Origin of the sequence: Streptococcus sp. A23, assembly GCF_043674155.1 — a bacterium.
Classification (GTDB): Bacteria; Bacillota; Bacilli; order Lactobacillales; family Streptococcaceae; genus Streptococcus; species Streptococcus suis_V.
Window position 1 is genome coordinate 1 of the sequence record NZ_JBIMJP010000002.1, and the last position, 57,671, is coordinate 57,671.

Genomic DNA, 57,671 nt, shown 5'->3' on the forward strand with positions numbered 1-57,671 from the left:
GCAATCATTCAACTTGAGATAAGAACACTTTCGGCGATTGGTCTCATATACACGTTGTCCACTATCAGCGAAATAGGTGCTGAAATAAGTTCGTTTCCCATTTTTATCCTGTACCTGATCTACTGAACCACGTTTGATTTCTCGACAGATTGTAGACCGGTGACGACCCAGAAGCCGAGCGATTTCAATTGGTTTCTTTCCCATTTTAAGATAAGCTGCAATTTCACCACGTTCTGTGGCTGAGAGATGAGAATAGGATGAGTTTCTGGTAGAATGAGTGTTGGACATGTTCATCTGCTTTCTATACTGAGTTGGGGAATTCTAGTATATCAGACGAACATGTCTTTTTTGTTGCACTTCATTTTACAACGCGGGGTTGTTTACTTATTTGTTTTGTGTTATAATTAATGTGTAATTTTGGTATTTACTATTTGAAAAAGCTAAGAATAAAAACTTTTATTTAATAGTTTGGGATTGGAAAAGTATTTAATGATAATGTGATACCCTGTTTGTACTGTCTGCAAAAATTGGAGGAATACTGATGAAGAAAATATTTATTTCAATATTTCTAACATGCATGTTGACGATGCTCGGAGCATGTGTTTCAAATTCTGATTCAGATTACTATTATATTGATAGATTCTTTATAGAAGGCGATGAAACAAAATTACGATCTAGTGTAGATCAAATGTCTAAAGACATGTATAACTGGTATGAGAGCATTGAAGGCAAGGATGGAGTTTACATTTTAAACTCTGTTCATTATTCAACCAAGCTAATGAGAGAATGGCGTGATAGTCATTATAATATATATGCACCTGATATGGATTTATGGTATTTTACGGTATCACCAAATTATCTCATAGATACTGGGTTAGATCTACCTGAAAAACTGATAGATCAAGCAAAAAATGGAACTAGATTGTATTTACTGCCGGATATTTATAGTGAAGAAGATAAGAATAAGATAAAAAGTTTTCTTACCACTGATGCATTAAATGGATTAGATGGAAATAATTTATTAGAAACAAGGTTTCAAAATGAACGAACAATTGTGTTTGAAACTTATCATTATGATGGTGGATTAGATTCGCTGACTCAAGGAGAAATAAAAAATCCAATAATATATGTTGCAACCACACAAAACATGAAATTTATTGAGTCTGAAAGTCTTATTGCAACGGGGATAGAAGATGGGTATATCAAATTAACAGAAGAAGCTTACACGAAATATGTTAGAAAACAATTCCCAGAGAATTTGAAGAAAAATCAAGTTACGTTTATTAAACACTAAGTCTTAAGAATAAATTTGTCAATAAGAACCACTGGTGAAAGAAACAAAACAACATTCACAACCTATTTTACAATTGATACGCAGTCAAGATAGTTGTCTTGTTATTTATTGCCTAGTTCATTGCAAATGAAACTATTCGACATGTCGTTTCTAGCAGATATTAGCTACCAATTTTTTCATAGCAACTACTTTAATTATTTTGCAGACAATGCTTTGAATGATTATTGTTATTTAGTTGAATTTAATTAATTTAATCAACTCAGTGAATATTAGGATTTGAAATATATAATAAAATAAAAGTAATTAATTTGTGAATCAACTGGATGCTCTATTGAAACAGGAATTCTGTTGTACATTATCGTTGCTCTGGTCATTGGCGCCAATATCTTGCAGTTTTCTACCATAATCAGTTTTCTAACACATTTTGCTAGTCGTATTACTTCAGGTTTCGTCACAATGCCCGTTAGAAAAACTATATCCCAAAACCAGATCCAAAACTGAATCTAAGAGATTTTTCAAAATACAAACCTTGTCAGAAATGACGTTGTTTTGAATGGATAATAATGAGATTGAGTGGATTGATACAATCAGAGTGATAATCTGATATGTAGACTGCTTACACTTTTCTAGTAGTTGAAATGCCCTAATGATGTATAAACAAACCCTCACCACGATTTTTAGGTAGGTGAGGGATTTTACTTTTCTGTGTAATAAGTGATTCAAACTTGGAGATTATTACTAGATACTCTTGAATTTTTTAACCATGTTTGGCACCTTAATCCACCGTAATCATAGCTTTAATCGTTTTACGGTTGGCCATGTCTTTGTAGGCTTGGTCGATATTGTCTAGGCTGTAAGTTTGGGTGAAAACGCGACCGGGATTGATCTGTCCTTTGAGAACAGCATCAAGCAAAATTTCCTTATCATAGGTTGTGACAGAAGCCGAGCCACCACCGATAATGATATTTTGAGCAAAAGTTGAGCCGAGGGCGTGGTTGTTGTAATGAGGCACACCTACAAAACCGATACGACCACCATTGTGAAGCACACCGAGGGCTTGGTCAATAGAAGCTTCTGTACCAACACATTCGAGGGCAGCATCAGCGCCACCTCCAAGAATTTCACGGACTTTGGCAATTCCTTCCTCGCCACGTTCTGCTACGATGGCAGTAGCCCCTGATTCCAAAGCCATTTGCTAGCGGTCTGCATGGCGGCTCATCATGACGATCTGAGAAGCTCCGCGCATTTTTGCAGCAATGACGGCACATTGACCCACTGCACCATCACCGATGACAACAACCTTGTCACCAGGTTTGACATCTGCTACGCGAGCCGCATGGTAACCTGTTGGCATGACATCTGCTAAGGTTAAGAGGGATTTAATCATCCCTTCTGAATAATCGCTCGGCTGACCAGGAATTTTGACCAAGGCCCAATTGCCGTAGTGGAAACGAATGTATTGAGACTGGTAGTTGTTGCCCCAGTTGGTGTAGCCTGGATGGTTGTCACAAGTACCATCAAAGCCAGCACGACAGGCATCACAGTGTCCGCAACCATGTGTAAATGGAACAATCACAAAGTCACCAGGAACAAGTGTTGTAATGTCTTCGCCTACCTCTTCAACGATACCGATGGCTTCATGACCAGAGTTTGTGTCACCGTGGTCATGGTGAATGTCTTCTCCGTAGCCCCAAAGGTCCGACCCACAAACACAGGCCCGAACGACCTTGATAATGACATCATCTTTGGCTTGAAGGCTAGGTTTTTCGATTTCTGCAACGGTCATCTTACCGGCTTTTTCATAAATAGCTGCTTTCATATTTATTATACACCTATATTTACAAGTAAATATCCTTTCTGATTGATATAAAATATTATACACCTTGGAGTTCACTCCAAGTCAAGTAAAAAATCAGTTTGAATTCCAATTTTCTTTGTGATAGACTAGAACTACTATTGACAAAAAGGAGAAATAATGACAGTTTTAGTTCCTTACAAACGGATGCCTATTTGGAATCAGGATACGGTTCCCCAGCATTTTTTGACCAAGCACAATACCAAGGTAGGTACTTGGGGCAAAATCAAGGTTTTGAAAGGGCAACTCAAATTTGAGCTGATTTCAGATCTTAATGAAATTTTGGGAGAATTTGTCTATGGTCCGACAGATGAGATTCCTTTTGTTGAGCCACAGGCTTGGCATCGGGTGACCTTGTTGACAGAGGATACGGAGTTTTTCTTGGAATTTTTCTGTCAGCCAGAAGACTATTTTGCTAAAAAGTACGACTACACGCGGACGCATTCGGAGGTCTTGGAGGCCTTACATACTATCAAACCTTGTAAGGTCTTGGACTTGGGCTGCGGTCATGGTCGTAACAGTCTTTACTTGGCCCAGCAGGGTTTTGAGGTGACGGCAGTTGATAAGCATGTGCCGAGCCTTCAGACACTCTTGCAGGTCAAGGAAGCGGAGGATTTGGATTTACAGGCTGGGACCTATGACATCAACTCAGCCAGTCTGGAGCAGGACTACGACTGGATAATCTCAACTGTGGTCTTCATGTTTTTGGAGTATGACCGTGTACCCGCCATTATCCAAAATATGCAGGAACGAACAAGACCTGGTGGTTACAACTTGATTGTAGCAGCCATGGATACGGAAGATGCACCTTGTCCTATGAATTTCTCCTTTACCTTTGGTTCAGGTGAATTGAAGGAATACTACCGTGACTGGGACTTGGTTAAGTACAATGAAGACTTTGGTCAACTTCATAAGCGTGATGAAAATGGTAACTTCCTCAAAATGCGGTTTGCGACCATGTTGGCAAGAAAAAAGTCGTGATATCATATTTTGATTAGAACCAAGTTTACCAGAGAAAAGGCAACACCATTTTTCAAACTATGCTATAATAGAAGGGATAAAAAGGAGAATCTATGTTTTACGCTTATTTACGAACATTACTATCATTTTTACTCTGGGCTGTCAATGGCAATATTCACTACCATGATAAGGAAAATATCCTGCCCAAGGAAGAGAATTATATTCTGATTGCTCCTCACAAGACCTTCTGGGACCCTGTTTTCATGGGCTATGCGGCGGCACCAAAGCAATTTATCTTTATGGCCAAAAAGGAACTCTTCAAGGACCGTGGCTTTGGTTGGTGGATTCGCAAGTGTGGTGCCTTTCCTATTGACCGTGAAAATCCTGGTATGGCAGCCATCAAGTATCCAGTTAACATGTTGAAAAAAAGCGACCGCTCCCTGGTCATGTTCCCGTCTGGCAGCCGACATTCATCTGAGCTCAAGGGAGGGGTGGCTGTGATTGCCAAGTCTGCCAAGGTCAAGCTCATGCCTGCGACCTATGTCGGTCCTCTGACCCTCAAGGGCTTGTTGGCTGGTGAGCGGATTGATGTGGCTTTTGGCAATCCAATTGATATTTTAGACATCAAGCGCATGGACGATGCAGGAACAGCAGAAGTGACCCGTCGTATCGAGGTAGAATTCAAACGCTTGGACGACTACGCTGGCTCCTTCCAAACCAAGAAAAAACCAAATGTCTTGACCTATATCTACCGTATTCCGATACTTTTGCTGGTGGCCTTGATTTTGGGACTGACCTATGTATTTAGCTACCTGGCTAGTTTCGTCTGGAATCCATCGGTTGAATTGGACAAGAAATAAGGAGATAAAAAACTCGCAAATTTTGTGAGTTTTTTCTGTTCTTTTACGCACTTACTAGTTGGAGGTAGTAAAATGAACAATATCCATTCTTATATCGAAATATTGAAAAACTATAAGTGGCAGATTGGTCTGCCGGCTGCGGCAGGGGTCATTCTGACCAGCTTTCTGCTCTTTAGCCAACCTGCCAAATCCGTTGACCAAACACGTCTAGCTGACTTAACCAGGACAGAGCAGACAAGCTCTGCATCATCTGAGGACCAAACGAAAACAGCGTCTAGCTCGACTGAAGTGAGCAGCCAGTTGGTGGTCGATGTCAAGGGAGCGGTGAAAAAGCCGGGACTCTATACCCTTGAACATGGCAGCCGGGTCAACGATGCCCTGCTGGCTGCGGGTGGATTTTCCCAGGAGGCAGATCAGAAGTCAGTCAATCTGGCTCAGAAGCTGAGCGACGAAGCGGTGGTCTATGTGGCTAGTAAAGGTGAAAATATCTCGGTGGTGGCAAGCAGCAATTACAGCTCTGCTATGTCCCAAAACCAAGACGACAAGCAAGGTCTAGTTAATCTCAATACGGCGACCGAGGCGGAACTGCAGACCATTTCAGGCGTAGGGGCCAAGCGGGCGGCGGACATTATCGCCTATCGGGAGGCCAATGGTGGCTTCAAGAGCGTCGACGACCTCAATAATGTGTCGGGTATCGGCGACAAGACCCTGGAGAACATCCGGCCTTATGTCACGGTTTAAGCTCCCCTGCCAGCCTATCCACCTGGCCTTTTTAGTCGTCTCCCTATATTTTGTGGTTCATCGCTTTTCGCTTTTGGCAATAGGCCTGCTCAGTTTTCTCTTGGTGGTCTTCTGCTTGCAGCAGGGGCAGAAGGCTTTAGTCAGACTGCTGGCGCTTTTAGGCCTATGTAGTCTCTTCTTCGGATTTCAGTTGTATCAATGGACCAGGGTAGACCAGTCAGCCCCTGAGCAAGTGACGACCCTACTGGTCATTCCAGATACCATTGACATCAACGGAGACAGCCTGTCCTTTCGCGGTCGGGCTGACGGGCGAGTTTACCAAGCCTTCTACAAATTGACCAGCCAAGAGGAGCAGGAAGCTTTTCAAAATCTGTCGGACCTGGTTGAGCTGACGGTAGAGGCTGAGGTGAGCCGGCCAGCCGGTCAGCGTAATTTCAATGGTTTTGATTATGCTGCCTATTTGCGGACCCAGGGCATTTATCGGACGGTCAAGGTTGCGGCTATTCATAAGGTTGACAAGGTTGTGAGCTGGCATCCTCTGGACTGGCTATCTAGCCTGCGCAGAAAGGCTCTGGTCTATGTGAAAACCAATTTCCCTGCTCCCATGAGCCATTATATGACGGGGCTTTTGTTTGGGGAGTTGGATAGCGATTTTGACCAGATGAGTGAGCTCTATTCCAGTCTAGGCATTATCCACCTCTTTGCCCTGTCTGGTATGCAGGTTGGCTTTTTTGTGGACAAGTTTCGTTGGATTCTCCTGCGGCTGGGTCTGACCAAGGAGACGGTGGACAAGGTTCAAATTCCCTTTTCACTTGTTTATGCTGGTCTGACAGGCTGGTCGGTTTCTGTCGTCCGGTCTTTAGTACAGAAAATTCTGGGCAATCTGGGGTTGCGGAGGTTGGATAACTTTGCGGTGACGGTCTTTGTTTGCCTGCTCATTATGCCACGCTTTTTGCTGACAGCAGGCGGTGTCCTGACCTTTACCTACGCTTTCTTGCTGACAGTTTTTGACTTCGAGGACTTGGGCTGGTTTAAGAAAATTGCGGTGGAGAGTTTGGCTATTTCGGCTGGGATTTTACCTATTCTAATCGGCTATTTTTATTCTTTCCAGCCCCTGTCCATTCTGCTGACCTTTGCTTTTTCCTTTGTATTCGATGTCTTGCTCCTACCAGGTCTGTCCTTGATTTTCCTGCTGTCACCCTTGGTCAAAATTACTTGGGTCAATGGATTTTTTGTCCTCTTGGAGAAAATCATTGTCTGGGTGGCGGATTTGGGGTTGCGTCCGTGGATTTTTGGCAAGCCATCACCTCTGGTCTTGCTGGTTTTGCTGGTCGGTCTTTTCTTGCTCTATGATTTTCACAGGCGGAAAAAATGGCTGATTGGTCTCAGCATGGTCCTCGCTCTGCTATTTTTCATGACAAAACATCCCCTGGAAAACGAGGTGACCATGGTGGACGTGGGGCAGGGAGATAGCCTTTTCCTGCGGGATTGGCGGGGGCGGACGGTGCTCATTGATGTGGGTGGGCGCGTGGATTTTGCAGCCAAGGAGGCCTGGCAGGAGCGGTCGCGCAAGGCCAATGCAGAGCAGACCTTGATTCCTTACCTTCATAGTCGAGGTGTGGGCAGGATTGACAGTTTGGTCTTGACCCATACCGATGCAGACCATGTGGGCGACCTCTTGGCTGTAGCCAAGGCTGTGGAGATTGGAACTATCTATGTGTCGCCGGGAAGTGTGACCGATGCGGACTTTGTGGAGAAGTTGAGGGCGGTCAATGCGCCTGTCAGAGTGGTGCAGGTTGGAGATAGATTGCCGATTTTTGATTCTCATCTGGAGGTGCTTTATCCCAAGCTCGTAGGTGACGGTGGCAATGATGATTCTATCGTGCTTTACGGCAGGCTCTTGCAGGCCAATTTCCTCTTTACGGGGGATTTGGAGCAGAGTGAGCTGGAGCTGGTGGAGACCTATCCCACTCTGCCGGTCGATGTCTTAAAAGCGGGGCATCATGGGTCCAAAGGCTCCTCTTATCCTGAATTTTTGGACCATATCAAGGCCAAGATTGCCCTGGTATCGGCTGGGGAAAATAACCGCTACAAGCACCCTCATCAAGAAACCTTGGAGCGATTTGCACATGAAGATATGCACATTTATCGGACGGACCAGCAGGGAGCAGTGCGGTTTAGAGGTTTGAGGCAGTGGCGGATTGAAACGGTGAAATAAGATGGGCTAAGCAGGCCAAGATGTTTCAGTTTTGTCGTGAATATGAAGCGGTTTCATGATATACTAATGATAGACAGATTTCGTTTATCCTAAGGAGTAGTATGTATGAAACGGCGTATTTTTCGGCTCATCCTTGGCATTCTGACGGTGATTTTATTTTTCGGCAATGGGCCTGTGACCCTGGCCAATCAAGTGGACTACCAGGGCTTGCAATTACTGCCTTTTACAGGTCAGAAGCAGTTAGTTCTTGGAGAATTTGACCATCTCAGACGTGCGACATTTGCCCATATTCAATTGCAGGATAAGGATGAACCCAAGAAGCAGAGGGAGCCTCGGATAAAATACAATCCTGTAGGCTGGCACAATTACAAACTGACCTATAACAAGGATGGGAAGAAGGCCTATCTCTTCAATCGTGGTCACTTAATCGGCTACCAGTTTAGCGGCTTGACCGACCAGGGTGAAAATTTGGTCCCCCTGACTGCCTGGACCAATAGTGGTCATTACAAAGGGACCAAGGACACCAACATTGAAGGCATGCTTTTTTATGAAAATCGGCTGGATTCTTGGCTGGCAACCCATCCTAATTATTGGTTGGATTATCGGGTGACTCCGATTTATAGAGGTGATGAATTGCTGCCACGCCAGATTGAGCTCCAATACGTAGGCATAGATCAGGCTGGGAATCTACTGGAGATTCGGCTGGGTAGTGAAAAAGAGCTAGTCGATGCCTATGGCATTACGCGGGTCATTTTGGAGAATTATTCTAAGAATGCGGAGATTGACTACTTGACGGGGACAGCCAAGCCTAGTCTGGTACCAACTGAAACGACAAGTAGCTCGACGACAGCATCTGCATCCAGCCAGCAAGCGACTAATCCAAGCACGGAAGCAAGTCAGGAATTGGCTCCGGTCGTCTATATTGCCCGTAATGGAAAGGCGGATGTTTATTGGTATTCCAAGGATAATATGCCTAAGAATACCAATTGGTCAAAAGTGATTAGCATGTCGGAGCAAGAAGCTAAGGACCTTGGCAAGCGACATACGAGTAAGGAAGAATGATAACGAATGACAGCAGGCTTGTTGATGATGAGCCTGCTTTTTGTTTGCTTAAACCCAGCAAAATTCAATCTAACCATTCTGAAAGAGGGGGAGACCTCTAGAGAAAATCTTTGGAAATCTCTAGAGGCGAACAGACATCCTAGCTAGGTTTTAACAAAAAACAATCTTAAATATGTTTTTGTCGATTAAGAAAACGAACCGATATCTACACTTTTTGAATTTGACTGAGTATCAAAAGCTAACTGTGAGCGCCGTATTATTTTTATGTATTAGTTGGCCTACTAGTTGCTATAAAAAACTCTAAGTTGCATTTAGAGTATGACAGCTTGAAATTGAAAACTCTCTATAATAAGATAAGAATTGTAGGTAGACTGTCCCACTTGTCTAACCTGACGGTCCAGGAATTGACCGAATTCTTATAAGGAGGAATCTTATGTCCCAATACGATATGATCAATCAGTGGTTTGAGGCTCAAAAGAAAATGGCTGAGCAGTGGCAAAGTCTGATACCAAAACAGGCTGAAGATGGCCCAAAAGGTATGGCAGATATTTTGACCGCCCAGCAGCAATTCTTCACTGACTATCTCAAATCTTTGAATCCGACCAATGGATTTACCATGCCCTTCCAAACTGGGATGACCAATCCTGCCCTGGATTCTTGGAACAAACTTCAGTCTAGCTGGACAGAACAGATGCAAAAGGCCTATCAAGAAGGACCTCTGGGCAACTACATTTCCCAATTTCCAGATATGAATACCTATTTGGAATTTTACCGCAACCAGTTCAATCCATCCCGTCTCTATGATGCCCTTGATTCGGATTCTTATGCAACCTTGGTCAAGATGATGGATGCCAACAAGCATTTTGTTAGTTTTTATCGCTATTTTGACAACCTTCGTGACCTCTATTCCAAGCCATTTGAAGAAGATGGCAAGGAATGGGTCAACAAGTGGATGTCAGATGGTCAGCAATTTTATGATGATTTTGTCCAACCCTATATTCCTGCCCAGCTGCGCTCAATCCTAGAAGCGCCTTATCAGCTGACCGGCGCGCTCAAGGATAACTGGTCTCAATTCTTGGGGCCGTGGGCTGAATCCTTCTTTGACCTCAGTCGTCTCTATGTCGAGGGTGCCAACGGAGATCCAGACAAGCTGGCTGGTTTCTTTGACCAGTGGAAGAGCCAGTATGAGCAGACAGTAGCGCCGCTCTTGCGCATTCCAGGCATGGGCAACAACACGGAGAAGATTGAAGCTCAGAACGCCTTCATTGACAATAGTATTCAGTTAATCCTAACAAGTGTAGAGTTCCAGCAAAAACTAACCCAAGTAACCAAAAATCGGGCCAAGACCTTGATGGAAGAATTTGTAGACCTAGTTAAAAAAGGGGAGCAGCCCCAGACCTACAAGGAATTTTATCATCATTGGTCTAATGAAGTAGAAAAAACCTTACAAGAATATTTCTACTCAGATGAATTTTCTCAACTCTTGGCCAAATTTGGCACCGCCAATGCGCAGTTTGTCATTGCCCGCAATAAACTCTTGGAATTAGTCCTTAAAGGCCTGCCGATTGTCCTAGAAAGTGATGCGCGCAGCCTGTATAAAAAGGTTCAAGAGTTGAAACGCGAAGTGACCAAGCTCAAGCGCGAACTCAAGGACATCAAGCAAGGCGCAGAGGCCAAGCCTGCTAAGACCAAGCCCAGCAAGAAAGCTGACAGCAAATAAGTAAGAAGGGAGATGGCCTATGTTTGAGGAATTATTTACCATACCGAAGAAAAATATCCAGGATGCCCTGGAATCCCAACAACGCTTGATTAAGGGCATTGAAACCTTGACCAAGCTGGAACGACCAAAAGGTGGCGTATCGGAAAAAGAAGTTATCTACGCAGAGGATAAGTTGGTCCTCTATCATTTCAAACCAAAAGTAAAACGACCGCTCAAGACGCCGACCCTGATTTCTTATGCCCTGGTCAATAAATACTACATGCTAGACCTGCAGGAGGGCAATAGCTTTGTGGAAGATATGCTCAATGCGGGGGCGGATCTCTATGTCATCGACTGGGGTTATCCGACCAAGGATGACATGTATATCACCATGGAAGACTATATCCAGGGCTATATGCGCAACTGTGTGGAGGCTGTTTTGGACCATTCTGGTGCCGATAAAATCAACTTTTTCGGTATTTGCCAGGGAGCCAATTTTGCGACTATCTTTACAGCCCTCAATCCTGACTTGGTCAAGAATCTGGTGACTGTTGTGGCGCCGATTGATTTCTCTCCGTGTGATAAGTTGCTCTTCCAATGGGGCAAATATATGGATGCAGACAGTATGGTCGAAGCCTATGGCAACCTGTCTGGAGAAGTCATGAACAACGGTTTCTTGCTCTTATCGCCTATCAAATTAACCACCAATAAATATTTGGATTTGATTGATAAATTGGACAATGAAAAAGCCATGACCAATTTCTTGGCCCTGGAAAGCTGGATTTTTGACAGCCCTGCCCAGGCTGGAGCGACCATTCGTCAGTTTACCAATGACATGTACCATGATAATAAGCTGGTCAAGGGCGAGCTCAAAATCGGTGATGAAACGGTCAATCTCAAGAATATCAAGCAGCCATTGCTCAATATCATTGCCAATCGGGATGACCAAGTGCCAACTCTGGCTTCTGAACCATTACCGAAATTAGTTGGCTCAAACGATACGGAGACTGTCTATTATGATTCCGGCCATATCGGCCTCTTTGTCAGCAAGCGGTCCCGCCAACAAGTAATACCAAAACTCATGGATTTCTATAAAACCCATGATGAGTAAAAAGGGCTGGGCTTAAGCCCAGCTCCTTGTCTATAATGGGGAAAGTTATCAATGTGGCCTGTTCGCTAGAGGAGATGTTTTCTTAGAATGTCTGCTAGCTGATTAGGTTGGTCTGTCTGGATAGAGTGACCAGCATCCATGACATAGAGCTGGGCCTGTTGCTTCAAGGTCTGATAGGTCAGAAGAGCAGAGTCCATGCGAACAACCTTGTCCTTGTCCCCGTGGATAATGATGACCGGACAGGTGACATCTTGAATCCGGTTGGTTCCGGCGACCAGGCCGTTTGTCCGATTGGTCATATTGAAGGTGAAGAGGTTGATAAAGATGTCAGAGTAGTTTTGCTGCTGGCACATGGCATCCATATAGGCCTGGTAATCCTGCTCAGAAATCGGGTAGAGTTGGTAGAGGGGGTCCATTATTTTCTTGAGGATACGCTGGTCACGGTTTTGTAAGGCCAACTCGACCTTCTGCAGGACGGGATTCCACTTGGCCATGGCACGATTGGTCTGGATGAGGAGCGGCAGCAGGCCTAATTGAGGTCGATTGATACCGCTAGGAGACAGGTAGCCCTGTATGCCGATGGAGGCGAGGAGAAATACCTGCTCAACGGCTTGTGGTTTTAGCGCAGCCATTTCCAAGGCAACCCCACCGCCTGTGGACCAACCAAGGATAGCATAGCTAGGGATTGCCAGCACATCCATGAGCTCCACCAAGTCCAGAGCCAATTCCTGCAGGGAATGGACAGGCTGCTGGTAGCTGGAATGCCCGAAGCCACGCATGTCTGGAAGAATTAGCTGAAAGTCTCCTTCCAGAGCCTCTGCCAGCTGGTAGAAATGAACCGACGAACTCAGGTTGCCATGCAGGAGAATCAAGGCTGGGCCAGTAGTGCCAGTTCTTGAATAGGCTAGGCGCTCTCCATTGTGTAGTGTATGGTAGTGGATAGGATATGATTTCATATAATAACCCTTTCTTTGACCCCATTATAGTAAAAAATAATAAAAAATCAACTAAAACTCTTCGAAAATCAAAACCATCCCTTGTCAAGAGCCTTTCAGCCTGTCGCCTTGAAATAAGTTAGTGATAGAGTTCTGCTGGTGGCTAGATTGATTTTCATTGAGGATAAATAAAATGACGAAAAGGAGTAGTACAATGACAAAAGTATTTGAAATTGGGCAGACGGGTCAGTTTGCTAAGACCATTACAGAGACAGATGTGATCCTTTTTGCAGGGATTTCAGGTGATTTGAATCCTGCCCATGTCAACGAAGTTGAGGCTTCACAGGGCATGTTCAAGAAGCGGATTGCCCACGGCATGTTGGGTGCTTCCTTGATTTCAACCGTCTTGGGCATGTATCTGCCTGGTCCTGGCACCATCTATCTGGGGCAGGAGTTGAAATTCCTCAAACCCGTTGGAATCGGGGATACCTTGACTGCGACTGCAACCATTACAGCCATTGATGACAAGGGCTGGTTGACCTTGGAGACTATCGTGATCAATCAGGATGGTGTCAAGGTCATAGCTGGTCAGGCCAATGTTATCCCGCCAAAATAGGCTAGTCCAGACACATTACAATTTGTTATGGTTGACATAAGATTTTGTAATAGAAGAAGGATTGAAAAGGGTTTCAATATTTGGTATGATTGTGACAAAGATAACGAAATAGGAGGAATATGCAAGATGAATCGTGTTACAGAATTGTTGGGTATCCAGTATCCCGTTTTCCAAGGAGCCATGGCTCAGATTTCTCGTCACCAATTGGTCAGTGCTGTCTCAAATGCTGGCGGTCTGGGTATTCTTGCTTCAGGCGGCATGACGGCAGATGAGGTCCGAGAGGAAATTCGGAAGACCAAGGCCCTGACGGATAAGCCGTTTGCGGTCAATCTGATGTTGATGATGGACAATGTGGCAGAGATTGTGGAAGTCCTGATTGAAGAAGGGGTTAAGGTTGTGACCACAGGTGCAGGTACGCCGAAACCCTATATGCCTCGTCTCAAGGAAGCTGGTATCAAGGTGGTCCCAGTTATTCCAAGTGTCAAGCTGGCCCTCAAAATGCAGGAATTGGGCTGCGATGCTGTAGTGGCTGAAGGGATGGAAGCTGGTGGTCACATCGGCGAAACGGCCTCCATGCCCCTGACGAGACAGGTGGCTGCTGCTCTAGATATTCCTGTGATTTGTGCAGGTGGTGTGGCAGATGGCCATGGTGTGGTCGCTGCCTTTGCCTTGGGAGCAGAAGGGGTGCAGATGGGGACCGTATTCCTCGCGGCAGAAGAATGCCCGATACCAGATAGCTACAAGCAGGCTGTGCTGGATGCGGTAGACACCTCAACTGTCGTGACTGGTCGCAAATTTAAGGCGCCGGTGCGCTGTATCCGCAATGCTATGACAGACAAATATCTGGAAATCGAGGCCCAGGCTACTTCCCGTCATGATCTGGAAGAAATCACCATGGGGGCTCTTGCCAAGGCGGTCAAGGATGGAGATGCTGAAAACGGCTCTCTCATGGCTGGACAAATTGCTGGTCTGGTCAATGACATCAAGCCTGCCAAGGCCATTATCGAGACAATCTTTACAGAAGCAGAGCATGTCTTGAAGAAACTCCACCTCTAATTTTTAATACACTACCAATTTCCTCTTTGGCAGGCTGGATTCAGAATCCGGTCTGCTTTTTTCTTCACAAACTTTCTGTTCTTCCTATTTTTATACTTTCCAAAGTTAGGAATGGTAAGGATTCTTGTGTTTTCCTACTTTGTGAAATTCTATAATCTTCACTTATAGTCGTATTAATTTTTATTAAGTAGATTTTTATGTAATTTCGTTATATTATAATGTTGTCAACAAAATGTAAACGCTTTACAAAAAGCAAAAAATACAAAAAGGAGTCTATTACCATGTCAGTTAAAGAATTAGCTAGAGAGTTGTACCCAGAAGATTTGTTCGGTTATGCCGAAAAATTGACGGAGGGTGAACTGAAAGTCTTGAAACACTTGCGCCAAGAATTAGAAGCACGTGTTCGTCCAGTCTTGATTGACAGCTATGAAAAAGCCCTGCTTCCACGTGAAGAAATCCTGGGAGCATTTGCAGCAGCCAAAATTATGACTCACCCAGATTTGTTCGTTGGTCGCGAAGGATCTTGGAAGGCTGGTGAGCTTTACAACGCCTTCCTCTACCTGGAAATGGCTCGCTTCGATCCGTCTGTTGCAACCTTCTACACAGTGCATGGCGGACTTGGTTACAATACGATTCTCATTGGTGGTAGCCAGGAGCAGATTGAGCGCTTTGGTACACCAGTTCGTAATTTTGAAGCACAGACCTGTTTCGGTTTGACAGAGCCTGACCATGGTTCTGACATTGCAGGTGGTCTTGCAACAACAGCTGAGCGCAAGGGTGATGTCTGGGTATTGAACGGCGAAAAACGCTGGATTGGTGGTGCTAAGACAGCAGACTTTATTCCAATCTTTGCCCGCGATGTGGAAACCAAGAAAATCAAATGTTTCATGGTGAAACAAGGTAGCCCAGGTCTTTCTGTGGAAAACGTGGAGCACAAGATTTCCCTCCGTATCGTAAACAATGGTCACATTACACTCAAAGATGTGGAAGTTCCTGAAGCAGACCGTCTTGTCAATATCAACGGCTATGGTGATGTAGCGAAAATCTTCGTTCGCACACGCGCAGACGTTGCTTACATTGCCATGGGTACAGCGGCTGGTGCCTTCAATGCAGCCCTTCGCTTGACCACAACTCGTGAACAATTCGGCCGCAAACTCGGTGGCTTCCAATTGGTACAGGAAAAATTGGCTCGTATGCAGGCAAATGTGCAGGCAGCCATTGCTTACTCCGCACGCATTGCCGAAATCCAAGAATCTGGCACAGAAGAAATGCTCAACTCTTCACTGGCTAAGCTCCACAACTCTCTCCGCATGAGAGAAACAGTAGCCCTGGCTCGTGAAGTCTGCGGCGGTAACGGTATTACCTACGAAACAGAAGTTGCTCGCTTCTTCACAGATGCGGAAGCTATTTACACCTATGAAGGAACACACGAAATCAATGCCATGATTGTGGCGCGTGAATTGACTGGAATCGGTGCCTTCGTCTAAAACTCACTGAAAATCCATCTCTCGGCTCAAGGCGACAGGCCGCAAACCTCCACTGGAGATTTTCGCTGGTCAAGGCTTTTGAAAAGAGAAATGATTTTCTAAGAGTAAGCAATTCATCCGGGAGTGGGGAATCTCCTGCTCCCAGGATATTGGCTCTAGGGCGAAAGGAAAGGAAAAAAGTATAATGGAAATTAAAAATGTTATGGTCATTGGGTCTGGTCAAATGGGCAGCGGGATTGCTCAAGTTTTTGCCCAATCAGGCTTCACTGTCTATCTCAATGATATTAAATTAGAATTTGTTGAACGTGGTCTAGCAGGTATTAAGAAACAATTTGATCGTGCTGTTGGTAAAGAAAAAATGACTCAGGAAGAAGCAGACGCAGCCTATGCACGATTGATCCCGTCGACAGATTACCAGGATGCCAAACATGTGCAATTGGTGGTGGAAGCAGCGACTGAAAACCGCGATATCAAGCTGAGCATCTTTAAACAATTAAACGAGATTACAGCTCCAGAAACCATCCTGGCATCCAATACCTCCTCCCTGTCTGTGACCGATATCGCTGCCGCTTCAGGTCGTCCGGACAAGGTGCTAGGTATGCACTTCTTTAACCCAGCTCCTCTTATGAAATTGGTCGAAGTTATTCGTGCCATTCAAACCTCTCCAGAAACAGCTGCTGCGGTAGAAGAAGTCACTGCAAAAATCAATAAAACAGCAGTGCGCGTGGCGGATTCCTATGGCTTTGTGGTCAACCGTATCCTGATTCCAATGATCAACGAAGCAATCTTTGTCTTGGAAGAAGGCGTTGCCAGTGCAGAAGAAATTGACACAGCCATGAAACTGGGTGCCAACCATCCGATTGGACCGCTTGCCTTGGCAGATTTGATTGGTCTGGATGTGGTGCTGGCTATCATGAATGTTCTGAATACCGGCTTTGCCGATCCAAAATACCGTCCAGCTCCACTTCTTAAAAAAATGGTGGAATCTGGTAAACTTGGTCGTAAGACTGGTCAAGGATTCTTTACGTATTAGGAAGGGAGAAAAAAATGAGAGAAGCAGTAATTGTAGCAGCTGTTCGAACACCAATTGGCAGTTACGGTGGAAGTTTAAAAGATATATCTGCTGTTGATTTGGGAGTAACTGCTGTCAAAGGCGCACTCGAAAAAATTAACCTTGATCCTACTTTGGTGGATGAAGTGATTTTTGGTAATGTACTTGGTGCAGGTCTTGGACAAAACGTCGCACGTCAAGTTAGTATCAAATCTGGCTTGCCTGTAACGACTCCTTCCTTCACCATTAATAAGGTCTGCGGTTCTGGTCTGAAAACCATCAGCCTAGCAGCTCAAGCTATCCTTTTGGGAGATGCAGATGTTGTCATTGCAGGTGGTACGGAAAATATGAGCCAGGCGCCGTATGTTATTCAAAATCAGCGCTGGGGTTCCCGCATGGGTGATAGCAAAGTGATTGATACCATGCTAAAAGATGGACTTACGGATGCCTTCGAGCCAATCCATATGGGGATTACTGCGGAGAATGTCGCAGACAAGTACAATATTACCCGTGAAGATCAGGATAGCTTTGCGGTTCGTTCCCAGGAAAAGGCTGTCGCTGCTATCAAGGCAGGTAAATTCAAAGACGAAATCGTACCAGTCCTGATTCCGCAACGCAAGGGCGATCCACTCGTCTTTGACACAGACGAATATCCACGTGAAAATGCCAGCATGGAAGGCATGGCTAAATTGCGCCCAGCATTCAAGAATGACGGTACTGTTACTGCCGGAAATGCCTCTGGTATCAATGACGGAGCAGCGGCTATCATTATGATGAGCAGTGAAAAAGCTGCACAATTGGGTCTGCCAGTCCTTGCTACTATTAAATCTTATGCAAGTGCAGGTCTAGATCCAACTATTATGGGTTGCGGTCCTATCTACGCATCCCGTAAGGCCCTGGATAAGGCAGGCTTGTCTGTCAGTGACCTAGATTTGGTTGAAGCCAACGAAGCCTTTGCGTCCCAAGCTTGCGCAGTCAATCGTGAACTAGGACTCAATCCAGATATTGTCAATGTAAACGGTGGTGCCATTGCCCTCGGTCACCCAATCGGAGCGTCAGGCGCCCGTATCTTTGTCACACTTCTACATGAAATGCAAAAACGTGATGCCAAATGCGGTTTAGCAACTCTTTGTATCGGTGGTGGTATGGGGATAGCCGTTATCGTGAGCAGATAGTACTCTTCGAAAATTAAACGCAGACGTTGTTGACTCGACTTGATGGTGAAAAGCTCTGGGGGAGCTTTTCAGCCTGTCGCCATAAAACCATAAGCGACAGAGTTCTCCGCGTCTTCCTGATTTTCATTGAGTAACTTTCACCATTTGTAGATTATGTGAGGAAAGATTATGAAAAAAACACCAAATCGTTGGGTCATTTTGGCGGCGGCCATCTTGACCAACCTCTCCTTGGGAGCGGGCTATGCCTGGTCCGTTTTCCAAAAAGCTCTCTTGGAAGCCAATGCCGACCAAGGATGGGTACAGGCTCAGACCTCACTGGCCTTTAGTATCTCCTTTGCCATGGTTCCGGTCGGAATGATTATTTTCGGCCCCAAGGTTGATGCCCTCGGTCCTAAGAAATTTGTATTCTTAGGTGGTATCCTCTTTGGTCTAGGCATGTTTGCCACAGGCTTTGCAACCAGCTTGTCGATTCTCTATCTGACCTACGGTGTCATCCTGGGTCTAGGTATCGGGTCTGCCTACGGTGCAGCCACTTCGGTCGCTTCCAAATGGTTCCCTGATAAAAAAGGTCTGGCTGGTGGTTTGACAGCGGCAGGCTTTGGTCTTGGTCCCCTGATTATCGGGCCAGTTGCTAAAGGCATGATTGGCGCCATGGGTGTTTACCGGACCTTCAATGTACTGGGTATTGCCCTCTTGGTGGTCATCTGTGCGTCTTCCCTGGTCATGGAAAAGGCTCCAGCAGCTGCTCCGACACCAGGTGCTGCAGCTCCGACTGGTAAGACCCATAAGGAAATGTTGCGTGAAGGCAATTTCTGGCTACTCTGGTTGATTTACATCCTCGGTGCGACCGGTGGTATGATGATTATCGGTGGTGCCGCATCCATCTCTGACCAATACAAGCTGGTCAGTGAAGCGACATTCTTTGTCATGCTGGTTTCCATCGCCAATACCTTTGGCCGGATTTTCTGGGGAGCCGTGTCTGATAAAATTGGTCGCTACCCGACCGTTGTTGCCATGTTTGCCGCAGTAGCAGGAGGGCTCTTCCTGACAGCGACCTTTAAAGGTGAAGGCAGTGTCCTGGCTATCATCGGTGTCATGCTGGTTGCCCTGTCCTTCGGTGGTTTCCTCGGTTCCTTCCCAGGTATCACGGCTGATAACTGGGGTGTGGCCAATGTAGGTACCAACTACGGCTGGATGTTTACGGCTTACGGTGTGGCTGCTATTGCAGGACCACAGCTGGGTGCTCGTCTGGCTCAAGCCAACAATGGAGACTACTCTATGGCCTTCTATATCGTCATCGGCATGGCCGTGGTCGGAATCTTGCTCCAGCTTTACTACATTGCTAAATCTAAAAAAGCTTCCTAACCTCTAGTGCCCGGAGAAATCTGGGTGCTTTTTTACTTTTTGATGGTTGAACAACCTCAATAAATAAGTTAGTTTTCGCACAATTTCTATAAGCCCAACTAATACGACTATTAAAATTTCTTAAGTAGACGAATATGTAAATAGTTGATAAACTAATAATGTAAGCGTTTTACATTTTGTCAATAGATTGGTTACATTGTTGACCCTAGGTGACCAATCACATCACACATTAGGAGAATGTTTATGAACAAAACTGTATTGTTGGACGTCAAAGATGGCATCGGTTATATCACCATCAATCGTCCAGAAGCATTGAATGCCCTCAGCTCACAAGTCTTGAAAGACTTGAATGAAGTATTGGATGTAGTGGAAACCAGTACAGAAATTGGTGTAGTCATCGTTACAGGTGCAGGTGAGAAATCATTTGTAGCCGGCGCAGACATCAAGGAAATGGATAAGATGACGCCGACACAAGCCTTCGAATACATGACCTATGCCAATGACACCTTCTCCAGACTAGAACACCTCCGCCAGCCATCTATCGCAGCCGTGAACGGCTATGCCCTGGGCGGTGGAATGGAATTGGCTCTCTCAACCGATATCCGTTTGGGCCATGAAAAAGTTCTTTTGGGCTTCCCTGAAGTGACACTTGGAATTATACCAGGATTTGCAGGAACCCAACGGATGCCACGCCTCATCGGCATCAGCAAGGCCAAGGAACTCATTTTCACGGCTCGAAATGTAAAAGGACCAGAAGCAGTCGAACTCGGCATACTCAATCGCCTGGTCCCAGCAGAGGAATTGATGCAGGAAGCTGAAAATCTAGCAAAATCTATTTTGAAGAATGCTCCGTTGGCTGTCGAAAAAGCCAAACATGTCATCAGCGTGGGAACAGAATTACCACTGCAAAGTGCCATCCGCTTGGAAACAGAAGCAGAAGCACTCCTCTTCTCAACAGAGGATAAAAAAGAAGGCATGGGCGCTTTTGTTGAAAAACGAAAAGCAGTCTTTACACGGAAATAAGTAGCTTTGACGAGGAGAAAAAAATGGCAAAAATTGTAACGCTCAAAGAAGCAGTATCGCTGGTACAACCGGGACACATCGTGGGAATCTCAGGCTTCCTCGGTGTCGGTGAACCCTTTGAATTGATTGATGGCTTGGTGGAACAAGGCACAAAAAACCTGACTCTGACATCTGTCGTAACCTCCCATCCTGGTAAGGAAGTCGGAGTAGGTCGCCTCTGCGAAAACCACCAAGTATCCAAATACATAGCAGCCCACGTCGGAACCTCACCAGGTGCCCAAAAAGCCTACTTCAGCGGTGAGATGGAAGTTGAATTCACACCGATGGGCACAGTGGTTGAACGCCTCCACGCTGCTGGTGCAGGTCTAGGTGCCGTATTGACACCGACAGGCGTTGGAACTATCCTAGAAGAAAAACAAGAAAAAGTTGTCCGCAACGGCCGTGAGTACCTAGTCTATGATCCATTGAAAATTGACGTAGCCTTAATCAAGGCCAGCAAGGCAGACAAGTACGGAAACCTTTACATCGAAGGAACCACTAAAAACATTTCATTGCAACTGGCCCTGGCTGCCGACACAGTCATCGTTGAGACCAATGAAGTGGTAGAAATCGGAGAAATCAAGCCGGATGATGTCTATATTCCTGGTATTTTAGTAGATTATGTCGTCCAAGGTTTGACAGCACAAGAACACCATGAAATGATGGGTGCTCTCTGGACAGAAACGAAGAAACTAGCAGGGGTGTAAAAATATGAAAGCAAAAGAAGTTATTGCACGTCGTGTCGCTTTAGAATTCCATGACGGAGACGTTGTCAACCTGGGATTCGGTATTCCAAACGCATCTGCTGACTATATCCCAGCTGGAGTGAGCGTTATCCTCCAAGCTGAAAATGGAGCCCTTCGTTTCGGTGAAACCCCAGGCAAGGATAACTACCATCCAAATATTGCCAACTCAGGTGGTGCTCCCATCACCCTTATGCCAGGAGCTTCAACCTTTGATATCCAAACATCCTTTGCCATCATCCGTGGTGGTCACGTGGATGCGACTGTGCTTGGAGCCCTCGAAGTTAGCCAGGACGCCAGCATTGCCAACTGGATTATTCCAGGAAAATTCGCGCCAGGCATGGGCGGCGCCATGGACCTCTTGGTTGGTGCCAAGCGCGTGATTGTGGCCCTGCAACATGTCGATAAAAACGGTGAATCCAAGGTCCTCAAAGAATGCACCTTGCCACTGTCTGCCAAAGGAGTGGTATCCATGGTCATCACCGAATTAGCCGTATTTGAATTCCAAGATGGCAAATACCTGCTCAAGGAAGTAGCTCCTGGAGTGACGGTAGAAGAAGTCCTAGAAAAAACAGCAGGTGACGTGGTCGTTGCTGACAATGTCATCACCATGCCAATCTAGGAAAGCATTTCCGCAAACCTGACTTTACTAGCTACACTTACTAGCAACAAGACAATGGGACAGTTCTTGAGGTCGGTTTGATAGATGTTAAGTACAAGAAATATCCCAGTAGTCAATTTGCTGGGATTTATTTGTGAAATTCGAGCAGATTTATTTAAAAGTATTCAGCAATATGATATAATAAATCGAGGAATTTATCGTTGTCTACTAAAAACAAATTGAAACTTTAGTTGCCAGATTTTTAGGGCAAAACGATAAACAAAACATGAAAAAACATCACCTAGCTACCAGTTCAGATAGGTGAGACAAGATTATATGAAAAACGCTTGTCCAAAAGGACAAAGGAGGATATGCTATGGGAATGGATATTGTTCAAATGGGGTATTTTATCAATATTGTTGAGAACAACTGTAATCTATCCCTAGCCGCCAAGAAGATTCATATCAGCCAGTCAGCTCTCAGCCAGTTCATCACCCAGTTTGAGACCAATGAAGGGCTCCAGCTCTTCCATCGTAAAAATGGTCGCCTGGAAAAACTGACCGAGGCAGGTGAGCGTGTCTACCACTTTGCCACCGAAATTGTCGAGAAATATGAAGACATGCAAAGAATGATTCAGACCGAGTCTACCAAGCAGAAGGGCACCATCCGTCTGGGTATTCCGTCTTTGATATTGCGGGTCTATTTTGCCAATATCCTGCCGGACTTCCTGCTCAAACACCCAAATATTGATATCCAGATTACCGAAGGAGGAGGAGTGGACCTTAACCGTATGTTCCTGGCTGAGGACCTCAACTTTGTCGTGGTCATTGAGCCGACCTCCTTGGATAGCCAAAAATACGAGCAGCACATCATCCAGATGGACGAATACGTGGCTTTTATGGACAAGAATCATCCCTTGGCTAGCAAGGACCTGCTAGAGTGGAAGGACATTGAACCCTATCAAGTCGCCACCTTTAACAAGTCCTACACCACCTACCACCTCCTCAAGGACAAGTTCAAAAAAGAAAAAATCAAGCCTAAGCTCAGCTTCCTAGCCTACTCTTGGGACTACCTAATCGAAGCCACATCTGGCAATAATATCATCACCCTCCTGCCCCGGCCAATCGAAGATTTGGTGGACAAGGACAAGCACACCATGGTCCGCTTCAGAGACTTTTTGCCTTTTAATATCTGGTTCTGCCGACCGTACAAATCCAAGACCAATGAAATCGAGTCCTTTGTCTACGAAGAATTCCTGAAATTATACTACACGCCTGTCGAATAAAGTAGGTGAATCATGCAATACGACCAAGAAAAGTTAGACCAGATTAGCGACTATATCCAGGCTGAGATAGTTGGCCAAGCAGCACACTATGATGAGCATAAGCTCTTTCCGCTCCTCTTTATCAATCGGCTGGTCACAGACCACAAGATTTTCCACCTGCTCCACCAAACTGTGGACAGAGACAGCGGGCTCAGGACCTTTCTAGAGGTCATTCGCCTCCTGTCCATCGAGTTTTCCTCCTTGGCGGCCATCCTCATGACCCAGGCCTTCTTTGCCATCTGGCTCTTGGAGCATTTTGGCAGTCCTGAGCAGAAGGAGCGCTATCTGGATGATTTGCTCAACTTCAAAAAAATTGGTGCCTTTGCCTTTTCCGAGGAAGATATCAATCTGGACAAGCAATTTCCCGAAACCATGGCCAGACAGACCGACAAGGGCTGGATTATCAACGGTCGCAAGCAGATGGTTTCCAATGCTCCTATGGCAGATGTCCTCTTTGTCCTCTGCCAGACCGTGGACCATTACGGCAAGAAGGACATGGCTATCTTTGTCCTCGACAGCAAGACTCCCGGTGTCCAGGTCGGTCCCACCATTGACAAGGTCGGTGTCCGCTCTATGCCGCTGGCACCTATTAGTTTTGAAAATGTCCAGCTGACCAACGACCAGCTGTTGGGCCACCAGATTGCCGGCAAGCAACAGTACACCCAGTCTATGATTAAGATGCGGCTGGCTATCAGTGCTCAATCCCTGGGCATTGCAGAAGGTGCCTTCAAGAAAGGTCTGGCCTATTCACAGATTCGCCGGGGCTTTGGCAAGCGTCCTATCGACGTATCTATCAATCAACTCCGCATCGTCGACCTGAAAACGGCCCTGGTTGCCTGCGAAGCCTATTACCATGACTACCTGCGGACCGATATGTCAGACGAACGGGAGGTCTCCATGCTGAAAATCATTACCTCCAGACTGGCCTCAACCATTTCTGAGGAAGTAGTTCGTATAACTGGAGCTTATAGCTTCATTGGAAACGATGATATCGAGCGTTATGTTCACGATGCAAATATTACCAAGGAATACGGCGGAAAAACAGATCGACTCAAGAAAAAAATTGCAGAAATGTGGCTGTAAAACTCATGTGAAATGAGGAGAATATGAAAATATGAAACTACAAAACTACCAATTCGGCCAGATGACCCTGACCTGGCTGAGAGGGGCAGACAAGTACACGGATGCAGGAACCATCTTCGGACCTGTGCCCAAGGCTGTCTGGTCCCGTTATTACCCGACCAATGAACAGGGGCTTATCCATGACCTGACAGACCCCATCCTCATCAGCTATCAGGGCAAGCATTACCTGATCGACACCAGTCTGGGAACGGAAAAGCTCAGTGACAAACTCCGGAGAAATCTCGGCGTCATCTCAGAAAACCGTGTCTTAGAAAGCCTGGACCAGCTGGGCCTCAGCCCTGAGGATATCGATGTGGTCCTCATGACCCACATGCACAATGACCATGCCGGTGGCCTGACCAGGCTAGTCGATGGCGAGCTGGTTCCCACCTTCCCAAATGCCACCATCTACATCAATGACATCGAGTGGGAAGAAGTGCGCTATCCCAATCCCCGTACCAGGGCTACCTACCTACCTGAAAACTGGCAGGCTATCCAAGACCAGGTCCAGACCTTTGGCTCAGAGCTCAAGCTGGTCGACGGCATTGAGATGCACCACACAGGCGGTCACAGCCGTGGCCACAGCATCATCCTGCTCAAGCAAGATGGGGAGACCCTGATACACATGGCCGACACACTCCTGACACATGCCCACTTTAATCCCCTCTGGGTGGCAGCAGTAGACGACTACCCCATGGACAGCATCAAGGCCAAGGAAAAGTGGATCAAGCAAGCCTACAGTCAAGGCTATACCTTCCTCTTTTACCACGACCCTTACTATGCCCTGCTCAAGTTTAACCAGGATGGTAGCCAAGTGGTCTCCTGCTTGGAAAGACTGCGCCCACCAGTCCTGCCCTTTACGGACAAGGAGGACAAGCGCCTGGTCGTAGCGGAGGAAATCAAGCTACCGATAACATACTAATACAGATAGATATATATATATATAATTGTATTTTATCAATAATCTTTGTGTAAATTTCACATAACCCTGAACAAACCATTCCATTGGAACCAAGTCCAGATGGAGGTTATGAGCTTCCGCCTGTACCAAGCAAGCCAGGTGAAGATACGGTTATCGAGTATGTTCCAAACACTGTTAGCCTGACTGTCAAGTATGTGGACGATACGGGTGCAGACCTGCGTCCAACAGAAAGCAAGGAAGTCAAGGTCGGTGATGATTACACCACCACTCCACAGGTGATTGAGGGCTACTATCTAACTGAAATCCCTGCTAACAGCAAGGGCAAGGTGGGGGCAGAAGGTACAACCGTTGTCTATGTTTACAATAAACTCGGTTCATGGGTACCAGAATTGCCAGAGGGTCACGACCCAGTGCCACCAATTCCGTATCCGAACCATCCGACAGACCCAGGTAAACCAGGTATCCCGACAGGTGTTGTGCCAGTCGTTCCAGGCTACATCCCTGTAGGACCAGATGGTAAAGAATTGCCTAAGGGTCCAGACGGTAACTACCTGCCACCTGTACCAAGCAAGCCAGGTGAAGAAACTGTTATCAAGTACATTCCACAAGACGCTAGCGTGACCGTGCGCTATGTGGATGACAAGGGCAATGATTTGATTCCAAGCAAGTCCATTCCAGGTAAGGTTGGTGATGATTACACGACTACCCCTGAGATCATCAAGGGCTATCTGCTCAAGGAAGTACCAAGCAATGCTTCTGGTAAGATTCCAGCAGGCGGTACGAGTGTTGTCTACACTTATGTACCAATTGGAAGCTATGTGCCAAACATTCCAGGTCAGCCATCCACTCCGATTCCATATCCGAATCATCCGACAGACCCAGGCAAACCAGGTACAGATCTACCATCTATTCCGCATGTTCCGGGTTATATCCCTGTCGGCCCAGGAGGAGTACCATTGCAGCCAGTAGATCCAAGTGATCCAACCAAGGGCTACATTGCGCCTCCTATCCCAGGAAATCCAGGTCAAGATACACCAATCAACTACATTCCGAGCCCACCAGCTCGACCAAGTAGACCGATTGTTGTGACACCTGTCAAGCCTGAGACTCCAGTTGAGCCAGAAGTTCCAACAACTCCAGCTCAACCGAGCCCAGCAGGACCTGCACAACCAGCTAGCCCTGGTACGGCTCAATTGCCAAATACTGGTACCAGCGATTCACACGCAGTGACTGCAATTGGTGCTAGCCTCTTCCTAGCTGCCCTTGCCATAGCAGGCACAGCTCGCAGAAGAGAAGAGTAATCCTTATGCTTTCCAACTATCCTACATGGTCTTTACCTGGACCTACATTCCCACCACTAGTCGAATGATTGGTTTATACTGCATCTTCCCACCTCCCACTTGTAGGCCAGATAGCAGACCTGTTTGGTAGTAGAAAATAGATAGGCACCCAGAATCTGGGTGCCTTGTCTATTCTATGGAATATGCGTATTGAGAATCTTTCCCCATTCTGCTATAATATAACTAGGAAATCGGGTTGTTTTACGAATAAATAAGTGAGGGCTCTTGCCTATAACTTATTTAGAAGGAAATATGACCAGAAGACGTCAGAAAACCAGTTCGACGGCGGATATTGTCGCAAAAAATCTGGGTTAGTCCAAATTCAAGCACACAAAATCTATTCAGATAAAAGCAGCAGTCCTAGGTAGTCAAGAACCTAGGACTTTTTGAGTAAAAAAGAAAAGCCTATCTCCTGAGAAATAGACTTAGAACCTGTATTTGGAGCTCAGCATATTTAGCTTGTGAATACAGATTCTTGTTGTAGGGAGGCTTGCGAATTAGTTAATTGCAGCGAGAACTGCGTCAACTTGTTTAGCCAATTGTTCTTCATCAACTGGAGCGCCGTTTGTTGCAAGTGTCAATTCATCTACGAAGTTTGTGCGGATGAATGGAAGAAGTGCACGGTATTGAACAGCTGCATCTTCTTGGTGTGCAAATGAAGTGATAGATACTGTTGCCACTTTTTCATGAAGAGCAGATGCACCACGTGGATCTGACAAATCAAGTGCACGGCTGAGCCAATCGAGAACGTTTTTCACTGAACCAGGGATAGCAGCGTTGTAAACTGGTGAGAAAATCCAGATAGCGTCAGCAGCAACAACTGCTTCACGCGCAGCTTTTACAGATGCAGGAGCATCAGCTTCCAAATCTTGTGAGAATACAGGAATTTCTTTCCAATCAAGGTAAGATACAGTTGCTTTACCTTCAAGTGCATTTTCAGCAGCTTGAGCCAATTGAGCAGTGAATGAACCTTCACGAAGAGAACCAACTAAAAATAAAATGTTTGACATAATGTAACTCCTTAATTACTTGATGTGACTATCATAACACATAAATCACTAATTAGTAACATTTTTGTCTATGAATTTGAATCTTTTTAGTAAATCGGCCAATAAATCCTGTTCTTCCTGGCTCAAAACAGAGAAAATTTTTCCAACATGAGCATAGTGTTCCGGCAAAACCTTCTCAATCGTTTCCCGACCGAAAGGAGTCAAACCAATCAAGGAAGCCCGCTTATCACTTTCATCCTGGGTCTTGAATATATAGCCATCACGGACCATATTCCGAATGACTACCGTCATGTTGCCAGAAGTGCTGAGCAGCTTATCAATCAAATCCTGGATGCGTAAATTCCCCTTATTGTAAAGTGCTTCCATCACGCCGAATTGGCCAACGGTTAATCCATGTTTTCTGATAATCTCTGTCTCCTGTCTGCTAATAGTATTGGCAGCGCGACGAAAGACAACTAAACTATGTAGGGCATGCTGATTTTCTTTTAGAGAGTTTTCTACTTTATTCATAAGTATATTTTATCAATAACTAGTTCCTTTGGCAAGAAATTTGATGGCTGAAAAAGCTGATTCTGACAAGATTTTGAGCGCATTTTCCCACATAGAATTTTAGCTGAAGTTTTTTTGCAGAATTTTCGGATTCAATTAGCAATATGTGGCAACTTGTAGTATAATATTCCTATTATGGCGAAAACATCACGTGAACCTTGGATTAGCCTGACCTTAGGTCAACAATTCTTGATTGGTTCAGCAGTTATCCTGACGGTTTTGACATTTTCTATACTCCTGATTTTGGAAATGGCCAGCAGTCCCTATGCCCAGGCAAGTGAGAGGGCGGAGAATCTGGCCCGTCAAGCAGTCCAGTTGGAAACCATTGAAACGATTAATTCCTACCGAGGTGTGGACGACTTTCATACCGTCTTAGGGACGGATTCTGCTGGACAAGAGCTGGCAATCCTAGTGTCAGATCAAAGCTCCCAAGTTTATGTTTACAAACTATCTGACGGCGTTGCCCAAGCCCAGGCTGAGACCATTGCCCAAGAGCAGGGAGCCGGCCAGATTGACCGCGCGATTATCGGCATGCGGGAGGGCAAGCCGATTTGGGAAATCAAGTCAGGGACGGCCTATTATAACATTGATTTTAAAACTGGAGACTTTATCAAAAAGGAGGGCTTATGAGCAAGCTATCAAATCGTGCCTTAGAAATGGAAGAAAGTGTCACGCTGGCAGCAGGTGCGCGAGCCAAGGCCTTGAAAGCGCAGGGACGCGATATTTTGGAGTTGACCTTGGGAGAGCCAGATTTTTTCACTCCTAAGAATATCCAAGAGGCTGCGATTTCTTCTATTGAAAATGGCAAGGCTAGCTTTTATACGGTGGCATCTGGTTTGCCAGAGTTGAAAGATGCGGTCAATACGTATTTTGAGCGATTTTACGGCTACTCCATTGAGCGCAATCAGGTTGTGCTGGGAACGGGTGCTAAGTTTATCCTCTATGCCTTCTTTGCAGCGGTTATCAATCCGGGTGATGAGGTTCTGATTCCAACGCCTTATTGGGTGTCTTATGCCGATCAGATCAAGATGAACGAAGGAGTGCCAGTCTTTGTCACTGCGACGGAAGAGTATAATTTCAAGGTGACGGTTGACCAGTTGGAAGCGTCTCGAACAGACAAGACCAAGGTCCTCTTGCTCAACAGCCCGTCCAATCCGACAGGTATGATATACAGTCGTGAGGAATTGGAAGCTATCGGAAACTGGGCTGTGGAACACGACATTCTCATCTTGGCAGACGATATTTATGGTCGTTTGGTCTATAATGGAAATACCTTCACACCGATTTCAAGCATTTCAGAAAGTATTCGTCAGCAGACTATTGTGGTCAATGGGGTGGCCAAGGCCTATGCCATGACAGGTTGGCGGGTTGGATTTGCGGTTGGAAATCCAGAGATTATCGGTGCCATGAGTAAGATTATCGGTCAGACTACATCAAATTTGACCACGGCTGCTCAATATGCAGCTATTGAGGCATTTACAGGTCCACAAGATACGGTTGAAACCATGCGTCAGGCCTTCGAAGAGCGACTTAACACTATCTATCCATTACTAGCAGAAGTGCCAGGTTTTGAAGTTATCAAACCGGAAGGAGCCTTCTATCTCTTCCCTAATGTTAAAAAAGCTATGGAAATGAAGGGCTACACAGATGTAACTGAATTTACCACAGCCATTTTGGAAGAAGTCGGCGTGGCCTTAGTGACCGGTGCAGGTTTTGGAGCTCCTGAGAATATCCGCCTCAGCTATGCGACGGACATGGATACGCTCAAAGAAGCGGTGGCTCGACTACACACATTTATGAAAAAATAAAAAGAGGAACAATAATGTCTAGAAAATTGATTACCATTAACCAAGTGAAAGATTATGTCGGTCAAGAAGTGACCATCGGTGCCTGGGTTGCCAACAAATCAGGCAAGGGCAAGTTGGCTTTCCTGCAATTGCGTGACGGAACAGCCTTCTTCCAAGCAGTAGCCTTCAAACCAAACTTTATTGAAAAATTCGGCGAGGAAGCTGGTGCGGAGAAGTTTGATGTGGCAAAGCGCCTCAGCCAAGAAACCTCTGTCTATGTAACAGGGATTGTCAAGGAAGATGAGCGCTCTAAGTTTGGTTACGAGTTGGATGTGACAGATATCGAGGTCATCGGTGAGTCACAAGACTACCCAATTACGCCAAAAGAACACGGGACGGACTTCCTCATGGACAATCGTCACCTCTGGTTGCGTTCGCGTAAGCAGGTTGCTATCCAGCAAATCCGTAACGCCATTATCTATGCAACTTATGAATTCTTTGAAAAGAATGGCTTCATCAAGTTTGATAGCCCAATCTTGTCTGGAAATGCGGCAGAAGATTCGACAGAATTGTTCGAAACAGACTACTTTGGTCAGCCTGCTTATCTCAGTCAATCAGGTCAGCTTTACCTGGAAGCTGGTGCTATGGCACTTGGTCGTGTTTTCGACTTCGGACCTGTTTTCCGTGCGGAAAAATCAAAAACTCGTCGTCACTTGACAGAGTTCTGGATGATGGATGCCGAGTATTCCTTCCTCAGCCATGAAGAGTCACTTGACTTGCAAGAAGCTTATGTCAAAGCTTTGATTCAAGGTGTTATCGACCGTGCTCCACAAGCCTTGGAAACGTTGGAGCGTGATGTGGATGCCCTTAAACGCTACATTGCGGAGCCATTCAAACGTGTGGCTTATGATGATGCCATTACCCTTCTGCAAGAACATGAGGCTGATGAAGATACGGACTACGAACACATCGAACATGGTGATGACTTCGGATCACCACATGAAACTTGGATTTCAAACTACTTTGGTGTACCGACTTTCGTGGTCAACTATCCAGCAAGCTTCAAGGCCTTCTACATGAAGCCAGTTCCTGGCAATCCAGAGCGCGTGCTTTGTGCGGATCTCTTGGCACCAGAAGGCTACGGTGAAATTATCGGTGGTTCGATGCGTGAGGACAACTACGAAGCTTTGGTGGCTAAGATGGACGAGCTCGGTATGGACAAGTCAGAATACGAATTCTACCTTGACCTACGTAAGTACGGTTCAGTACCACACGGTGGTTTTGGTATCGGTATTGAGCGTATGGTAACCTTTGTAGCTGGTACAAAACACATCCGTGAAGCCATTCCGTTCCCACGTATGTTGCACCGCTTGCATCCGTAATGAAGATGAGAAGTTGACCTTGTGTTAGCTTCTTTTTTTCAGTATAATCATTTCAAAAGGAGGCAATAGTGATGATTATTAAACCCATGCAGACTGAGGAGGAGATTAGGGGTAAGGCTTATGTCCATTGGAAAGCTTGGCAGGAGGCCTACGCTGATTTGTTACCGCAGGAATTTCTCCAAAAGACCTACACGCTAGAACGCTGTCAGGACTGGGCCTTTCGCTATCCAGAGAGGATTTTTGTGGCTCTTGAAAATGACCAGGTAGTAGGCTTTACCTGCTATGGTCAGTCCATGTCGGAGGATTTGGAAAATGCTGGCGAACTATATGCCCTCTATGTGCTGGCGGATGTCTACGGTCAGAAAGTCGGCTACCGACTGCTCCAAGCTACGCTGGAAAAAATGCAAGACTACGATAGAGTTTGCCTCTGGGTGCTGGAAGGAAACGCGCGTGCTATTTCTTTCTATGAAAAAGTCGGCTTTCGCTTTGATGGGGTGAGCAAACAGGTTCATCTCGGCCAAGAACGGACAGAATATCGGATGATTTTGGAAAAGTAGGGTAGGCTATTGTTTTAGGTGGATATTTAATATATAATTATGTTATAAAATATTCACGGAGGTTCTTATGATCTACCTTACCAATCATCGTCTGCGAGTGGAGATTGCTGAGCCTGGCGAGCGGCCCAATGATACTTTTCGCTTTGACCGAGCTGGTTTCATCTCTAATGTCATTTTGGACGGAGATACGCATTTCTGTGCCAATGAACCCATGAACCTGAGACACTTGTCATCGGGCGGCCGCGGTCTGTGTTGTGAGTTTTCGGGTGATTTTTCACAAGGTGCTGCAGTCGGAAACTATTTTCCAAAGCTGGGAGTGGGTCTGATCAAGCAGGACAGCGACCTGGGCTACCAGTTTGAACACAAGTATGAGGAGGTTGTGCCCTATCCTGTGACTTTTAGCCACACGGAGACCAGTGCGGACTTTGTGACGGATGCGGTGCCTTGTTTGGGCATTGCGGCTCAGGTGCGTACGACCATTCGGATAGAGGACAATCACCTGATTTTGGAGGCGACCATCACTAATGTTGGCGAGCGGGAGATTGTGACCGAGGAATATTGCCATAATTTCCTCAGTATCGATGGGATGGCTATTTCGCCTGACTACCGCCTGGAGCTGCCGGACATGTATGATTTGGGCGACCAGCGCCTGGAGGGATTTGGTGGCTACGACCATAATAATTTTATAGCAAACGGCAAGGCTATTGCCTTTGACAAGTGTGAGACCGATGTGTCTTTGAGTGTGCTTTCTACGGAAAATGCTCCGCTCCGAGATGAGTTTTCATGGAAACTTTTACACAAGGGGGCTAAGGCTAGCGTGACTGGGACGGACAGTGTCACCCCAACCAGTCTCCTCCTATGGGCAACGGACCATATCGTCAGCCCAGAAATCATCCAGACCATTTCTATCCAGCCAGGTCAGAGCCATTCTTGGACCCGGAAATGGACCTTTGAAGCAGAACCACGTTGGTAAGAAATTAACAAAGCCGAGGGATTTCCTTGGCTTTTGTGGTATAATGAGGAATATATTATAAAAGGAGTGAACTATGTCCCGTAAGCAAACCGTTACCCTGACCAATATGTGCCTCATTGAAGACAAGGATGGAAATGTGGTGGTACAAATCCGCGACCCCAATCGTTATCGTTGGTCCGGCGTTGCATTCCCAGGGGGTCACATTGAGGAAAATGAGCCATTTTATGATTCGGTCGTCCGTGAGGTCTATGAAGAAACCGGTCTGACAATTCAGAATGCCCAGCTGGTTGGGACCAAGCACTGGCCTGATAAGGAGGGGCATCGTTACATTGTCTTTCTCTACAAGGCGACAGCATTTACCGGTCAACTCCTCTCGACGGAAGAAGGAGAAGTCCGTTGGGTTAAAAAATCGGATTTACCCCAAATGGATTTGGCCTATGACTTGCTGGAAATTCTCAAGGTCATGGATGATCCAAATCTGTCTGAATTTTTCTATACAAGGAAAGACCAGGATGGAGAATGGGATAGGAATTATAGATAGGAGCGAAGTTGAACAAGGATGTTCGGCTTTTTTTCCTGTCATTTTCCTGTTTATCATTGAATATTTTCTTGAATAGTAATATAATAATAGTTAGTGATAATTGTGATAAAGGAGGAGAGTAATGTATAAGATACTACTAGGCTATGTTGGTAACTATAAGCGACCCTCGATTTTGGCATTCTTGGCGATGACGATTGAAGTGCTGTTCGAGCTATCCATTCCCTTTTTGATGGCGGCGATTATCGACCAAGGGATCAATCGGAGCGACAGGAGCTGGGAAAACGACTATTACCAATCTCATCAATCGTTTCTACGAGATTCAGTCAGGCATAATTACCTACGACGGAATTGATATTCGTTTGATTGATAAGGCTTCTCTGAGAAAATCCCTGGGCATCGTCTTGCAGGATACCCACCTCTTTACAGGGACCATTGCGGAAAATATCGCCCATGGTAATGAAGCTGCCAGTCGAGATGAGATACTGGCTGCGGCAAAATTATCTAATGTTGACCGCTTTGTCAAACATTTGGAAAATGGCTACGACGCCCAGATTAGCGGTGATGGGGCTGGCTTGTCAAATGGTCAACGTCAGCTGATTGCTATTGCCAGGGCAGCCCTAGCCAATGCTCCGGTCCTGATTTTGGATGAGGCGACTTCCTCTATCGATTCCTTGACCGATAAAATGGTCCAAGAGGGTATGGACAAGCTCATGCAGGGCCGGACCGTCTTTATCATAGCCCACCGCTTGTCGACGATTGTCAACTCTGATGTCATTATGGTTATGGACCATGGCCGCATTGTCGAACGTGGTAACCACGCAGAGCTCATGGAGAAAAAAGGCGTCTACTACAGACTGTATACAGGCGGCTTAGAAATTGATTAAAAACTGATAACTGGAACACTCTGGCAACAGGGTGTTTTTTCAGCATTTTTCATTTTTTCAAGAAAATGTATAAAAATTCGGATTTTATGGTTGACAATTGCATAATTATGGTATAAAATAGCATAAACATACGAAATGTATGGTATAAAAATAGTGTCTATTGCATAAAAAGGAGATTATCATGAAATTAAAAAAAGTTTATACATTTGCGACAGTTTGCTTTGCTAGTTTGGCTTTGGCTGCATGTGGTTCATCAAACAGCGACCAAACCACACTTGAAAAAATCGAAGACAAGGGGACCCTGGTCGTTGCCCTCAACCCAGAATTCCCGCCCTTTGAATACAAGCAATTGATTGACGGTAAGGATACCATCGTAGGGGCAGATATCGAGTTGGCCAAGGCCATCGGTGAAGAATTGGGCGTGGAAGTAGAGTTCTCACCAATGAGCTTCTCTAACGTATTGGCAAGTGTCCAAAAAGGTACGGCGGACGTTGGTATTTCAGGGATTTCTGCCACAGAAGAACGCGCCAAAACCTACGACTTCTCAGAAGCCTACTACCAGTCGGTCAACAAGATGATTGTCAAAAAGGATGACGCAGCTAAATACAGCAAGGCTGAAGATTTCGCATCAGTAACCATCGGTACCCAGAAAGGTTCTATCCAAGAATCCGTTGCCAAGGAGGCTTTTGCTGACTCATCCATCCTCAGTCTAGAGAAGAACGGCGACCTGATCCAGCAATTAAAATCTGGCCAATTGGACGGTGTAATCTTTGAAGAACCGATTGCTAAGGCTTATGTGGGTAGCAACCCAGACCTGCAAATTGTGGACATGGACATTGAGACAACCATTTCGGACTCTTATGCTGTTGCCATGCCAAAAGGAAGCGCAGAGCTGAAAGCTAAGATTGACAAGGTCGTGAAAGAGCTGGTTGAGTCAGGCAAGATGTCAGACTTTGTCGAAGAAGCCTACCAACAGTCAATCAGTAAATAAAGAATAAATATTCAAAGCACTCCCGTTGACAAATGAATAAAAATGCCATATAATAGGTCATGTTGTTTCAGAATATCTGAAAACATAAGCAATAAAGAAGGAAATTATCATGAAATTTAATAAAATTTTAACTCTTGCGGCAACTGTTGTAGCTGGTCTTACCTTGGCAGCTTGTTCATCGTCAACGACGGAGTCAAGCAAGTCAACTTTGGATGCTATCAAGGAAAAAGGTACCTTGGTCGCAGCTACTAGCCCAGACTATGCACCTTTTGAATTCCAAGCACTTGTAGACGGCAAAAACGAAGTCGTTGGTGCGGACATCATGTTGGCACAGAAAATTGCTGATGAATTGGGCGTAAAATTGGAAATCTCTCCAATGAACTTTGACAACGTCTTGACCAGCGTGCAAAATGGCAAGGCAGATATCGCCATTGCGGGTATTTCTTACTCAGAAGAACGTGCGAAAACATTTGATTTCTCTGAAGAATATTACCTGATTTCAGATGTTCTCTTGGTCAACAAGGACAAGGCAGATCAGATTAAAGATACCAACGCTCTTGCAGGTCTTAACTTGGCCGTTCAAAAAGGTTCTACACAAGAAACGTATGCTAAAGAAAACTTGAGCAGTGCTAAGATTGTTTCTCTCACTTTGATGGGCGAAGCGGTCAACGAATTGAAGGCTGGTAAGGTTGATGCAGTCTTGATGGACTCGCCAGTGGCAGCAGGTTATGTTTCACAAAATGCTGACTTGGCCATCGCCAAAGCTGAGTTCCCAACCATTGATGAAAATTCAAAAGTCATTGCTCTTCCAAAAGGCAGCGCAGACCTCAAAGCAGAAATCGACAAGGTTATCGCTGATGTCAAAGCCAAAGGTGAATTTGACGCCTTCCTTGAGAAAGCAGCAACTTACACAGCAGTTGAATAGAACACATAGGTCAGTCATCTAAACAGTGGCTGGCTTTTTTGTGTGGAATTTTTCCTCAAATGCACAGAAAAAAATCTTGCACCAAAGGCACAAGATTTTATCGCTATTTCACTCGCTCCAGATAGAAGGACGTCAACCTTGGAACAGTAATCTTGGCTCCATTTTCATCCGGATAAAGGCTGAAGGATTCCATTGGAATGGCATTGGATGAGAAGACCAGTTTGTATTCAGAATCTGTTGGCAGGGCTAGGTGCACATCGAAGACCTCCTGATCATTGAAGTTATGAACAGTTAGAATTTCCTGGTCATCACTCTTGCGGACAAAGGCGTAGACGCTGGCCTCTTCATCTATTGTTATCCAATCAAAGCCCTTGTCATAGGCTTGATGGTCGTATTTCCAAAAGGCATCATTGTCCCGATAGAAGTTAGACAGGGTTTTCATCATCTGGTAGAAGGACTCGTGGTTTGGATAAAGGCGCAATCCCCAGTCCATTTCTGTATATTCATGCCATTCGCGGATGTGGCCCCATTCATTACCCATGAAGAGGAGTTTTTTACCAGGATGGGCATAGTAGAAGCTGTAGTAAACACGGGCCAGGTGGAATTTATCTTCAAAATCCCCGTTCATCTTATTAATGATAGAGTGTTTCCCATGGACAACCTCGTCGTGGGACAGGGGTAGGAGGTAGTGCTCGTTTTGATTGTAATACATGCCAAAGGTGATTTCCTTGGAATGGTATTTACGATAAACAGACGGACGCTCGACAAATTTCAGGGTATCATTCATCCAGCCCAAGTCCCATTTGAGGTCAAAGCCAATACCGCCGTCTTCCAGTGCATGGGTGACTTTTGGATAGCTTGAGGAATCCTCGGCAATCATGAGAACGCCCTTGTAATCGGTGTGAACCATGGCATTGACCCGCTTGATAAAGTCAATTGCGGCATGGTTGATTTTGTCCTCTTCGGTTTCTCCGCGCCAATAGAGGAGGTAGGAAAGGGCATCGACCCGAATGCCGTCAAAATGGAAGTTGTCTAGCCAGTATTTAAGGTTAGAGAGGAGGAAGGACCGCGTAATGCCCTTGCCCAGGTCAAAGTTGGCCGTACCCCACTGTCTATTTTCACGGTCATTTTCATGGAAATACTCATAGAGCCAGGATCCGTCAAACTGATAGAGACCATGGGCATCCTTACAGAAGTGGAGGGGAACCCAGTCCAAAATAACCCCAATCCCAGCCTGGTGACACTGGTCTACCAGGTATTTTAATTCATCAGGCTTGCCATAGCGGCTGGTCGGACTGTAATAGCCAGTGACCTGATAGCCCCAAGAGGCATCCAGAGGATGCTCGGTGATGGGCATCAGCTCGATGTGGGTGAATTTGTTTTCCTTGACATAGTCAATCAAGAGAAGGGCGATTTCCTTATAGGAATAGAAGGATTCAAGCGGGGCGCCAGCCTGGTTTTGATTGACAACCTTTTGTTTCCAAGAACCCAGATGAACCTCGTAAATAGACACAGGTTCTTCCTTGAAATCGTAAGAAACCCGGTCATACATCCAGATATCGTCCTTAAACTTGTAGCGACTGTTATAGGTCGTGGAGGCAGTATTGGGCCGGACCTGGCTGAAAAAGGCATAGGGGTCTGCCTTATAAATTTCCCGACCGTCATGGCTGATAATCAGGTACTTGTAGTCTTCCAGTGATTTCAAATCAGGCACATAGAGCTCAAAGACCCCGTCAATTTCCCGATTCATGGGATGACTGCGATCCCAGTTATTGAAATCACCAACTAAAAAGATTTCTCTCGCATTTGGAGCATAGACACGAAATTGGGTGCCAAGAATTTTATTACGCTCCTTGATGATATGAGCCCCCATTTTCTCATAGAGTGTGGTGTGCTCACCGGAATTCATATAGTATAAATCCAAATCAGTAAATTCTGTCATAACAATCTCCCTTGTGGAAAAGGAGTGGACCTTGGTCGCACTCCCCTTCAGTTTGTTGTCAAATCTTACCTAGCCACTAATTTCACGGTAGAGCCAGATATATTTCTCAGCTGAAGAGGTCCAGCTGAAGTCTTCTTCCATGGCTTGCTTGACCATGGCATTCCAGTCTTCTGGTCGGTCGTAGTAGGTCTGTAGGGCCAGGTCATAGACCTGTTTCATACTGTAGGCATCACGGCCGCCGAAGCTAAAGCCAGTTCCTTGAGCTGTTTCGATGTGGTATGGCTTGACGGTGTCCACCAATCCCCCTGTCTCACGGACAAGTGGCAGGGTCCCATAGTGCATGGAAATCAGCTGGCTAATACCACAGGGCTCAAACATGGATGGCATGAGGAAGAGGTCACTTGCTGCATAAATTTGGTGGGCCAACGGTTCATTATAGCCGCGGTAGAAGGCAAATTTTTCCGGATAGGCATGTTTGAAATGGTTGAAGGCATTTTCGATATCTGCTTCGCCATTGCCCAGGATAACAAATTGGACATGGGCTTGGAGCAGGTGGCCGAGCACCTCAGCCAAGAGATAGAAGCCTTTCTGCCAGGTCAAACGAGATACGATACCGATCATCAGGACATGTTCATCCTGTGGAAGTCCAAACTGAGCTTGCAAGGCCAATTTATTGGCTTTCTTATCTCCGATTGTTTCAAGACCGTAGTTCTTCACTAGATAATGGTCTGTCTGACTGTCCCAACTATCGTAATCGATACCGTTGACAATACCGACCAAATCATGCTTGCGAAGTTCGAGGACATGTTGCATATTTTCGCCGAATTCTTCGGTAAGGATTTCTCTGGCGTAGGTATCAGAAACAGTCGTTACTTTGTCAGCGTAGAGTATACCTAGCTTCATAAAGCTGATACATTCGTCGTGGAAACGTGCAATACCATCCAGATAGTAGCTGTAGTCCATCCCCAGGGCAGACCAGAGGGCTTGCTTGTTGAAAATCCCTTGGAAAGCCAGGTTATGAATGGTAAAGACATGCTTGATATTACGGAATTCCTCCCGGTAGCTGTAGAAGGTCCGGCAGAGGAAGGGCATGACCGCCGCATGCCAGTCGTGGGAATGAATGACATCTGGGAAGAAGTTGAGAGCCTCAAGCAGACGGCAGGTCGCATGCTGGAAGAACCCAAACCGCATGGCGTCATCATCGTAGCCATAGAGCTCGTCACGCTCAAAGAAATCACGATGTTCGATGAAGTAGAAGGTCACACCATCGACGACCTGGCTGTAGACATTGGCCATGGACTGGATATCGCCTGCTCGCACATCGTAGCTGGATACATAATCAAAATCAGCATGGTTGTTGATGGCGATTTTCTTGTAAAGTGGCAGCACAACCCGAACATCCATCCCCTGTTTGACCAATTCTTTTGGCAGAGAGCCGATCACATCAGCCAAGCCGCCAGTTTTGATGAATGGAAGTCCCTCAGATGCTACAAAGAGTACAGATTTTTTTGTCATGTTTACTCCTAGATGATTTGATGTGCCTTGATATAGGCTGGATTACTTGCAGTTCCTTTAATATCCGTAGAATGAACAATCTTAGTCGCCTTATCGATAATGGCATTTTCAATAGTGACACCGTTGCGCACCGTTACACCATTTAAGATAATGGAGTTCTTAATGGTCACCCCGTCCTCGATAATGACATCCCGGTCAATAATAGAATTTTCAACCTGACCATTGATATTGGCACCGTTGGCAATCAGGCATCGTTTGACATCTGCCAGTGGTCCGTAAAGAGTAGGAGATGAATCGCTGGTCTGGGTATGGATAGGCCAATCATTTTTGAAGAGCAATTTGCGCGTGTCACGCTGCAAGAGGTCCAGCTGGGTATTGAAATAGCTATCAATGCTGTTGATGCAGGCAACGAAGTCACGGTGGGCGTAGCCACGGATGACATACTGGTCAGCCACATCGCGCAGGATATCCTTGAGCCAGTAGAGCGAGGAAACCTTGTTGGCACGGCGGATGAGCTCGATAAAGGTGGTCCGCTTCATGATGTAGGCTTCAAGTGAAACAGGACGATTCTTGTATTTACCGTGGTTTTCTTCAAAGGCCACGACCCGCTTGTCATCATCGAATTTCAAGGTTTGGCAGCCGATAAAATTCTCCTTGGCGTCCATAACATTTTTGTAGAGAACGGTGATGTCAGCTCCAGTTTCCTGATGCTCTGCCATGACCTTTGTGAAATCTTGGCTGTAGAGGAAGTAAGATGGCGCAATCAGCACATATTCCTTGGTCGAACTTTCAATGTAATGAAGGTTTTCTGAAAAGGCATTGATGTCATGCTGGTAAACAGAGTTGGGGTCGGTCACGCCGTTCAAGAGACGGAGCGAACCACGCTTACTGTTAATGTTGTAGTGCTTACCAGTTCCGACGTGCTGGATGGTTGAGCGCATTTTGGCAGGCATGTAGACCTGAAATTCCGTAATGCCAGAGTTGGACATATTGGACAGGACAAAGTCAATCAAGCGGTAGCGGCCAAGGAAACCAAAGGCTTGCACACCACGGTGGTCCATGACATTGCCGAAGTGCACATTATTCCCTTCAATATTTACAATTCCTAGAGTATTTCTTAACATAATCGACCTTTCTTACTTGTACACATTCTTATCAATCAAGAGGATATTGTCTGGTTCGCCAGCCAATTTGACACCGTCCGCAATCTTGACATTTTCAGCCACGATGACATAGTCCAATTCAACGCCCTCACCGATGATAGCACCAGGTAGGAGGACAGAATTTTTGACAACCGCATCGACATTAACTTGCACATCATTTGAGATAACAGAGTGCTCGATGGCACCATCAATAATGGCTCCCTTGTCGATATAGGCAGACTTGACAGAGGCAGTAGCACTGATAACTTGAGCAGGAGAGCCCTTGTCTTCAGAGTAGATTCTCCATGAACGGTCAGACAGGTCTAGCTCATCTGCATGGTCAATCAGGTCCATGTTAGATTCCCAGAGACTATTAACCGTACCCACGTCCTTCCAGTAGCCACGGAATGGGTGAGCAATCAGAGTGCGACCATCTGCCAGGTATTTTGGAATAATATCGTGGCCGAAGTCGTGTGATGAGGTTTCTGATTTGTCGTCTTCCAGGAGGTATTTCTTGAGTGTTTTCCATGTAAAAATATAGATACCCATTGAGGCAAGATTGCTCTTAGGGTTGGCCGGTTTTTCTTCAAATTCCTCGATGCGGTACTCATCATCCGTATTCATGATACCAAAGCGTGACGCTTCCTTGATAGGAACTTCGATAACTGCTATAGTCGCATCAGCCTTCTTGGAAATGTGGGTATCCAAGAGCTTGTCGTAGTTCATCTTGTAGATGTGGTCACCAGACAGGATGAGGACATACTCAGGCTCGTTCAAATCAATGAAGTCGATATTTTGAGTGATGGCGTCAGCCGTGCCCTTATAGAGACCAAAACCTTCGATTTTCTCACTTGGTGGCAGGACAAAAATACCAGAACCTTGGACATCCAACCCCCAACGCTGTGATTGGGCAACGTATGAGTTGAGCAAGACCGGTTCGTACTGGGTCAAGACACCGACAATATCGATACCAGAGTTGGCACAGTTACTGAGAGGGAAATCGATGATGCGGTATTTTCCACCGAAGGCAACGGCAGGTTTGGCCACCTTTTTTGTTAAACCTTCAAGACGGGTTCCCCGTCCACCTGCAAGAATCATAGCTAACATTTTATTTTGAGCCATCTCATCACTCCTTAAAATTTATTATAGAAGTATTATAGCATAAAGAACAAAAAAATGAAAGCGGTTCCCGTGATTTTGTTGAAATATTTCCAACATCACTTTCAACTGCTTTCATGATAGCATTATAACATATATTGATAGAAGAAATCTACTTAAATATGTCATTATTTTTTATCGAATTTTACTTCATCCAGGAGATAGGCAATGAATTTTTCCCCCATGTCGGATAGGACAGCTTTCTCATGTTTGATGTAGATGAGTTCGATTTCATCGTCATAATCCAGCGGGATGGAGACGATATTGTCCCCGTTTAGGTTGGAGTTCAAGATACCAGTCGCAACCGTATAGCCGTTTAGCCCAATCAGGAGATTGAAGAGGGTGGCCCTATCGGATACGACGATGGATTTCTTGTGGTGGACTTGGGAGAGAATTTCCTCGGCAAAGTAGAAGGAATTGTGAATCCCTTGTTCATAGCTGAGGTAGGGATAGTCGGCTAGGTCGTCCAGGCTAATACTTTTCTTTTGTGCCAGTGGATTGGTCTTGCTGACGAAAACATGAGGCTTGGCAGTGAAAAGATGCGTATGGGAGAGCCTGTGGTCATCCAGCAACTTGAGCAGGACTTCACGGTTGTAGTTATTAAGGAAGAGGACGCCGATTTCTGAGCGGAAATTATTGACGTCATCGATGATTTCCCAGGTCCGGGTTTCCCGCAGGAAGAGCTCGTAGTCTTCCATTTCAGTCTCCTTGAGCAGGGAGACAAAGGCATTGACCACAAAGGCGTAGTGCTGGGAGGATACGCTGAAGAGTTGGCGCTTGGCGTTGGGATTTTTATAGCGGTCTTCCAGCAGCTCGGTCTGCTCGACAATCTGGCGGGCATAGGATAGAAACTCAATCCCGTCCTTGGTCAGGGTAATGCCTTTGGGATTACGGAAAAAAATCTTGATATTGAGCTCTTTTTCCAGGTCGCGGATAGCATTGGACAGGCTTGGTTGGGTAATGAAAAGCTGTTTTGCAGCCTCGTTCATACTCCCTGTCTCTGCTATTTTTATAACATAATATAATTGTTGGATTCTCATAGCTCTATTGTATCATGAAATAGGAAAGAAATGAAGAAAAGTCCATTTTTGAGGGTGGGAAATCAGCGGAACTTATGAAATTGTTGAATGTTTTTATTTGTGTCTTCTTAGTTTTGAGAGTTTAAAAATTGTATCCTATTTACAAATATCAAACTAAAAACTTGTTGCAAAAATTACGATGAGGATATATGCTTGCATAAATATGTAGCGTTGCTTATGTTGGATGATAAAACTATGATTGTCTACTGATATTTTGTCATAGGTTCCTCCTTATTTTTCAGGGAATAGTTTCTTTGGAAAATGAAAAAAATTGAGAATAGGTAGGTGTTTCATTTGATTCATCTGTCTATTTATATGTAAAAAAATAAAGCAGTAATTTCTGAAAATATTCCTATACAATTCCCAATCCCCCTTCCTTGTCACGATTCCTGTTTTATGATAGACTGACAGATGAAAGAGGTGCTATATGAAGAAAAAACTATCCCTAATCGGCTTACTGGTTATTATCGTTCTGACAGTGGTCTTGTCTTTGGCTAACCAACAGGTTGTCAAGGTCAATTATATCTTTGGTTATTTCCGTCTGCCCTTGATTTTGGTCATTCTCGGCTCTGTATTTCTTGGCTTGGTCATCCAATATTTGCTTGGAATGGCAAAAAATATGGGCTTGAAGAGCGAGATTAAGAGTCTGAAAAAGCAGGCGCGTGAGCAGGCTGAGTTGGAAGAAGGGAGACTGGCCCAGGCAGCCGACAAATCGCTAGAAGGTTAGGAATTCATTCTTGCAATTTGAACCATATCTTGCTATGATTAGCAATATCGTTTTAGAAAGAGGATAATAGATGTTTAATAAAGAATTGGGCCTCATGCTCTATGTGGATGATGTGGCGGCAGAAAAAAGTTTTTGGTCAGCGGCAGGTTTTGTCATTGAAAATGAAGCGGAGATGATGGGCTTTGAGACCTTTGATATGAAGTCTCATGCGGATGCGACGACTACGATTACGGTTTATGACAAGGAATTTATCGCTCAAGTATCGCCAGAGGTGTTGGACAATGTACCGAGCGTCTTGTTTGAAACATCCGATATTGCAGGCCTTCAGGAGCGCATCGCTGGTTTGACAGATACCTGCAGCCCAGTCAATGAACAGCCTTTCCCTAACTTTAACTTTGCCTGCCCAAGCGGGATTTATTTCGCAGTAAAGGGTGTATAATTTTAGAACCTGTATTCACAATTCGGCACCTGAGCTAAGGCAAGTTTCGTTCGTTTTTTCTCGAAATACAGTCAGTATTCCATTAAAAACTTAAAGTACCTTACTTGTGAATCTAGTTTCTAACAAATCAGTGGTCGTTGATCACTGATTTTCATTTCTTTTCATAAGATATTGAAATCGTTTTCGTTTTTTGCTATAATAGGAGTAGAAAATATCGAGGAGGAAGTTCCATGTCCGTTAAAGATTTTATGACCCGTAAGGTTGTTTACATTTCACCAGATACAACGATCGCCCATGCTGCAGACATCATGCGTGAGCAGGATTTGCACCGCTTGCCGGTCATTGAAAATGATAAATTGGTCGGTTTGGTAACAGAAGGTACCATCGCAGAGGCTAGTCCGTCAAAGGCGACCAGCCTGTCTATCTACGAGATGAACTACCTGCTCAACAAGACCAAGGTCAAGGATGTCATGATTAAGGACGTCATCGCAGTTTCAGGCTATGCCAGCTTAGAGGATGCGGTCTACCTCATGTATAAAAACAAGGTCGGCATCCTGCCGGTTGTGGACAATGGTCAGCTCTACGGTGTCATCACAGACCGCGATATTTTTGCTGCCTTCCTCCACGTTTCAGGCTATGGAGAAGAGGGCGTGCGGGCTCGTTTCCTAGTTGAAAATAAGGCTGGTGAGCTTGCGAAGATTATCAAGATTATTTCTGACAAGGGCTACAATATCATTAGCACCGTTCAATTACAGACTAAAAAAGGCAATGTGGTCATCGAGGTTCAAATCGAAGGGCACATCGCTGTAGAGGAATTGGAGAACCTGTTTGCCACCTCTGGCATTTCCATTGACAGCATCCATGCAACCCAGGCCAAGGCCTTCTAAAAAGTTGGGGAAACCCGGCTTTTTTCTTTGGTAAATTTTTCATAGATGAGGAGGAATATGATATAATATAATGGAAAAATGAGGAAAACGTATGGGTAAAAAACGCTATAAAAAAGATGATGGTTGGGGCTCTATCCTTGCCCTGTTCATTGTCTTGGGGATTTTGATAAATTTTTGGTATATTATTTTGCCTCTGGGACTGGTTTATCTCTATGTGAAGAATCGTCCTGCGGTTCATCGGATGCTCAACCGTTCATCTATCCGGCGGTTGGAAAATCTGGTATGGTCCATCAGTGCGGGATTTTCCAAGCACCAGCAGCTCTTGGCTGAAAATGGGGAGGACAAGGCGGTTCTGCAATTGCGGGGACGCTTGCTGGCAGAACTCTTTGAGCTGGACCAAGTCTATCAAAAGGTTGGTAAGTACCTAGATACCTATAAGAGTAAGGAAGTTGTGGATACCCTCCAGCTCAAGTATCAGCTCAAACTTCCTGAAAAGTCAGCAGAGCCTGTCAAGGAGGCAGAGCCTTTCGTTCAAGCCAAGCAGGAGCTGACGGAGCAGGAGTGGATTGCGGACCTGACGCCGGAAATTCTTGAGACCTACTGCAATATCCAACGGGATCATCTAGTTATTTTAGAGAAATTAGAGGCGACAACGGATAAGAAGGAAGAGCTGACGGCCATTCATGAGGCCAATATGCAGCGTTTCCAGGATATTTTGCAGGGGTATATGAAAATCAAGCAGTCTCCCAAGGATTATTTCAATGCGGAAGAACGTTTGGCCCAGGCAAAATCTGCCATGGAGACCTTTGATAGTGACTTGGATAATACCATTCGCCAGTTTAACGAAGCCGATATGCAGGATTTTGAAGTCAGCCTGCGTATGATGAAACGTGACAAGAAAGTAGAGGAATAAGATGTCAGGATTTAATTTTGATATAGATGCCATTGCCAGCAACGGCTTGAACCAGAAGGACAAGACAACTGAAATCATCCAGGCTACGCCCATTGGTGACAGTCAGAAAGTATCCTTCCTTGCCCAATTGACACCTGAACAGCAGGCCGGAATCCAGGCCAAGGCACCGCAGTTGGTGGATAATTTTGTATCTAACCAGAACGCCCTCCTGGACTTTGGCAAGGAGGCGGTTGAGGAGGTCAATGCAACGGTCAACCACATCTTGAGTGAGCAGAAGAAGATTGAAATTCCGCAGGTGGATGAGCTTTTGGCTAATACCAACCGTGAACTTAACGGCTTTGTGGCCAAGTATAAGGACATTTCAAGCACGGCTGAATTAGAGAAGAAACCTGGTTTCTTCCAGCGTCTTTTCAAGCAGACCAAGAACGACTTGCAGGAATTTTACTTCGATTCTCAGACCATCGAAAAGAAAATGGACACTATGGCAGCCAGCGTGGTCAAGCAGGAAGAAGTTCTCTCGCGCAATATCGTTTCTGCCGAGCTCTTAATTGAAAACAATACCAAGTCTATCGAGAATCTGGTCGGTGTCATTGCCTTTATAGAGGCGACAGGTCAAGTGGCCGCTCAGCGAGCAAGAGCAGAGCAGGAAAGACTGGCTAGCCTGGTTCCGACCACTGTTGACTATCAGGTAGCCTCTGAAAAGCTGGCGCGGATCACAGAAGTGGCCAATATTTTGGAGCAGCAGCATTCTGAATATCTGAGCCGTCTCTATGTGGCCTGGACAACGACACCGCAGATGCGGAATCTGGTCAAGGTATCGTCCGATATGAAACAGCGTTTGGGTATGCTCCGCCGCAATACCATTCCGACCATGAAGTTATCCATCGCCCAGTTAGGTATTTTGCAACAGTCCATAAAGTCCAGCCAGACGGCTGATGCCATCGTCAATGCCAATAATGCTGCTCTTCAGATGCTGGCAGAAACGTCTAAGGAAGCCATTCCGATGATGGAACGCACAGCTCAAAATCCGACCCTAGCTGTTCAGTCGGTGACAAAATTGGCTGAAAGTCTAGTAGCCCAGAACAACGGCATCATCGCCGCTATTGATGAAGGGCGTCGGAAACGCCGTGAGTTGGAGGCGGCTATTATCCACTCAGCTGAGACCATCAACGATTCCGTCAAACTGCGTGACCAGAAGATTATTGCAGCCCTCCTTGATGAAGGCAAGCGGGCTCAATCTCAAGCAGAGCAACCAGTATCAGAATAACTTAAAACCTGCAGGTCAGCTGACTTGCAGGTTTTAAGATGTTTATCACTCATAAAAATCCACTGAGTAGTCTAGTAAGTTATCTCCGTCATAGCGGAAACAGGCGGAGAAGAAGGGCTTGTTTTCTAAGAGCCATTCTTGGAAATGCCGATCGCCTTCCCAGGTGGGCTTGGATAGGACCTGGTCATAGGGTACCCACTCCAAATCTCCTTCGTTACAGTCGATTAGGTTGCCTTCAAACTCGGTAATCTTGAAGACATAGGTGTACCAATCCATATTGGGGGTGAAATCAGGGAAGGTAATAATGCCTTTCAGAGCCAACTTGGTGGCCGTAAGGCCTGTCTCTTCCAAGACTTCACGGGCTGCGCAGGCCTGAGGGGTCTCACCGGCTTCTAATTTTCCTCCGACGCCAATCCACTTGCCGCGATGCACATCATTTTCTTTCTTGTTGCGGTGAAGTAATAAAAATTCCTTGCCATTGTCAATATAGCAAATCGTCGCTAACTGGACGGGTTTCTTGGTCATGTGGCGCTCTCCTTACAATTCTTTGTTTTATTATATCACAAAGGGGAGTAAGACTTTTCCTAGGAGCCTTTTTAGGGTATAATAAGAACATTAAACAAGGGGATGTATTATGTCAAAGCAAGAGAAAATTGAACAAACCATTTACCAATTGTTGGAATTATTGGGCGAGGACCCTAACCGTGAGGGACTACTGGATACGCCTAAGCGTGTGGCCAAGATGTACCAGGAGATGTTTTCTGGTCTCAATGAAGCCCCTAAGGATCAGTTTACGGCGGTCTTTTCGGAGGGGCATGAGGAAGTGGTCTTGGTCAAGGATATTCCCTTTCACTCCATGTGTGAGCATCATTTGGTGCCTTTTTATGGGGTGGCGCATGTGGCCTATCTACCTAGCAAGGGTCGTGTGACAGGCCTCAGCAAATTGGCGCGTGCGGTGGAAGTGGCTAGTCGCCGTCCACAATTGCAGGAGCGCTTGACTCACCAGGTAGCCCATGCCCTTCAGGACGCCTTGGAGCCAGAAGGCGTCTACGTTATGGTGGAGGCGGAACACATGTGTATGAGTATGCGTGGTGTTCGCAAGCCAGGCAGCAAGACTGTGACCACAGTTGCTCTTGGAAAATACAAGGAAGATGCTGTTTTGCGTCGCGAATTGCTGTCCATGATTCACAAATAGGAGGAGCTATGTCGATTGACAACTTACACCAGCAAGTGTCCATCATGGGCATTCTCAATGTCACGCCGGATTCTTTTTCTGACGGTGGAAAATTTAATGAAGTAGAGGCTGCCCTAGCGCAGGCTGAAGAGCTTTTGGCCGCAGGAGCCCAGGTCATCGATGTCGGTGGCGAGTCTACCCGACCGGGGGCGGAATTTGTTTCCCAAGAGGAGGAAATCGCCCGTGTGGTACCGATTATTCGTGCTATAAAGGAGCGTTTTGACTGCCTGGTTTCTATCGACACCTATAAGACTGGGACAGCGCGTGCGGCTCTGGAGGCTGGTGCAGACATTCTCAATGATGTCTGGGCAGGTCTCTATGACGGAGAAATGCTGGCCCTGGCAGCGGAGTATCAGGTCCCCATTATCCTCATGCACAATCAAACAGAGGAAGTCTACGAGGATATTGTGCAAGAAGTGCGAGATTTTCTAGCGGAGCGGGCTCAGGCAGCCCTAGCAGCTGGTATTTTGGCTGACAAGATTTGGCTGGATCCTGGGCTTGGATTTGCCAAAAATGCCCAGCACAATCTGGAGCTTCTCCAAGGCTTGGAACAGATTACTGGGCTTGGTTATCCAGTTCTTTTTGGGATTTCCCGTAAGCGGGTGGTTGACCATCTTTTGGGTGGCAATACCTTGGCTGCTGACCGGGATCAGGCAACGGCAGCGCTGTCTGCTTGGGCTATTTCCAAGGGCTGTAAAATGGTCCGAGTCCACAATGTCCAAGCCAATCGAGATCTGATTACTGTCTGGGACCAATTAGTGAATGGGAGCAAGAATGGATAAGATTTCACTCAAACAATGCAAATTTTACGGCTACCACGGCGCCTTCAAGGAAGAGCAGACCCTGGGGCAAATTTTTACGGTGGACTGCGATTTGTTTCTGGATTTAACCGCTGCCTCTTTGTCGGATAATTTGGAAGATACAGTTCATTATGGCCTTGTTTTCGAGGCTATGAAAAAAGTGGTCGAAGGCAAACCTTATATTCTGATTGAAAAAGTGGCAGGGCTGATTTGTCAGGAGATTTTTGACCAATTCCCCAAAGTAGAGAAGATCAGGCTGGCCATCCACAAGGAAAATCCGCCTATCGCAGGCCACTATGATTCAGTTGGTATTGAGTTGGAGCGTGAACGCCCATGAAACACACAGCTTATCTGAGCATTGGTGGCAATATGGGGGACCGTAGGGCCTATTTGCAGGCTGCCTTGGAGAGTTTGGATAATCATCCTGCCTGTCAGCTGGGAGCCGTATCAGCTCTTTATGAGACACCAGCTTGGGGCAAGACGGACCAGGCTGACTTTCTCAATCTAGCCTGTCGGGTCTTTACGGATTTAGAGCCTCTGGCATTTTTGGAAATCTGTCAAAAAATCGAACTGGACTTGGACCGTGTGCGTATTGAAAAATGGGGACAGAGGACCATTGACCTGGATATTATTTTCTGGGACCAGGAAATCATCCAGTCCGAACGGCTGACGGTGCCCCATCCCTATGCCCATGAGCGGGCCTTTGTCCTACAGCCTCTGGCTGATATTGCGGCTGATTATGTCCATCCAATTCTAGGGCAGACAGTGGTCCAGCTGCTGGCAAAGGTTCAAGGGAAAGAGGACATTCGGCAGTATAGGTAAAAATTCAGAGGGAGCAATCCCTCTTTTCATTAAAGGAGAACTATGACAATTTTAGGAGTAGTAGGGGTATTTTTGGCGATTGTGGCCATTATTTATTGGACCACAAAGAATCTAAACGTGATGGTTGCGGCCCCCTTGGCGAGCTTGATCGTGGCTTTGACCAATCAAATGCCTATTTTAGAGACCATGTTGGGCAAGGAGCAGTCTTATATGACTGGCCTGGCTGGTTTTTTAATCAATAACTTTGCTATTTTTATGCTGGGCTCCATACTGGCCAAGTATATGGAAGCAAGTGGTGCTACCCAGACCATTGCCAATAGTATTTTGCGAGTGGTTGGTAAGGAAAGTCCTTATAAGGTATTGCTGGCTATTGCCCTGATTGCCTCCTTGTTGACCTATGGGGGTGTCAGCCTTTTTGTGGTTATTTTCACCCTCTTGCCTCTGTCGAGACCGCTCTTTAAGGAGCTGAATATCAATTGGGAACTATTTCCAATTCCAGTTTTTTTAGGTGTCAGTACCCTGACCATGTCCAGTTTGCCAGGGACGCCGTCCATTCATAATGCGGTTCCAACCAAGGTTTTGGGGACGACTTTGACCGCAGCACCGCTCTTGAGCCTGGTTTCAAGCTTAATTTTAGTCGTTTTTGGTTTGACCTATATGTGGTTTGCCTTGAAGAAAAGTATGGCGAGAAATGAGGGGTATACTGAGCGTGATGAGGAAATTGTGTCTACAGATAACGCAAATCTTCCTAATCTAGTTTTGGCAAGCCTGCCCATGTTGAGCTTGGTTGCAACTATTTTCATCTTTCAGAAAACACCTTATATCTTGGTTGTGGGGCTAACGGTGGCCATACTGGTGTCAGATCTTCTCTTCCGTAAGAATCTGGTCAATCAGCAAACTCTCTTAAATGAAGGGACAACGGCGTCTGTTCTACCTGCATTTGCGACTTCTAGCACAGTGGCTTTCGGAACGGTCTTGGCCATGTCTTCAGGCTTCTTGCTTATCCAAGACTGGATTGGACAGATTTCTGGTTCGCCCCTGATTAGTCTTTCGGTGTCGGCTGCCCTAATCGGTGGTATCATTGGCTCTTCGTCTGGTGCGGTAGGGATTGCTGCCAGCAATTTCTTGCCTGCCTACCTTGATTCGGTATCGATCCCCAGGTCTTGCACAGGGTGACGGTTATTGCCTCGGCGGTGCTGACAGTTGTTCCCCAATCGGGAGTTATGATTACCTTCCATAATCTGGCCAAATTGAGCATGAAGCGGGGCTTGAAGCATTCCTTTATCGTTGTCAATATCGGTCATCTGCTGGCCCTGATTGCGGTTTTGATTTTGGCACAATTACTTTATTAGATAGACAAACAACCCTGTAGCTTGAGTTTCAGGGTCGTTTTGTGAGTCAGGCGATTTTGAACATGAGAAAACCACCAGCAATGCTGATGGCTCCTTGATTTACTTCTTTATTCAGCCCAGAATTTGGCTGCAATGTCTTGACCTTGTTTGATTTTCGCCCATTGTTGTGGGATAGCAAGCTCATTGCCAGAGTCACATGATGCAAAACCGCACTGATGTGACAGGTAGAGGCGTTCTTTTGGAATGATTTTGCTGGCCTCTTCGAGGAGTTTGTAAACACGCTCTTCATCGTCGAGTTCAGAAGTCTTACTTGAAAGCAGACCCAGAACAATTTCGATATCCGAATCTTTCAAGCTTTCCAAAGCTTTCAAATCGCCGGCACGCTCATCATCCCATTCCAGGAAGAAACGGCTGTAACGCTGGTTTTTCAAGAATTTCTCAGCGATAGCCTCGTAAGTACCACCAGCTGCAGAGCGGCTTTCATAGTTACCACGGCAGTTGTGGGTCCAGACTGTCAAGCCAATTTCATGACCGTAGTCAGCAACGGCATTGTTGATAGCGATAAATTCATCTGCAAGAGCAGCCAAAGCTTCTGGGTCATCTTGCGGAAAGAATGGAACAGGATTTGATGGGTCGAAGAGTTCCCAGAGACAGTCGTCAAATTGAACAATCTGACCACCAGCAGCCTTATACTGGTCCAAGAATTCCTTGTAGGCAGCAATGAGGCCTTCTTTCAAGTCTTCACGGGTCTTGTAGACTTGATCTGGTCCAACCTGACCGTTGAAAATAATCAATTCATTGAAGGCATGAGCTGGTCCATAGATAGTCTGCTTGGTTGTCGTGTCCCCAGCCAATTCCTGTACTTGCTTGTAAATATCGATGAAGTGGTGATTTTTAGAAGAAAGTGGAGCGGTAATGCGAAGACCGATGTCCTTTCGAGTTTCATAAGGCTGGCCATCGTGGTCTTTAAATGGATAGCCGTGATCAGCAATGTAACGCTCGATACCCTCAAAGCCCCAGAGGAAGTCCAGGTGCCACATAGAGCGACCAAATTCGCCATCAGTCACGATGTCGAGACCATTTTCTTTTTGTTCCGCAACGATTTTCTCGATGAGTTCAGTTTCAGTCTCCTTGTAGCCGTCGAAGGCATCGTAAAATGGGTACTTGATGTCATCACGCGCTTCGATTTGGCGCTTGTATTCTCCAAGGGCTGAAGGGCGGAGGAGGGAGCCAACTAGTAGGAATCTTGATTGTGTCATGCTATATTTTCTCGCTTTCGTTTGGTATGTTTGTATTCTAACGCAAATTTTCCCATTTGAAAAATAGTTATTTAATGGGAAATGATATAGCTTAAAACTATAACCGGAAATGAAACAGAATAACTTTCTATCATTTGTCAAGTATGGTATAATCATACTTGCTGAAATCCGAACGTTAGAGAAAGGACAACTATCACGATATGAAAAAACAATCGCTATTTATGGTAGCTGGCATTATTATGCTGGGTGTGGTTATGCGGGCTCCCTTTACTGCCCTGCCTGCCATTTTGACGGACATCGCAGCTGACTTGGGGGTACAAGTCAGCTCGTTGGGGGTTCTGACCTCTATTCCGCTGATTATGTTTGCCCTCTGCTCATCCTTGGCACCGCGCTTGGCTGGCAAGCTAGGCTTGGAAAAGTTGATGGCGCTGGTGCTCATCATCATGACTATTGGCTCAGGAATGCGGGCCAGCGGTATAGTGGGCTTGTTTGTAGGAACCGTTTTGCTGGGCGGGACCATTGCCTTTATCAATGTCCTGCTGCCAAGTATTGTGACAGCCAATTTTCCTAAGAAAATCGGGCTTTATACTACTATTTATGTGACCCTGATGGGGGTGGCTGGAACTACGGCCTCTATGGCGGCAGTACCTGTGGTTACGGCGACTTCATGGCAGACCTTTATCTATCTGGTCACGGCCGTAATCTTTTTGGCCCTTTTGATTTGGCTGCCAAATGTCCGCCACAATCATCGTTTTGAAAGTAATCAGGAAAAGTCATCTGGTCAATTCCTTTGGAAAAATAAGGCTGCACTTGCCTTTCTGATTTTCGGTGGTCTCCAGTCGGTGCTCTTCTATACAGAGATTACCTGGCTCCCAACCATTGCTCAGTCCATTGGCTTTAGCAAGGCTGAGGCTGGTTTCATGTCCGGCATGTACAATCTCATGGCCATTCCCATGTCTATGGTGACACCGGCTATTCTTTCTCGTCAGACCAAGGATGGGCGTAGGTGGATAATGTTAATCATCTCCGCTGTTTCTCTAGTAGGTCTCGCTCTCATGGCCTTAGCGCCTGTAAATATTGCCATTTGGACCGCCATTCATTTGATTTTGAGCTTTACCAATGGTGCATTGTTCCCTTATATGATGCTGGGCTTTACCTTGAAAACCAGCAACCCACAGGCGACTGCCCAATTATCCGGTATGGTGCAGACGGGCGGCTATCTGATTGCTGCCTTTGGTCCAGGTCTCCTGGGCTATAGTTTTCCAGTATTTGGGTCATGGTTACCGCTGATTTTGGCACTAGCAGTGGTGACCCTGGTCATGATGTGGACCATTGTCTTGATTGAGAAGGAAGAGATTATTTTGTAGGAAAATGCTGAAGTCAACAGTCCGTTTTGGGCTGTTTTTATGTTGCTGCCAAAAGAAAAAAGCTGGACGTTTCATCCAACTTTTCCTTAACGTGACACGCGACGGCGTGCTGCTTTTTTACGATTTTCTTCAATGAAGGCTTCTTTCTTTTCTTCTGGTTCGATAATTGTTTTATGAACGGTGAAGATAGCACCTGCTGCCACAGCAACGGTAGAAAGAACGCCTGTCAAGAAACCTTTGCCAAAACCTTTAGCCATAGTGAATTCTCCTTTATTTGTGTTATAATAGATTTTAGCGAAAAAACAAAAAATTTTCAAGGAAAAAGATGAAAACTAAGGTAATTGTGGTCTTGGGACCGACAGCGGTGGGAAAAACAGCGCTGGGAATTGAGCTGGCCAAGCGCTATAAGGGCGAAATTATCAGCGGAGACAGCCAACAGGTCTACCGCAAGCTGGATATTGGGACAGCCAAGGCCAGTCCAGAGGAGCAGGCGGCAGCAGTTCATCATTTGATTGATGTCCGGGATGTGACCGATGGTTATTCGGCTTATGAATTTGTAGCAGAAGCCAAGGCCTTAATTGCAGACATTACTAGTCGTGGCAAGTTGCCTATCATTGTTGGAGGAACAGGGCTTTACATCCAAAGTCTGCTAGAGGGTTACCATCTTGGCGGGCAGGTTGACCAGGAGCAAGTTCTTGCTTATCGGACGGAACTCGACTGCTTGTCTGACGAGGATTTGGAAACAATGGCAGAGCAGGCAGGGTTGATGGTTGAGGGCAACAGCCGACGGAGAATCATTCGTGGGTTAGAGTTGAAAAAATTTGGCAAAAACTTAGAAAATACAGAGTCAGAATATGAGCCTCTTTACATCTGCCTGACAGATGACAGACAGGTTCTTTACGACCGTATCAATCAGCGCGTGGATAAGATGATGGCGGCGGGCTTGTTGGATGAAGTCAGCTGGCTCTACCAAGCGCATCCCCAAGCCCAAGCTGCTATGGGAATTGGCTACAAGGAGTTTTTCCCTTATTTTGCAGGTGAGCTTTCGCTAGAAGAAGCGGTTGATAAGGTCAAGCAAAATAGCCGTCGCTTTGCCAAACGCCAATTGACTTGGTTCAGAAATCGCATGGAGGTTCCCTTTTATTCCGTAGGCGAGCCAGATTACAAGTCGCAGATTTTCACCGCCGTGGAGGAATTTTTACATGATTGAAACGCAGAAAGAACAAGAACGTGCCCTCCTAGTTGGAGTGGAATTGCAACAGACAGAGAATTTTGACATGTCCATGGAGGAGTTGGCAAGTCTTGCTAAGACGGCTGGCGCTCAGGTCAAGGGAGTCTACACTCAAAAACGTGAAAAATACGACAGCAAGACCTTTGTCGGCTCAGGTAAACTAGAAGAAATTGCCCAGATGGTCGAAGCTGATGAGATTGATACCGTCATTGTCAATAACCGACTGACGCCCCGTCAGAATGTCAATCTGGAAGAGATTTTAGGTGTCAAAGTCATTGACCGTATGCAGTTGATTTTGGATATTTTTGCCATGCGGGCACGAAGCCACGAGGGCAAGTTACAGGTCCACCTAGCCCAGCTCAAGTACATGTTGCCACGCTTGGTTGGACAAGGTATCATGCTCAGCCGTCAGGCGGGTGGTATCGGCTCTCGTGGACCAGGTGAAAGCCAGTTGGAACTCAACCGTCGAAGCATTCGTAACCAGATTCACGACATTGAACGTCAACTCAAGACAGTGGAGAAAAACCGAGCGACTGTCCGTGAACGCCGCCTGCAATCAGGCGTTTTCAAGATTGGCTTGATTGGCTATACCAATGCTGGTAAGTCCACTATTATGAATGCCATGACGGACAAGCGACAGTACGAGGCCGACGAACTCTTTGCTACGCTTGATGCCACGACCAAGCAGATTAACTTGGCTGACAAGTTCAACGTGACTTTGACCGATACGGTTGGTTTCATTCAGGATCTGCCGACCGAGTTGATTTCTGCCTTCAAATCCACCTTGGAAGAGTCCATGAATGTGGACCTCTTGCTCCATGTCATCGACGCCTCTGACCCTAATCATGCCGAGCAGGAGCAGGTGGTCTTGGACATTCTCAAGGACTTGGACATGTTGGACATTCCCCGTCTAGCTCTCTATAACAAGCTGGACAAGACCGATGACAGCTTTACCCCTAGTCAGTTTCCGCATGTCATGCTGTCCGCTAAGGATGAAAATGCCAAAGGTCATATCCAGATGATGGTCTTGGCTAAGATTAAGACCATGTTTGAACGGTTTGAGGTCAGGGTGCCACTTGCTGAATCTTATAAATTGCATGATTTAGCAACTCTTGCCCTGATTGAACATCGGACCTACGAAGAGGATGTGGAAGTGGTATCAGGCTATATCGCTTCCAGCAATAAATGGAAGTTGGAAGAATTTTATGACGGATTATCTTGATTTGGCTGTCAAATATGGCGGTTTTACCAGTCTGGACAAGGTCTATCTGGCTGGAAAATTGGCAGGATTGACCGACCAGCAGAAATTGGATTTTATCACGCCACCGCCGTCGGTCATCAATGCCTATTTTGCGGAAATCTACCAGAAAAAAGGACCAGAAGAGGCGACGGACTACTATCTGACTTTATCTCAGCAGCTGAGCCTTTTTCCAAAAGAACCTAGCTTTGCGGAAGAAAAGCCCTTTGTCCGCTTGAATTTATCAGGCAAGGCTTTCGGTTTTGCCTATGTTGATGGGACTGGACTGGCGCAGGTCTTTGCCGATCAGGACGTTGAGGTTGCAGAGAATTTGCTGTTTGAGATTGCGCAAATTTTCCCTCACTATGTAGTCTTTGAGCAAGCAGGCAAGGTGTGGATGAAAGGCAATGATTTTGATGAGACTATCTTGGTGGCAGAAGAGACAGAATTTCTTCTGACGGATGTGGCTGTTAGTGACCAATTTGTCAAAATAAGTGGTCTCAATCAAGAAGAAGTCCTGCAAGCGGCAGAAAAGTATGACGGTCAACGGTATGTTGCTTGGTCGGGTCGCTCTGCCATTCTTTACTGTGTGACGGATTCTGTCTGATGAAAAGGTAAAGCCGATTTGCTGAACATTAGTTCTGCCTGCATTGGCTTGTCCTGCTCCTCAAACAGACTGCACTCACACAACACTCTTAAAATTTAGAAAGATAACAATGTATATTCATTTTTTAGGTACGGGGGCGGGTCAACCCTCCAAGGCAAGAAACGTGTCCAGCTTGGCCTTGAAACTCTTGGACGAAATCAATGAGGTTTGGCTCTTTGATTGTGGCGAAGGAACGCAAAATCAAATCCTTGAAACAACCATTCGTCCGCGCAAGGTGGCCAAGATTTTCATTACTCATCTGCATGGCGATCATATTTTTGGTTTGCCCGGGTTCTTGTCCAGCCGTTCTTTCCAGTCTAGTGAGGAGCAAACGGATATTGAAATTTATGGACCTGTGGGCATTCGTTCATTTGTTTTGTCCAGTCTGAAAGTATCAGGCACTCGACTGCCTTATCGCATTCATTTTCATGAGTTTGATGTGGATACAGTCAGTCA

General features: G+C 45.8%; 56 protein-coding genes and 3 pseudogenes (1 of these 59 running past the window's edge). 46 read left to right on the forward strand and 13 right to left on the reverse strand.

The features are described 5' to 3' along the window. Positions 1-288, reverse strand: a 288-nt coding sequence (locus ACHBIE_RS01550) for a helix-turn-helix domain-containing protein (RefSeq protein WP_394732624.1), incomplete at its 3' end; no start/stop codon positions are given. Between the two features lie 253 nt (positions 289-541). On the opposite strand from ACHBIE_RS01550, the gene ACHBIE_RS01555 reads away from it, so the two are divergent. After that, a complete protein-coding gene (locus ACHBIE_RS01555) occupies positions 542-1,294 on the forward strand; it encodes a hypothetical protein (RefSeq protein WP_105122320.1) in 753 nt (250 codons plus the stop codon). 775 nt (positions 1,295-2,069) lie between these two features. Here ACHBIE_RS01555 and ACHBIE_RS01560 read toward each other — a convergent pair. Next, positions 2,070-3,113 (reverse strand): annotated as a pseudogene (locus ACHBIE_RS01560) (zinc-binding dehydrogenase). A gap of 156 nt (positions 3,114-3,269) precedes the next feature. On the opposite strand from ACHBIE_RS01560, the gene tehB reads away from it, so the two are divergent. The 7 genes from tehB (at position 3,270) to phaC (ending at position 11,800) form a co-directional block, all read left to right on the forward strand. Beyond that, positions 3,270-4,130, forward strand: coding sequence for an SAM-dependent methyltransferase TehB (tehB, locus tag ACHBIE_RS01565; RefSeq protein WP_105122321.1), 861 nt, complete (start codon positions 3,270-3,272; stop codon positions 4,128-4,130). Between the two features lie 92 nt (positions 4,131-4,222). Continuing rightward, positions 4,223-4,969 (forward strand): 1-acyl-sn-glycerol-3-phosphate acyltransferase, encoded by a 747-nt coding sequence (locus ACHBIE_RS01570; RefSeq protein ID WP_105122322.1) that lies wholly within the window; start codon positions 4,223-4,225, stop codon positions 4,967-4,969. A gap of 72 nt (positions 4,970-5,041) precedes the next feature. Next, positions 5,042-5,710, forward strand: coding sequence for a helix-hairpin-helix domain-containing protein (locus ACHBIE_RS01575; RefSeq protein WP_105122323.1), 669 nt, complete (start codon positions 5,042-5,044; stop codon positions 5,708-5,710). Further along, entirely contained in the window at positions 5,697-7,928 is a 2,232-nt protein-coding gene (locus ACHBIE_RS01580) for a DNA internalization-related competence protein ComEC/Rec2 (RefSeq protein ID WP_394732553.1), read from the forward strand. The genes ACHBIE_RS01575 and ACHBIE_RS01580 overlap by 14 nt, the downstream gene beginning before the upstream one ends. Before the next feature lie 105 nt (positions 7,929-8,033). Beyond that, positions 8,034-8,990, forward strand: a complete 957-nt coding sequence (locus tag ACHBIE_RS01585) for a DNA/RNA non-specific endonuclease (RefSeq protein ID WP_172067374.1) — start codon at positions 8,034-8,036, stop codon at positions 8,988-8,990. A 433-nt stretch (positions 8,991-9,423) separates the two neighbouring features. Beyond that, the gene (locus ACHBIE_RS01590; RefSeq protein WP_394732554.1) at positions 9,424-10,710 is read left to right on the forward strand and encodes a poly(R)-hydroxyalkanoic acid synthase subunit PhaE; all 1,287 of its coding nucleotides are present in this window, start codon (positions 9,424-9,426) and stop codon (positions 10,708-10,710) included. Between the two features lie 19 nt (positions 10,711-10,729). Next, positions 10,730-11,800, forward strand: coding sequence for a class III poly(R)-hydroxyalkanoic acid synthase subunit PhaC (phaC, locus tag ACHBIE_RS01595; RefSeq protein WP_394732555.1), 1,071 nt, complete (start codon positions 10,730-10,732; stop codon positions 11,798-11,800). Positions 11,801-11,865: 65 nt separating this feature from the next. Here phaC and ACHBIE_RS01600 read toward each other — a convergent pair whose 3' ends face one another. After that, a complete protein-coding gene (locus ACHBIE_RS01600) occupies positions 11,866-12,756 on the reverse strand; it encodes an alpha/beta fold hydrolase (RefSeq protein WP_394732557.1) in 891 nt (296 codons plus the stop codon). Between the two features lie 193 nt (positions 12,757-12,949). Between ACHBIE_RS01600 and ACHBIE_RS01605 the strand changes: the two genes are divergently transcribed. The 13 genes from ACHBIE_RS01605 (at position 12,950) to ACHBIE_RS01665 (ending at position 26,560) form a co-directional block, all read left to right on the forward strand. Beyond that, positions 12,950-13,351, forward strand: a complete 402-nt coding sequence (locus tag ACHBIE_RS01605) for a MaoC family dehydratase (RefSeq protein ID WP_394732558.1) — start codon at positions 12,950-12,952, stop codon at positions 13,349-13,351. 126 nt (positions 13,352-13,477) lie between these two features. Then, complete coding sequence (locus ACHBIE_RS01610; protein WP_105110508.1) at positions 13,478-14,407, forward strand: nitronate monooxygenase; 930 nt, start codon at positions 13,478-13,480, stop codon at positions 14,405-14,407. A gap of 281 nt (positions 14,408-14,688) precedes the next feature. Then, positions 14,689-15,894 (forward strand): acyl-CoA dehydrogenase family protein, encoded by a 1,206-nt coding sequence (locus ACHBIE_RS01615; protein WP_105122330.1) that lies wholly within the window; start codon positions 14,689-14,691, stop codon positions 15,892-15,894. A gap of 184 nt (positions 15,895-16,078) precedes the next feature. Further along, positions 16,079-16,927, forward strand: a complete 849-nt coding sequence (locus tag ACHBIE_RS01620; protein ID WP_167785918.1) for a 3-hydroxybutyryl-CoA dehydrogenase — start codon at positions 16,079-16,081, stop codon at positions 16,925-16,927. Positions 16,928-16,941: 14 nt separating this feature from the next. Beyond that, positions 16,942-18,120, forward strand: a complete 1,179-nt coding sequence (locus ACHBIE_RS01625) for an acetyl-CoA C-acetyltransferase (RefSeq protein ID WP_174852519.1) — start codon at positions 16,942-16,944, stop codon at positions 18,118-18,120. 168 nt (positions 18,121-18,288) lie between these two features. Beyond that, positions 18,289-19,485, forward strand: coding sequence for an MFS transporter (locus ACHBIE_RS01630; RefSeq protein WP_172010144.1), 1,197 nt, complete (start codon positions 18,289-18,291; stop codon positions 19,483-19,485). 243 nt (positions 19,486-19,728) lie between these two features. After that, the gene (locus ACHBIE_RS01635) at positions 19,729-20,508 is read left to right on the forward strand and encodes an enoyl-CoA hydratase-related protein (RefSeq protein WP_170242631.1); all 780 of its coding nucleotides are present in this window, start codon (positions 19,729-19,731) and stop codon (positions 20,506-20,508) included. A 23-nt stretch (positions 20,509-20,531) separates the two neighbouring features. Then, positions 20,532-21,254 (forward strand): CoA transferase subunit A, encoded by a 723-nt coding sequence (locus ACHBIE_RS01640; RefSeq protein WP_105110502.1) that lies wholly within the window; start codon positions 20,532-20,534, stop codon positions 21,252-21,254. A 4-nt stretch (positions 21,255-21,258) separates the two neighbouring features. Then, positions 21,259-21,912 (forward strand): 3-oxoacid CoA-transferase subunit B, encoded by a 654-nt coding sequence (locus ACHBIE_RS01645; protein ID WP_105138173.1) that lies wholly within the window; start codon positions 21,259-21,261, stop codon positions 21,910-21,912. Between the two features lie 361 nt (positions 21,913-22,273). Then, positions 22,274-23,176 carry a LysR substrate-binding domain-containing protein gene (locus ACHBIE_RS01650; protein WP_172095588.1) on the forward strand — a complete coding sequence of 301 codons (903 nt, stop codon included), beginning with the start codon at positions 22,274-22,276 and terminating at the stop codon, positions 23,174-23,176. Positions 23,177-23,188: 12 nt separating this feature from the next. Further along, the gene (locus ACHBIE_RS01655) at positions 23,189-24,298 is read left to right on the forward strand and encodes an acyl-CoA dehydrogenase family protein (RefSeq protein WP_394732560.1); all 1,110 of its coding nucleotides are present in this window, start codon (positions 23,189-23,191) and stop codon (positions 24,296-24,298) included. Between the two features lie 31 nt (positions 24,299-24,329). After that, complete coding sequence (locus tag ACHBIE_RS01660) at positions 24,330-25,259, forward strand: MBL fold metallo-hydrolase (protein ID WP_394732561.1); 930 nt, start codon at positions 24,330-24,332, stop codon at positions 25,257-25,259. An 83-nt stretch (positions 25,260-25,342) separates the two neighbouring features. Continuing rightward, on the forward strand, positions 25,343-26,560 hold the full coding sequence (locus ACHBIE_RS01665; protein WP_394732563.1) for a MucBP domain-containing protein: 1,218 nt from the start codon (positions 25,343-25,345) through the stop codon (positions 26,558-26,560). A 536-nt stretch (positions 26,561-27,096) separates the two neighbouring features. Here the strand turns inward: ACHBIE_RS01665 and ACHBIE_RS01670 are convergent. Further along, on the reverse strand, positions 27,097-27,609 hold the full coding sequence (locus ACHBIE_RS01670) for an NADPH-dependent FMN reductase (protein ID WP_105138167.1): 513 nt from the start codon (positions 27,607-27,609) through the stop codon (positions 27,097-27,099). A 48-nt stretch (positions 27,610-27,657) separates the two neighbouring features. Next, positions 27,658-28,119, reverse strand: a complete 462-nt coding sequence (locus ACHBIE_RS01675; protein WP_105110496.1) for a MarR family winged helix-turn-helix transcriptional regulator — start codon at positions 28,117-28,119, stop codon at positions 27,658-27,660. A gap of 174 nt (positions 28,120-28,293) precedes the next feature. Between ACHBIE_RS01675 and ACHBIE_RS01680 the strand changes: the two genes are divergently transcribed. From ACHBIE_RS01680 to ACHBIE_RS01720, 9 genes and pseudogenes are all read left to right on the forward strand, one after another. Further along, positions 28,294-28,788, forward strand: a complete 495-nt coding sequence (locus ACHBIE_RS01680; protein ID WP_394732565.1) for a peptidase — start codon at positions 28,294-28,296, stop codon at positions 28,786-28,788. Further along, positions 28,785-29,966: a pyridoxal phosphate-dependent aminotransferase gene (locus ACHBIE_RS01685; RefSeq protein WP_394732566.1), complete on the forward strand. Its 1,182-nt coding sequence runs from the start codon at positions 28,785-28,787 to the stop codon at positions 29,964-29,966. The genes ACHBIE_RS01680 and ACHBIE_RS01685 overlap by 4 nt, the downstream gene beginning before the upstream one ends. 14 nt (positions 29,967-29,980) lie before the next feature. Continuing rightward, entirely contained in the window at positions 29,981-31,327 is a 1,347-nt protein-coding gene (gene asnS / locus ACHBIE_RS01690; RefSeq protein ID WP_394732568.1) for an asparagine--tRNA ligase, read from the forward strand. Positions 31,328-31,398: 71 nt separating this feature from the next. Beyond that, positions 31,399-31,884 (forward strand): GNAT family N-acetyltransferase, encoded by a 486-nt coding sequence (locus ACHBIE_RS01695; protein ID WP_394732625.1) that lies wholly within the window; start codon positions 31,399-31,401, stop codon positions 31,882-31,884. Between the two features lie 67 nt (positions 31,885-31,951). Next, a complete protein-coding gene (locus ACHBIE_RS01700) occupies positions 31,952-32,857 on the forward strand; it encodes a hypothetical protein (protein WP_394732570.1) in 906 nt (301 codons plus the stop codon). A gap of 73 nt (positions 32,858-32,930) precedes the next feature. After that, complete coding sequence (locus ACHBIE_RS01705; RefSeq protein ID WP_394732572.1) at positions 32,931-33,398, forward strand: 8-oxo-dGTP diphosphatase; 468 nt, start codon at positions 32,931-32,933, stop codon at positions 33,396-33,398. A gap of 257 nt (positions 33,399-33,655) precedes the next feature. Beyond that, positions 33,656-34,282: pseudogene (locus ACHBIE_RS01710) on the forward strand (ABC transporter ATP-binding protein); the annotation flags it as partial. Positions 34,283-34,460: 178 nt separating this feature from the next. Beyond that, positions 34,461-35,273 (forward strand): transporter substrate-binding domain-containing protein, encoded by an 813-nt coding sequence (locus ACHBIE_RS01715; protein ID WP_394732626.1) that lies wholly within the window; start codon positions 34,461-34,463, stop codon positions 35,271-35,273. 109 nt (positions 35,274-35,382) lie between these two features. After that, a complete protein-coding gene (locus tag ACHBIE_RS01720) occupies positions 35,383-36,198 on the forward strand; it encodes a transporter substrate-binding domain-containing protein (protein ID WP_172063606.1) in 816 nt (271 codons plus the stop codon). 103 nt (positions 36,199-36,301) lie between these two features. Here the strand turns inward: ACHBIE_RS01720 and glgB are convergent, their stop codons facing one another. The 5 genes from glgB to ACHBIE_RS01745 all read right to left on the reverse strand — a co-directional run bounded on the left by glgB (position 36,302) and on the right by ACHBIE_RS01745 (position 42,995). Continuing rightward, a complete protein-coding gene (glgB, locus tag ACHBIE_RS01725) occupies positions 36,302-38,140 on the reverse strand; it encodes a 1,4-alpha-glucan branching protein GlgB (RefSeq protein WP_394732574.1) in 1,839 nt (612 codons plus the stop codon). Between the two features lie 69 nt (positions 38,141-38,209). Beyond that, positions 38,210-39,655, reverse strand: a complete 1,446-nt coding sequence (glgA, locus tag ACHBIE_RS01730; RefSeq protein ID WP_394732576.1) for a glycogen synthase GlgA — start codon at positions 39,653-39,655, stop codon at positions 38,210-38,212. A gap of 8 nt (positions 39,656-39,663) precedes the next feature. After that, complete coding sequence (gene glgD / locus ACHBIE_RS01735) at positions 39,664-40,779, reverse strand: glucose-1-phosphate adenylyltransferase subunit GlgD (protein ID WP_105110486.1); 1,116 nt, start codon at positions 40,777-40,779, stop codon at positions 39,664-39,666. Positions 40,780-40,791: 12 nt separating this feature from the next. Then, on the reverse strand, positions 40,792-41,919 hold the full coding sequence (locus ACHBIE_RS01740) for a glucose-1-phosphate adenylyltransferase (RefSeq protein WP_105161177.1): 1,128 nt from the start codon (positions 41,917-41,919) through the stop codon (positions 40,792-40,794). Between the two features lie 164 nt (positions 41,920-42,083). Further along, the gene (locus ACHBIE_RS01745) at positions 42,084-42,995 is read right to left on the reverse strand and encodes a LysR family transcriptional regulator (RefSeq protein WP_105110484.1); all 912 of its coding nucleotides are present in this window, start codon (positions 42,993-42,995) and stop codon (positions 42,084-42,086) included. Positions 42,996-43,461: 466 nt separating this feature from the next. Between ACHBIE_RS01745 and ACHBIE_RS01750 the strand changes: the two genes are divergently transcribed. The 5 genes from ACHBIE_RS01750 to ACHBIE_RS01770 all read left to right on the forward strand — a co-directional run bounded on the left by ACHBIE_RS01750 (position 43,462) and on the right by ACHBIE_RS01770 (position 47,267). After that, positions 43,462-43,761 (forward strand): lipopolysaccharide assembly LapA domain-containing protein, encoded by a 300-nt coding sequence (locus ACHBIE_RS01750; RefSeq protein ID WP_105110483.1) that lies wholly within the window; start codon positions 43,462-43,464, stop codon positions 43,759-43,761. A 70-nt stretch (positions 43,762-43,831) separates the two neighbouring features. Then, complete coding sequence (locus ACHBIE_RS01755) at positions 43,832-44,200, forward strand: glyoxalase (protein ID WP_105110482.1); 369 nt, start codon at positions 43,832-43,834, stop codon at positions 44,198-44,200. A gap of 230 nt (positions 44,201-44,430) precedes the next feature. Further along, the gene (locus ACHBIE_RS01760; protein ID WP_105122757.1) at positions 44,431-45,087 is read left to right on the forward strand and encodes a CBS domain-containing protein; all 657 of its coding nucleotides are present in this window, start codon (positions 44,431-44,433) and stop codon (positions 45,085-45,087) included. 91 nt (positions 45,088-45,178) lie between these two features. Continuing rightward, entirely contained in the window at positions 45,179-46,000 is an 822-nt protein-coding gene (locus tag ACHBIE_RS01765; RefSeq protein WP_105122758.1) for a hypothetical protein, read from the forward strand. Between the two features lies 1 nt (position 46,001). Then, complete coding sequence (locus tag ACHBIE_RS01770) at positions 46,002-47,267, forward strand: toxic anion resistance protein (protein ID WP_105122759.1); 1,266 nt, start codon at positions 46,002-46,004, stop codon at positions 47,265-47,267. 45 nt (positions 47,268-47,312) lie between these two features. On the opposite strand, the gene ACHBIE_RS01775 is transcribed toward ACHBIE_RS01770, so the two are convergent. Beyond that, positions 47,313-47,792: an 8-oxo-dGTP diphosphatase gene (locus ACHBIE_RS01775; RefSeq protein WP_105110478.1), complete on the reverse strand. Its 480-nt coding sequence runs from the start codon at positions 47,790-47,792 to the stop codon at positions 47,313-47,315. Positions 47,793-47,901: 109 nt separating this feature from the next. Here ACHBIE_RS01775 and folE point away from each other — a divergent pair, with 109 nt between their 5' ends. Genes folE through ACHBIE_RS01805 form a run of 6 tightly spaced genes read left to right on the forward strand, consistent with a single transcriptional unit; the run spans position 47,902 to position 51,475 of the window. After that, positions 47,902-48,462, forward strand: coding sequence for a GTP cyclohydrolase I FolE (gene folE, locus ACHBIE_RS01780; protein ID WP_105138118.1), 561 nt, complete (start codon positions 47,902-47,904; stop codon positions 48,460-48,462). 8 nt (positions 48,463-48,470) lie between these two features. After that, the gene (gene folP / locus ACHBIE_RS01785; RefSeq protein WP_105122761.1) at positions 48,471-49,283 is read left to right on the forward strand and encodes a dihydropteroate synthase; all 813 of its coding nucleotides are present in this window, start codon (positions 48,471-48,473) and stop codon (positions 49,281-49,283) included. Next, a complete protein-coding gene (folB, locus tag ACHBIE_RS01790) occupies positions 49,276-49,638 on the forward strand; it encodes a dihydroneopterin aldolase (protein WP_105122762.1) in 363 nt (120 codons plus the stop codon). Before folP ends, folB begins: the two co-directional genes overlap by 8 nt. Continuing rightward, positions 49,635-50,123, forward strand: a complete 489-nt coding sequence (gene folK, locus ACHBIE_RS01795) for a 2-amino-4-hydroxy-6-hydroxymethyldihydropteridine diphosphokinase (protein WP_105122763.1) — start codon at positions 49,635-49,637, stop codon at positions 50,121-50,123. The genes folB and folK overlap by 4 nt, the downstream gene beginning before the upstream one ends. Before the next feature lie 42 nt (positions 50,124-50,165). Further along, entirely contained in the window at positions 50,166-51,299 is a 1,134-nt protein-coding gene (locus ACHBIE_RS01800; RefSeq protein WP_394732579.1) for a GntP family permease, read from the forward strand. After that, the gene (locus tag ACHBIE_RS01805) at positions 51,296-51,475 is read left to right on the forward strand and encodes a hypothetical protein (protein WP_394732581.1); all 180 of its coding nucleotides are present in this window, start codon (positions 51,296-51,298) and stop codon (positions 51,473-51,475) included. Before ACHBIE_RS01800 ends, ACHBIE_RS01805 begins: the two co-directional genes overlap by 4 nt. Before the next feature lie 107 nt (positions 51,476-51,582). On the opposite strand, the gene ACHBIE_RS01810 is transcribed toward ACHBIE_RS01805, so the two are convergent. Then, entirely contained in the window at positions 51,583-52,734 is a 1,152-nt protein-coding gene (locus ACHBIE_RS01810) for a cobalamin-independent methionine synthase II family protein (protein ID WP_394732583.1), read from the reverse strand. Positions 52,735-52,934: 200 nt separating this feature from the next. On the opposite strand from ACHBIE_RS01810, the gene ACHBIE_RS01815 reads away from it, so the two are divergent. After that, positions 52,935-54,101: an MFS transporter gene (locus ACHBIE_RS01815; protein ID WP_394732585.1), complete on the forward strand. Its 1,167-nt coding sequence runs from the start codon at positions 52,935-52,937 to the stop codon at positions 54,099-54,101. An 86-nt stretch (positions 54,102-54,187) separates the two neighbouring features. Here ACHBIE_RS01815 and ACHBIE_RS01820 read toward each other — a convergent pair whose 3' ends face one another. After that, entirely contained in the window at positions 54,188-54,358 is a 171-nt protein-coding gene (locus ACHBIE_RS01820; protein WP_105122767.1) for a DUF3042 family protein, read from the reverse strand. 68 nt (positions 54,359-54,426) lie between these two features. On the opposite strand from ACHBIE_RS01820, the gene miaA reads away from it, so the two are divergent. The 4 genes and pseudogenes from miaA to rnz form a co-directional block, all read left to right on the forward strand. After that, positions 54,427-55,311, forward strand: a complete 885-nt coding sequence (gene miaA, locus ACHBIE_RS01825; protein WP_394732587.1) for a tRNA (adenosine(37)-N6)-dimethylallyltransferase MiaA — start codon at positions 54,427-54,429, stop codon at positions 55,309-55,311. Next, positions 55,304-56,333, forward strand: a pseudogene (hflX, locus tag ACHBIE_RS01830) (GTPase HflX); the annotation flags it as partial. The gene miaA and the pseudogene hflX, both read left to right, overlap by 8 nt. 204 nt (positions 56,334-56,537) lie before the next feature. Next, complete coding sequence (locus ACHBIE_RS01835) at positions 56,538-57,176, forward strand: cystathionine beta-lyase (RefSeq protein ID WP_105161189.1); 639 nt, start codon at positions 56,538-56,540, stop codon at positions 57,174-57,176. Between the two features lie 109 nt (positions 57,177-57,285). After that, positions 57,286-57,671 carry the 5' portion of a ribonuclease Z gene (gene rnz / locus ACHBIE_RS01840; RefSeq protein ID WP_394732589.1) on the forward strand. The gene runs 544 nt beyond the window's last position, so only the first 386 of its 930 coding nucleotides appear in the window; it begins with the start codon at positions 57,286-57,288; its stop codon lies beyond the right edge, outside the window.

Coding starts and splice junctions, on each gene's coding strand:
- asnS (WP_394732568.1), top strand. CDS start 29,981: ATGTCTAGAAAATTGATTACCATTAACCAAGTGAAAGATTATGTCGGT.
- miaA (WP_394732587.1), top strand. CDS start 54,427: ATGAAAACTAAGGTAATTGTGGTCTTGGGACCGACAGCGGTGGGAAAA.
- ACHBIE_RS01750 (WP_105110483.1), top strand. CDS start 43,462: ATGAAGAAAAAACTATCCCTAATCGGCTTACTGGTTATTATCGTTCTG.
- ACHBIE_RS01675 (WP_105110496.1), bottom strand. CDS start 28,119: ATGAATAAAGTAGAAAACTCTCTAAAAGAAAATCAGCATGCCCTACAT.
- ACHBIE_RS01770 (WP_105122759.1), top strand. CDS start 46,002: ATGTCAGGATTTAATTTTGATATAGATGCCATTGCCAGCAACGGCTTG.
- ACHBIE_RS01705 (WP_394732572.1), top strand. CDS start 32,931: ATGTCCCGTAAGCAAACCGTTACCCTGACCAATATGTGCCTCATTGAA.
- ACHBIE_RS01695 (WP_394732625.1), top strand. CDS start 31,399: ATGATTATTAAACCCATGCAGACTGAGGAGGAGATTAGGGGTAAGGCT.
- ACHBIE_RS01620 (WP_167785918.1), top strand. CDS start 16,079: ATGGAAATTAAAAATGTTATGGTCATTGGGTCTGGTCAAATGGGCAGC.
- ACHBIE_RS01670 (WP_105138167.1), bottom strand. CDS start 27,609: ATGTCAAACATTTTATTTTTAGTTGGTTCTCTTCGTGAAGGTTCATTC.
- ACHBIE_RS01580 (WP_394732553.1), top strand. CDS start 5,697: ATGTCACGGTTTAAGCTCCCCTGCCAGCCTATCCACCTGGCCTTTTTA.
- glgB (WP_394732574.1), bottom strand. CDS start 38,140: ATGACAGAATTTACTGATTTGGATTTATACTATATGAATTCCGGTGAG.
- ACHBIE_RS01755 (WP_105110482.1), top strand. CDS start 43,832: ATGTTTAATAAAGAATTGGGCCTCATGCTCTATGTGGATGATGTGGCG.
- ACHBIE_RS01820 (WP_105122767.1), bottom strand. CDS start 54,358: ATGGCTAAAGGTTTTGGCAAAGGTTTCTTGACAGGCGTTCTTTCTACC.
- ACHBIE_RS01810 (WP_394732583.1), bottom strand. CDS start 52,734: ATGACACAATCAAGATTCCTACTAGTTGGCTCCCTCCTCCGCCCTTCA.
- folE (WP_105138118.1), top strand. CDS start 47,902: ATGTCAAAGCAAGAGAAAATTGAACAAACCATTTACCAATTGTTGGAA.
- tehB (WP_105122321.1), top strand. CDS start 3,270: ATGACAGTTTTAGTTCCTTACAAACGGATGCCTATTTGGAATCAGGAT.
- ACHBIE_RS01645 (WP_105138173.1), top strand. CDS start 21,259: ATGAAAGCAAAAGAAGTTATTGCACGTCGTGTCGCTTTAGAATTCCAT.
- ACHBIE_RS01775 (WP_105110478.1), bottom strand. CDS start 47,792: ATGACCAAGAAACCCGTCCAGTTAGCGACGATTTGCTATATTGACAAT.
- folK (WP_105122763.1), top strand. CDS start 49,635: ATGAAACACACAGCTTATCTGAGCATTGGTGGCAATATGGGGGACCGT.
- ACHBIE_RS01765 (WP_105122758.1), top strand. CDS start 45,179: ATGGGTAAAAAACGCTATAAAAAAGATGATGGTTGGGGCTCTATCCTT.
- ACHBIE_RS01640 (WP_105110502.1), top strand. CDS start 20,532: ATGGCAAAAATTGTAACGCTCAAAGAAGCAGTATCGCTGGTACAACCG.
- ACHBIE_RS01740 (WP_105161177.1), bottom strand. CDS start 41,919: ATGGCTCAAAATAAAATGTTAGCTATGATTCTTGCAGGTGGACGGGGA.
- ACHBIE_RS01680 (WP_394732565.1), top strand. CDS start 28,294: ATGGCGAAAACATCACGTGAACCTTGGATTAGCCTGACCTTAGGTCAA.
- ACHBIE_RS01800 (WP_394732579.1), top strand. CDS start 50,166: ATGACAATTTTAGGAGTAGTAGGGGTATTTTTGGCGATTGTGGCCATT.
- ACHBIE_RS01835 (WP_105161189.1), top strand. CDS start 56,538: ATGACGGATTATCTTGATTTGGCTGTCAAATATGGCGGTTTTACCAGT.
- ACHBIE_RS01630 (WP_172010144.1), top strand. CDS start 18,289: ATGAAAAAAACACCAAATCGTTGGGTCATTTTGGCGGCGGCCATCTTG.
- phaC (WP_394732555.1), top strand. CDS start 10,730: ATGTTTGAGGAATTATTTACCATACCGAAGAAAAATATCCAGGATGCC.
- glgD (WP_105110486.1), bottom strand. CDS start 40,779: ATGTTAAGAAATACTCTAGGAATTGTAAATATTGAAGGGAATAATGTG.
- ACHBIE_RS01650 (WP_172095588.1), top strand. CDS start 22,274: ATGGATATTGTTCAAATGGGGTATTTTATCAATATTGTTGAGAACAAC.
- ACHBIE_RS01555 (WP_105122320.1), top strand. CDS start 542: ATGAAGAAAATATTTATTTCAATATTTCTAACATGCATGTTGACGATG.
- ACHBIE_RS01575 (WP_105122323.1), top strand. CDS start 5,042: ATGAACAATATCCATTCTTATATCGAAATATTGAAAAACTATAAGTGG.
- ACHBIE_RS01570 (WP_105122322.1), top strand. CDS start 4,223: ATGTTTTACGCTTATTTACGAACATTACTATCATTTTTACTCTGGGCT.
- ACHBIE_RS01610 (WP_105110508.1), top strand. CDS start 13,478: ATGAATCGTGTTACAGAATTGTTGGGTATCCAGTATCCCGTTTTCCAA.
- ACHBIE_RS01590 (WP_394732554.1), top strand. CDS start 9,424: ATGTCCCAATACGATATGATCAATCAGTGGTTTGAGGCTCAAAAGAAA.
- glgA (WP_394732576.1), bottom strand. CDS start 39,655: ATGACAAAAAAATCTGTACTCTTTGTAGCATCTGAGGGACTTCCATTC.
- ACHBIE_RS01700 (WP_394732570.1), top strand. CDS start 31,952: ATGATCTACCTTACCAATCATCGTCTGCGAGTGGAGATTGCTGAGCCT.
- ACHBIE_RS01615 (WP_105122330.1), top strand. CDS start 14,689: ATGTCAGTTAAAGAATTAGCTAGAGAGTTGTACCCAGAAGATTTGTTC.
- ACHBIE_RS01720 (WP_172063606.1), top strand. CDS start 35,383: ATGAAATTTAATAAAATTTTAACTCTTGCGGCAACTGTTGTAGCTGGT.
- ACHBIE_RS01605 (WP_394732558.1), top strand. CDS start 12,950: ATGACAAAAGTATTTGAAATTGGGCAGACGGGTCAGTTTGCTAAGACC.
- ACHBIE_RS01685 (WP_394732566.1), top strand. CDS start 28,785: ATGAGCAAGCTATCAAATCGTGCCTTAGAAATGGAAGAAAGTGTCACG.
- folP (WP_105122761.1), top strand. CDS start 48,471: ATGTCGATTGACAACTTACACCAGCAAGTGTCCATCATGGGCATTCTC.
- ACHBIE_RS01760 (WP_105122757.1), top strand. CDS start 44,431: ATGTCCGTTAAAGATTTTATGACCCGTAAGGTTGTTTACATTTCACCA.
- ACHBIE_RS01600 (WP_394732557.1), bottom strand. CDS start 12,756: ATGAAATCATATCCTATCCACTACCATACACTACACAATGGAGAGCGC.
- ACHBIE_RS01625 (WP_174852519.1), top strand. CDS start 16,942: ATGAGAGAAGCAGTAATTGTAGCAGCTGTTCGAACACCAATTGGCAGT.
- ACHBIE_RS01660 (WP_394732561.1), top strand. CDS start 24,330: ATGAAACTACAAAACTACCAATTCGGCCAGATGACCCTGACCTGGCTG.
- ACHBIE_RS01815 (WP_394732585.1), top strand. CDS start 52,935: ATGAAAAAACAATCGCTATTTATGGTAGCTGGCATTATTATGCTGGGT.
- ACHBIE_RS01655 (WP_394732560.1), top strand. CDS start 23,189: ATGCAATACGACCAAGAAAAGTTAGACCAGATTAGCGACTATATCCAG.
- folB (WP_105122762.1), top strand. CDS start 49,276: ATGGATAAGATTTCACTCAAACAATGCAAATTTTACGGCTACCACGGC.
- ACHBIE_RS01635 (WP_170242631.1), top strand. CDS start 19,729: ATGAACAAAACTGTATTGTTGGACGTCAAAGATGGCATCGGTTATATC.
- ACHBIE_RS01745 (WP_105110484.1), bottom strand. CDS start 42,995: ATGAGAATCCAACAATTATATTATGTTATAAAAATAGCAGAGACAGGG.
- ACHBIE_RS01585 (WP_172067374.1), top strand. CDS start 8,034: ATGAAACGGCGTATTTTTCGGCTCATCCTTGGCATTCTGACGGTGATT.